The organism is Anaeromyxobacter terrae, from assembly GCF_022690685.1.
GTDB lineage: Bacteria > Myxococcota > Myxococcia > Myxococcales > Anaeromyxobacteraceae > Anaeromyxobacter > Anaeromyxobacter terrae.
In genome coordinates, this window is sequence record NZ_JALCYY010000027.1 from 1 (window position 1) to 56,862 (window position 56,862).

The 56,862-nt window shown below is 72.6% G+C and carries 48 protein-coding genes and 3 pseudogenes; 24 read left to right on the top strand and 27 right to left on the bottom strand.

From position 1 onward, the window contains the following. From MNY62_RS13400 to MNY62_RS13410, 3 genes and pseudogenes are all read left to right on the top strand, one after another. A pseudogene (locus MNY62_RS13400) lies at nt 1–746 on the top strand (serine/threonine-protein kinase); the annotation flags it as partial. Nucleotides 747–852: 106 nt separating this feature from the next. After that, nucleotides 853–2,433: a leucyl aminopeptidase gene (locus MNY62_RS13405; protein ID WP_242344681.1), complete on the top strand. Its 1,581-nt coding sequence runs from the start codon at nt 853–855 to the stop codon at nt 2,431–2,433. 79 nt (nt 2,434–2,512) lie between these two features. Further along, nucleotides 2,513–3,619, top strand: coding sequence for an arginase family protein (locus MNY62_RS13410; RefSeq protein WP_242344682.1), 1,107 nt, complete (start codon nt 2,513–2,515; stop codon nt 3,617–3,619). An 87-nt stretch (nt 3,620–3,706) separates the two neighbouring features. Here the strand turns inward: MNY62_RS13410 and MNY62_RS13415 are convergent, their stop codons facing one another. Beyond that, nucleotides 3,707–4,021 carry a hypothetical protein gene (locus MNY62_RS13415; RefSeq protein ID WP_242344683.1) on the bottom strand — a complete coding sequence of 105 codons (315 nt, stop codon included), beginning with the start codon at nt 4,019–4,021 and terminating at the stop codon, nt 3,707–3,709. Between the two features lie 187 nt (nt 4,022–4,208). Between MNY62_RS13415 and MNY62_RS13420 the strand changes: the two genes are divergently transcribed. Continuing rightward, complete coding sequence (locus MNY62_RS13420) at nt 4,209–5,252, top strand: pyridoxal phosphate-dependent aminotransferase (RefSeq protein ID WP_242344684.1); 1,044 nt, start codon at nt 4,209–4,211, stop codon at nt 5,250–5,252. 60 nt (nt 5,253–5,312) lie between these two features. Here the strand turns inward: MNY62_RS13420 and MNY62_RS13425 are convergent, their stop codons facing one another. The 3 genes from MNY62_RS13425 to miaE all read right to left on the bottom strand — a co-directional run bounded on the left by MNY62_RS13425 (nt 5,313) and on the right by miaE (nt 8,892). Beyond that, nucleotides 5,313–6,356: a zinc-dependent alcohol dehydrogenase family protein gene (locus MNY62_RS13425; protein WP_242344685.1), complete on the bottom strand. Its 1,044-nt coding sequence runs from the start codon at nt 6,354–6,356 to the stop codon at nt 5,313–5,315. 280 nt (nt 6,357–6,636) lie between these two features. Beyond that, nucleotides 6,637–7,971, bottom strand: coding sequence for a ferredoxin reductase family protein (locus MNY62_RS13430; protein ID WP_242344686.1), 1,335 nt, complete (start codon nt 7,969–7,971; stop codon nt 6,637–6,639). Nucleotides 7,972–8,325: 354 nt separating this feature from the next. Next, nucleotides 8,326–8,892, bottom strand: a complete 567-nt coding sequence (gene miaE, locus MNY62_RS13435) for a tRNA isopentenyl-2-thiomethyl-A-37 hydroxylase MiaE (RefSeq protein ID WP_242344687.1) — start codon at nt 8,890–8,892, stop codon at nt 8,326–8,328. Nucleotides 8,893–9,014: 122 nt separating this feature from the next. Between miaE and MNY62_RS13440 the strand changes: the two genes are divergently transcribed. Beyond that, on the top strand, nt 9,015–9,545 hold the full coding sequence (locus MNY62_RS13440; protein WP_242344688.1) for a hypothetical protein: 531 nt from the start codon (nt 9,015–9,017) through the stop codon (nt 9,543–9,545). A gap of 25 nt (nt 9,546–9,570) precedes the next feature. Here the strand turns inward: MNY62_RS13440 and gluQRS are convergent, their stop codons facing one another. Then, the gene (gluQRS, locus tag MNY62_RS13445) at nt 9,571–10,542 is read right to left on the bottom strand and encodes a tRNA glutamyl-Q(34) synthetase GluQRS (RefSeq protein ID WP_242344689.1); all 972 of its coding nucleotides are present in this window, start codon (nt 10,540–10,542) and stop codon (nt 9,571–9,573) included. 169 nt (nt 10,543–10,711) lie between these two features. Between gluQRS and MNY62_RS13450 the strand changes: the two are divergent. The 5 genes and pseudogenes from MNY62_RS13450 to tkt all read left to right on the top strand — a co-directional run. Then, a pseudogene (locus MNY62_RS13450) lies at nt 10,712–12,307 on the top strand (4-alpha-glucanotransferase); the annotation flags it as partial. Next, a complete protein-coding gene (locus MNY62_RS13455; protein ID WP_242344691.1) occupies nt 12,291–15,347 on the top strand; it encodes a malto-oligosyltrehalose synthase in 3,057 nt (1,018 codons plus the stop codon). The pseudogene MNY62_RS13450 and the gene MNY62_RS13455, both read left to right, overlap by 17 nt. A 3-nt stretch (nt 15,348–15,350) precedes the next feature. Next, nucleotides 15,351–15,572: pseudogene (locus tag MNY62_RS13460) on the top strand (histidine phosphatase family protein); the annotation flags it as partial. Between the two features lie 60 nt (nt 15,573–15,632). Beyond that, on the top strand, nt 15,633–15,797 hold the full coding sequence (locus tag MNY62_RS13465; protein WP_242344692.1) for a hypothetical protein: 165 nt from the start codon (nt 15,633–15,635) through the stop codon (nt 15,795–15,797). A 112-nt stretch (nt 15,798–15,909) separates the two neighbouring features. Then, on the top strand, nt 15,910–17,907 hold the full coding sequence (tkt, locus tag MNY62_RS13470) for a transketolase (protein WP_242344693.1): 1,998 nt from the start codon (nt 15,910–15,912) through the stop codon (nt 17,905–17,907). Nucleotides 17,908–18,068: 161 nt separating this feature from the next. Here the strand turns inward: tkt and MNY62_RS13475 are convergent, their stop codons facing one another. The 3 genes from MNY62_RS13475 to MNY62_RS13485 form a co-directional block, all read right to left on the bottom strand. Then, the gene (locus tag MNY62_RS13475; protein ID WP_242344694.1) at nt 18,069–18,410 is read right to left on the bottom strand and encodes a LuxR C-terminal-related transcriptional regulator; all 342 of its coding nucleotides are present in this window, start codon (nt 18,408–18,410) and stop codon (nt 18,069–18,071) included. A gap of 258 nt (nt 18,411–18,668) precedes the next feature. Next, nucleotides 18,669–20,039 carry a trypsin-like peptidase domain-containing protein gene (locus MNY62_RS13480; protein WP_242344695.1) on the bottom strand — a complete coding sequence of 457 codons (1,371 nt, stop codon included), beginning with the start codon at nt 20,037–20,039 and terminating at the stop codon, nt 18,669–18,671. Nucleotides 20,040–20,130: 91 nt separating this feature from the next. Then, a complete protein-coding gene (locus MNY62_RS13485) occupies nt 20,131–21,108 on the bottom strand; it encodes an ABC transporter substrate-binding protein (RefSeq protein WP_242344696.1) in 978 nt (325 codons plus the stop codon). Nucleotides 21,109–21,179: 71 nt separating this feature from the next. Between MNY62_RS13485 and MNY62_RS13490 the strand changes: the two genes are divergently transcribed. Further along, the gene (locus MNY62_RS13490; protein WP_242344697.1) at nt 21,180–22,886 is read left to right on the top strand and encodes an NAD+ synthase; all 1,707 of its coding nucleotides are present in this window, start codon (nt 21,180–21,182) and stop codon (nt 22,884–22,886) included. A 60-nt stretch (nt 22,887–22,946) separates the two neighbouring features. Here MNY62_RS13490 and MNY62_RS13495 read toward each other — a convergent pair whose 3' ends face one another. Together MNY62_RS13495 and MNY62_RS13500 are read right to left on the bottom strand one after the other, a co-directional pair. Beyond that, on the bottom strand, nt 22,947–23,624 hold the full coding sequence (locus MNY62_RS13495) for a hypothetical protein (protein WP_242344698.1): 678 nt from the start codon (nt 23,622–23,624) through the stop codon (nt 22,947–22,949). Next, a complete protein-coding gene (locus tag MNY62_RS13500; RefSeq protein ID WP_242344699.1) occupies nt 23,621–23,872 on the bottom strand; it encodes a hypothetical protein in 252 nt (83 codons plus the stop codon). The genes MNY62_RS13495 and MNY62_RS13500 overlap by 4 nt, the downstream gene beginning before the upstream one ends. 246 nt (nt 23,873–24,118) lie before the next feature. Here MNY62_RS13500 and MNY62_RS13505 point away from each other — a divergent pair, with 246 nt between their 5' ends. Both MNY62_RS13505 and MNY62_RS13510 read left to right on the top strand, forming a co-directional pair. Then, nucleotides 24,119–24,454, top strand: a complete 336-nt coding sequence (locus MNY62_RS13505; RefSeq protein WP_242344700.1) for a hypothetical protein — start codon at nt 24,119–24,121, stop codon at nt 24,452–24,454. A 152-nt stretch (nt 24,455–24,606) separates the two neighbouring features. Beyond that, nucleotides 24,607–25,044 (top strand): hypothetical protein, encoded by a 438-nt coding sequence (locus tag MNY62_RS13510; RefSeq protein ID WP_242344701.1) that lies wholly within the window; start codon nt 24,607–24,609, stop codon nt 25,042–25,044. Between the two features lie 40 nt (nt 25,045–25,084). Here the strand turns inward: MNY62_RS13510 and MNY62_RS13515 are convergent, their stop codons facing one another. From MNY62_RS13515 to MNY62_RS13545, 7 genes are all read right to left on the bottom strand, one after another. Then, the gene (locus MNY62_RS13515; protein WP_242344702.1) at nt 25,085–25,288 is read right to left on the bottom strand and encodes a hypothetical protein; all 204 of its coding nucleotides are present in this window, start codon (nt 25,286–25,288) and stop codon (nt 25,085–25,087) included. 2 nt (nt 25,289–25,290) lie between these two features. Further along, nucleotides 25,291–25,854, bottom strand: coding sequence for a ribosome recycling factor (gene frr / locus MNY62_RS13520; protein ID WP_242344703.1), 564 nt, complete (start codon nt 25,852–25,854; stop codon nt 25,291–25,293). 17 nt (nt 25,855–25,871) lie between these two features. Continuing rightward, on the bottom strand, nt 25,872–26,621 hold the full coding sequence (gene pyrH, locus MNY62_RS13525; protein WP_242344704.1) for a UMP kinase: 750 nt from the start codon (nt 26,619–26,621) through the stop codon (nt 25,872–25,874). 90 nt (nt 26,622–26,711) lie between these two features. Further along, complete coding sequence (locus tag MNY62_RS13530; RefSeq protein WP_279426567.1) at nt 26,712–28,334, bottom strand: CCA tRNA nucleotidyltransferase; 1,623 nt, start codon at nt 28,332–28,334, stop codon at nt 26,712–26,714. A gap of 116 nt (nt 28,335–28,450) precedes the next feature. After that, complete coding sequence (locus MNY62_RS13535) at nt 28,451–29,419, bottom strand: ribonuclease HII (protein WP_242344706.1); 969 nt, start codon at nt 29,417–29,419, stop codon at nt 28,451–28,453. A 100-nt stretch (nt 29,420–29,519) separates the two neighbouring features. Continuing rightward, a complete protein-coding gene (locus MNY62_RS13540) occupies nt 29,520–30,107 on the bottom strand; it encodes a hypothetical protein (RefSeq protein ID WP_242344707.1) in 588 nt (195 codons plus the stop codon). A gap of 196 nt (nt 30,108–30,303) precedes the next feature. After that, on the bottom strand, nt 30,304–30,903 hold the full coding sequence (locus MNY62_RS13545) for a hypothetical protein (protein ID WP_242344708.1): 600 nt from the start codon (nt 30,901–30,903) through the stop codon (nt 30,304–30,306). A gap of 1,199 nt (nt 30,904–32,102) precedes the next feature. Here MNY62_RS13545 and MNY62_RS13550 point away from each other — a divergent pair. Then, entirely contained in the window at nt 32,103–32,567 is a 465-nt protein-coding gene (locus MNY62_RS13550; protein ID WP_242344709.1) for a cupin domain-containing protein, read from the top strand. A 28-nt stretch (nt 32,568–32,595) separates the two neighbouring features. Here MNY62_RS13550 and MNY62_RS13555 read toward each other — a convergent pair whose 3' ends face one another. Together MNY62_RS13555 and MNY62_RS13560 are read right to left on the bottom strand one after the other, a co-directional pair. After that, a complete protein-coding gene (locus MNY62_RS13555; protein WP_242344710.1) occupies nt 32,596–33,027 on the bottom strand; it encodes a hypothetical protein in 432 nt (143 codons plus the stop codon). Nucleotides 33,028–33,278: 251 nt separating this feature from the next. Next, the gene (locus MNY62_RS13560; protein ID WP_242344711.1) at nt 33,279–34,163 is read right to left on the bottom strand and encodes a transposase; all 885 of its coding nucleotides are present in this window, start codon (nt 34,161–34,163) and stop codon (nt 33,279–33,281) included. Nucleotides 34,164–34,418: 255 nt separating this feature from the next. On the opposite strand from MNY62_RS13560, the gene bla reads away from it, so the two are divergent. After that, nucleotides 34,419–35,288: a subclass B3 metallo-beta-lactamase gene (bla, locus tag MNY62_RS13565; protein WP_242344712.1), complete on the top strand. Its 870-nt coding sequence runs from the start codon at nt 34,419–34,421 to the stop codon at nt 35,286–35,288. Nucleotides 35,289–35,484: 196 nt separating this feature from the next. Here bla and mutM read toward each other — a convergent pair whose 3' ends face one another. The 3 genes from mutM to bcp are packed head-to-tail and all read right to left on the bottom strand — an operon-like array spanning nt 35,485 to nt 38,160. Next, entirely contained in the window at nt 35,485–36,312 is an 828-nt protein-coding gene (mutM, locus tag MNY62_RS13570) for a bifunctional DNA-formamidopyrimidine glycosylase/DNA-(apurinic or apyrimidinic site) lyase (RefSeq protein WP_242344713.1), read from the bottom strand. A gap of 35 nt (nt 36,313–36,347) precedes the next feature. Next, nucleotides 36,348–37,661: an RsmB/NOP family class I SAM-dependent RNA methyltransferase gene (locus tag MNY62_RS13575; RefSeq protein ID WP_408629084.1), complete on the bottom strand. Its 1,314-nt coding sequence runs from the start codon at nt 37,659–37,661 to the stop codon at nt 36,348–36,350. A gap of 43 nt (nt 37,662–37,704) precedes the next feature. Beyond that, nucleotides 37,705–38,160 (bottom strand): thioredoxin-dependent thiol peroxidase, encoded by a 456-nt coding sequence (gene bcp / locus MNY62_RS13580; RefSeq protein WP_242344715.1) that lies wholly within the window; start codon nt 38,158–38,160, stop codon nt 37,705–37,707. A gap of 124 nt (nt 38,161–38,284) precedes the next feature. Here bcp and MNY62_RS13585 point away from each other — a divergent pair, with 124 nt between their 5' ends. The 3 genes from MNY62_RS13585 (at nt 38,285) to tsf (ending at nt 41,419) form a co-directional block, all read left to right on the top strand. Continuing rightward, nucleotides 38,285–39,298 carry a competence protein CoiA family protein gene (locus MNY62_RS13585; protein WP_242344716.1) on the top strand — a complete coding sequence of 338 codons (1,014 nt, stop codon included), beginning with the start codon at nt 38,285–38,287 and terminating at the stop codon, nt 39,296–39,298. 422 nt (nt 39,299–39,720) lie between these two features. Further along, a complete protein-coding gene (rpsB, locus tag MNY62_RS13590) occupies nt 39,721–40,674 on the top strand; it encodes a 30S ribosomal protein S2 (RefSeq protein ID WP_242344746.1) in 954 nt (317 codons plus the stop codon). 85 nt (nt 40,675–40,759) lie between these two features. Further along, nucleotides 40,760–41,419, top strand: a complete 660-nt coding sequence (tsf, locus tag MNY62_RS13595) for a translation elongation factor Ts (protein ID WP_242344717.1) — start codon at nt 40,760–40,762, stop codon at nt 41,417–41,419. Nucleotides 41,420–41,592: 173 nt separating this feature from the next. Here tsf and MNY62_RS13600 read toward each other — a convergent pair whose 3' ends face one another. Together MNY62_RS13600 and MNY62_RS13605 are read right to left on the bottom strand one after the other, a co-directional pair. Next, nucleotides 41,593–43,230: a CAP domain-containing protein gene (locus MNY62_RS13600; RefSeq protein ID WP_242344718.1), complete on the bottom strand. Its 1,638-nt coding sequence runs from the start codon at nt 43,228–43,230 to the stop codon at nt 41,593–41,595. 87 nt (nt 43,231–43,317) lie between these two features. Continuing rightward, nucleotides 43,318–46,440, bottom strand: coding sequence for a TonB-dependent receptor (locus MNY62_RS13605; RefSeq protein ID WP_242344719.1), 3,123 nt, complete (start codon nt 46,438–46,440; stop codon nt 43,318–43,320). A 389-nt stretch (nt 46,441–46,829) separates the two neighbouring features. Between MNY62_RS13605 and MNY62_RS13610 the strand changes: the two genes are divergently transcribed. Next, nucleotides 46,830–47,567, top strand: coding sequence for an energy transducer TonB (locus MNY62_RS13610; protein WP_242344720.1), 738 nt, complete (start codon nt 46,830–46,832; stop codon nt 47,565–47,567). A gap of 144 nt (nt 47,568–47,711) precedes the next feature. On the opposite strand, the gene MNY62_RS13615 is transcribed toward MNY62_RS13610, so the two are convergent. Together MNY62_RS13615 and MNY62_RS13620 are read right to left on the bottom strand one after the other, a co-directional pair. Continuing rightward, on the bottom strand, nt 47,712–48,548 hold the full coding sequence (locus tag MNY62_RS13615) for a hypothetical protein (protein WP_242344721.1): 837 nt from the start codon (nt 48,546–48,548) through the stop codon (nt 47,712–47,714). Between the two features lie 22 nt (nt 48,549–48,570). Then, a complete protein-coding gene (locus MNY62_RS13620; protein WP_242344722.1) occupies nt 48,571–51,894 on the bottom strand; it encodes a TonB-dependent receptor in 3,324 nt (1,107 codons plus the stop codon). A 487-nt stretch (nt 51,895–52,381) separates the two neighbouring features. Here MNY62_RS13620 and MNY62_RS13625 point away from each other — a divergent pair, with 487 nt between their 5' ends. The 4 genes from MNY62_RS13625 to MNY62_RS13640 all read left to right on the top strand — a co-directional run bounded on the left by MNY62_RS13625 (nt 52,382) and on the right by MNY62_RS13640 (nt 54,870). Then, the gene (locus tag MNY62_RS13625) at nt 52,382–53,125 is read left to right on the top strand and encodes an energy transducer TonB (RefSeq protein WP_242344723.1); all 744 of its coding nucleotides are present in this window, start codon (nt 52,382–52,384) and stop codon (nt 53,123–53,125) included. A gap of 69 nt (nt 53,126–53,194) precedes the next feature. Further along, nucleotides 53,195–53,953, top strand: coding sequence for a MotA/TolQ/ExbB proton channel family protein (locus MNY62_RS13630; RefSeq protein ID WP_242344724.1), 759 nt, complete (start codon nt 53,195–53,197; stop codon nt 53,951–53,953). Between the two features lie 42 nt (nt 53,954–53,995). Then, entirely contained in the window at nt 53,996–54,412 is a 417-nt protein-coding gene (locus MNY62_RS13635) for an ExbD/TolR family protein (RefSeq protein ID WP_242344725.1), read from the top strand. A gap of 2 nt (nt 54,413–54,414) precedes the next feature. Beyond that, nucleotides 54,415–54,870 carry an ExbD/TolR family protein gene (locus MNY62_RS13640; protein WP_242344726.1) on the top strand — a complete coding sequence of 152 codons (456 nt, stop codon included), beginning with the start codon at nt 54,415–54,417 and terminating at the stop codon, nt 54,868–54,870. 92 nt (nt 54,871–54,962) lie between these two features. Here MNY62_RS13640 and MNY62_RS13645 read toward each other — a convergent pair whose 3' ends face one another. Beyond that, nucleotides 54,963–55,898: an RluA family pseudouridine synthase gene (locus MNY62_RS13645; RefSeq protein ID WP_242344727.1), complete on the bottom strand. Its 936-nt coding sequence runs from the start codon at nt 55,896–55,898 to the stop codon at nt 54,963–54,965. A 217-nt stretch (nt 55,899–56,115) separates the two neighbouring features. On the opposite strand from MNY62_RS13645, the gene MNY62_RS13650 reads away from it, so the two are divergent. Next, nucleotides 56,116–56,709, top strand: a complete 594-nt coding sequence (locus tag MNY62_RS13650; RefSeq protein ID WP_242344728.1) for a fumarate hydratase C-terminal domain-containing protein — start codon at nt 56,116–56,118, stop codon at nt 56,707–56,709. The last annotated feature ends 153 nt before the right edge of the window (nt 56,710–56,862 follow it).

The following is a 56,862-nucleotide window of genomic DNA, read 5'->3' on the forward strand; positions in this document are numbered from 1 at the left end:
GGCGCGCCCGCGAAGGCGCGAGCTGGCTGCGCGCGCACCCGCCCGTGGCCGCCGGCCTCGCCCTCGTGGCCGTGGCCGCGGTGGTGGTCGCCCTCGTCGCGGGATCGAGCCGCGGAAGGACCGCCGCCGACGCGCGCGCGCTCCTCGCGGCGCAGAAGCCCGGCGCGGCGCTCTCGCTCGTCGATCGCGCGCTCTCCTCCCACCCGGAGGACGCCGAGCTCCTCCTGCTCCGCGCGCGGGCGCTGCACCGCCTCGGCGCCGCCGGCCCCGCGGTCACCGCCTTCGCCGCGGCGCGCGCCCAGGCGCCGCTCGACGACACCGCCCGGGCGAACCTCGTCGAGGCGCTCGCGGCGGAGCGATCCGTAGCGGACCGCGCGCACCGGCTGCTCCTCGACGAGGGCGCCGCGGCGGTGCCCGCCGTGCTCCACGGCGCGCGCGAGGGGGCGCCCTGGCAGCGGCTCCGGGCGCTCGAGCTCGCGCGCGATCTCGGGGTCGAGGAGCGGCTCGACAGGGCGGCGGCGTACGGCGCGCTCCGCGACGCGCCCGCCTGCGACGTCCGCCGCGCCGCCGCCGAGCGCCTGGGCGAGGTCGGCGATCCCGCCGCGCTCCCCGCGCTGCGCCGGGCCGCCGGCGCCCGGGCCGAGACGAAGGGGATCTTCGGCATCACGCGCCAGGTCCCGGCCTGCGGCGCGGCCGAGGCCGCGGCGGCCGCCCGGCGCGTCGAGGCGGCGTCCCGCCAGCCCTGAGTGCCGGCGGACGCCTGCGCCGCGCGCGCGGTCGTGCTAAACGACGCCGGCACTCTCTACGGCGCTCCCTCCGCCCCGGCGGGGCGCGGGCTCGCGAGGAGACCGGATGGCGCGGACGAAGGCGACGGCAGCGAAGGCGACGACGGCGGCGAAGCTCGCCGCGGTGAAGGCGACGGGCACCCCCGCGGCGGAGCTCGCGGCGGATGCGCTCGCGCTGCCGGTGTACGAGGAGGACGTGAAGGGCGGCCTGCGCGGGCACGTGAAGGCGCTCGACGCGAGGCTGGGCGGCGGCCTCGCGGCGGCCGCGAAGGCCGAGCGGTTCGAGGGGAAGCCCGGCCAGGAGCTGGCGCTCCCGACCCTGGGGCGCGCGCCCGCGGGCCGCGTCCTGCTCGTCGGCGTCGGACCGCGCGCGAAGGCGAGCGCCTTCGCCGCCGCGGGCTTCGAGCCGCTGCGCGTCGCGGCTGGCAGGGCCGGCCGCATCGCGGCCAAGGCCGGCGCGCGCTCCCTCGCGGTCGCGCTGCCCGAGGAGGGGATCGACGACGTCGCCGCCGCGGCGCGCGCGCTGGCGGAGGGCGCCCTCCTCGGAGGCTACGGGTTCCAGCGCTACAAGAGCGGGGATCCGAAGCGCACGCCGCTCGCCGAGCTCACGGTCGCGGTGCCGGCCGGCGCCGAGCGGCTCCCGGAGGTGAAGGCCGCGCTCGAGCTCGCGCGCGAGGTGGCCCTCGCGGTCGGCTGGGCGCGCGATCTCGTGAACCTCGGCCCGGCGGACTGCACGCCGACGCTCCTCGCCGAGCAGGCGGTGGCGCTCGCGCGCGAGGCGAAGCTCGCGACCGTGGTGCGCGGCCCGAGGGAGATCGCCGCGCTGAAGATGGGGATGTTCCTCGGCGTGACGCGCGGCTCGTCCGAGCCGCCGCGGCTCGTGACGGTGAGCTACGTCCCGAAGGGCCCGGCGGCGAAGAAGGCCCCGGTCGTGCTCGTCGGCAAGGCGATCACCTTCGACTCGGGCGGCCTGTCGCTCAAGCCCACCGAGAGCATGGTGACGATGAACACGGACATGGCGGGCTCGGCGGCCGTGCTCGGCGCGATGCGCGTCATCGCCCGCCTCGCCCCGCCGTTCCCGGTCCACGCGGTGCTGGGCGCCTGCGAGAACATGCCGGGCGGCAAGGCCTACAAGCCCTCCGACGTGCTCGTCTCGTACGCGGGCAAGAGCGTGGAGATCACCAACACCGACGCGGAGGGGCGGCTCGTCCTCGGCGACGTGATCGCCTGGGCGGCGGAGACGCTGAAGCCCGGGGCGATGATCGACGTCGCGACCCTCACCGGCGCCTGCATGGTCGCGCTCGGCCACACCACCGCCGGCCTGTTCGGCCCGGACGGCGCGACGGTGGACGGGGTGCTCGCCGCGGCGCGCGCGTCGGGCGAGGAGATCTGGCGGCTCCCCATGACGGAGTCGCTGAAGGAGCAGCTCGAGAGCGACCGCGCCGACATGAAGAACACCGGCGAGCGCTGGGGCGGCGCCATCAGCGCGGCGCACTTCCTCCACGCGTTCGCGAAGGACGTGCCCTGGGCGCACCTCGACATCGCCGGCCCGTCGCACGCGCCGAAGGAGCGCGGCTACGTCGCGAAGGGCGGCACCGGCTTCGCGGTCCGGACGCTCGTCGAGTTCGTGCGCGGCTTCCGCGGGTGAGCGCGGGGCGCCTCGCGCGTGGCCGCGTGGCCGCGCGAGGGGCGCTGCGGCGCTCCCGCCGCCGGGATAACCTTTCCCCGTGAACGCGACCGACGCGCTCGTCCGCATGCTCCGACCCGCCGGCGGCGGGGTCCACCTCGTCTCGACCGGCAAGGCCGAGCAGCTCGCGCTGCAGCGCCGCCTCTACGGCGCGGCGGACGAGGACGCCGTCCGGGCTCGCTGGCGCGAGGACCTCGCCCGCGCCGCGGGCGCGCGCGCGGTGCTCCTCGGGATCCCGTCCGACACCGGCGGCGGCGTGCAGCGCGGCGCGAACCTCGGGCCGGGCGCGATCCGCGCGCGCCTGCTGGAGGACGATCCGCGCTGGCCGGAGCGGGCCCGCGAGGCCGGGCTCGTCGATCTCGGCGACGTGTTCGTCGTCCCCCAGCTCCTCGAGGACGACATGCTCTCGGAGGCGCAGCGCGCCGCGAGCGCCCGCGCGCTCTACCCCGACCTCGACGAGGCGGAGCGCCGATCCTGGCCGGTGTCGCCCCTGTCGATCGCGGAGCGCGCCCTCACCCTCGTCCTCGCCGGGAACCCGCGCGCCAAGGTCTTCGCCCTCGGCGGCGATCACTCCGCCGCCTGGCCCGTGGTGAAGGCGCTCGCCGCGGCCCGCCCCGGCCTCGGCGTCGTCCAGATCGACGCGCACACCGACCTCCTCTCCGAGCGGCTCGGCGTCCGCTACTGCTTCGCGACCTGGTCGTTCCACGCGAACGAGCTCCTGGGCCGCGGCGGGCGGCTCGTCCAGGTCGGCACGCGCGCCTCCGGGCGCGACCGGGCGCACTGGGAGTCGACGCTCGGCGTCCGGCAGTTCTGGGCCGCCGAGGTGCGGCGCGATCCCGCCGCCGCGCTCGAGGCGATCGTCCGCCACGTGAGGGCGTCCGGCGTGAAGGAGGTCTACTTCTCGAACGACATCGACGGCACCGACGCGGCGTTCGCGGACGCGACGGGCACGCCCGAGCCGGACGGGCTCGCGCCGGACTTCGTGTCGGCCCTCGTCGCGCGGCTCGGCCGCGAGGTCGGGCTCGCGGGCGGTGACGTCATGGAGGTCGCCCCGCACGTCGCCCGCAGCGCGGGGGGCGGGCCGCGCACGGTCGCCCTCGCCGCGCGGTACCTGCGCGAGACGATCGACGCGACGCTCGCGCCTTAGCGGCGCCCCCAAAAGGAAAGCCCCGGATCCGTCGGATCCGGGGCCTCGGGTGTTCGGACGGGATCGAGCGGGTCGCTCGTCGAGCCGTTACGCCTTCGCCTTCTCGGCGGCCTTCTTGGGAGCGGCCGGCGTGAGCCCGATGATGGCGCCGATGGCCGCGCCCGCGGCCGCACCGGCCACGGCGAACAGCGAGCCGACGGCCGTGACGCCGAGGACCATGCCGAAGACGATGAGCGCCCGGGCGGCGAACGACGCGGTGACCGGCGTCCCGAAGATGCCCCCCGCGAGCATCACGCCCGCGTAGCCGCCGTAGAGGAGCGCGGGCAGGAGCGCGACCGCGAGGAAGAGTGCGAGACCGACGCCGGCGCCAACGAGAGCAGGAACCTTCGAGTTCTTCGTCATGACCGTTTCTCCTTTTCGTCCCGGGGCCGTCCGTCCGGCCACCCACTCTCGCCAATGTGCATCGGGTCTGCCACGCCGTTCGCGTCTCGTTCCGCGGGCTTCCGAGGGGCCGTGTCGGGATTCCCCGACGCGGCCGCCGGGCCGCCCGACAGCCGGAGCCATGCGGGTGCTGTGCTACCCTCACCCCGTGAACGCCTTCAAGCCGCACCTTGTCGCAGTCGCCGATTACCCGTACGCGAAGGTCGATGCGCGGGTGAAGCTCGACCAGAACGAGAGCCCGGAGGACTTCCCCCTGGAGCTCAAGGCCCGCGCCCTGGCGCGCCTCGAGGCGCTCTCCTGGAACCGCTACCCGGAGCTGCACGCCGAGGACGTTCGCACGGCGCTGGCGCGCCACGAGGGCTGGCCCGAGGAGGGGATCGTCCTCGCCCCCGGCTCGAACCTGCTCGTCCTGGCGCTCGCGCAGGGCGCGCGCTCGGTGCTCGATACCGCCCCGGCGTTCCCCTACTACAAGGGGGGCGCGACCGCGGCCGGCACGCCGTACCGCGCGGTCCCCCTCGGCGACGGCTTCGCGCTGCCCGTGGACGCGCTCCTCGCCGCGATGGAGGGGCCCCCGGGCGTCCTGTTCCTGCCGAACCCGCACGCGCCCACCGGACGGCTCTTCGAGACCGAGCAGGTGGAGCGGCTCGCGGCGCGGGCGCGCGAACGCGACTGGCTCCTCGTGGTCGACGAGGCCTACCACGCGTTCGCGGGCACCGACTCGCGCCCGCTCGCGCGCGCGAACCCGAACGTGGCGGTCCTGCGCACGTTCTCCAAGGCGTGGTGCCTCGGCGGCATCCGCGCCGGCTACCTGCTCGCGGCGCCGCGCGTCGCCTCCATCGTCCGCGCGCTCGTGCCGCCCTTCTGCATCCCCGCGCACACCGGCGCGATCCTGCTCACCGCGCTCGAGGCGCCGGGCGCGTTCGCGCCGATCCACGCGCGGATCCGCGCGGAGCGCGCGAGGCTCCTCGCCGGCCTCGCCGCGCACCCGAGCTGGAAGCCGTACCCGAGCGCCGCGAACTACCTGCTCGTGCGCACGCCGGACGCGAAGGCCGCGTTCGACGGGCTCGTCGCGAAGGGGATCCTGGTGCGGCGGCAGGACCACTACGCGGGGCTCGAGGGGTGCATCCGGATCTCGGTGGGGACGCCGGCGGAGAACGACGCGCTGCTCGCGGCGGCCGCGGCGATGAGGTGAGGTCGATCGCGGCGCGCGGACCGCCCCGCCGGCTCGCGGGGCGGGGCCGCGCCCGTTCCATCAGTCCGCGGACTTGATGATGACCTTCAGCGCCCTCTCCTTGGCGGCGTTGGCGAACGTCTCGTAGGCCTTCACGACGTCGTCCAGCATGAACTCGTGGGTGATGAGCTTGCGCGGGGCGAGCCGTCCCGCCACGACGTTCTTGAGGAGCATCGGGGTCGTGTTCGTGTCGACGAGGCCCGTCGTGATCGTGACGTTGCGGATCCAGAGCTTCTCGAGCTTCAGGGAGACGCTCTTGCCGTGCACGCCGACGTTCGCGACGTGCCCACCGGCCGCGACGATCTCCTGGCAGACGTCGAACGTCGCCGGGATGCCCACCGCCTCGATGGCGACGTCCACGCCCTTGCCGCCGGTGAGCGCCATGACCTTGTCGACCGCCTTCCCGTCGCCGCTGTTCACGGTGTGAGTCGCGCCGAGGCGCTCCGCGACCTCGAGGCGGTTGTCGTCGAGGTCCACCATGATGAGCTCGGCCGGCGAGTAGAACTGCGCGGTGAGGAGCGCGGCGAGCCCCACAGGACCGCCCCCGACGATGGCCACCGTGTCGCCCGGCTTCACCGCGCCGTTGCGGACGCCGACCTCGAAGCCGGTGGGGAGGATGTCGCTCAGCATGACGAGCGCGCCCTCGTCGACGCCGGGCGGCACCGCGTAGAGGCTCGTGTCCGCGTACGGGATGCGGACGTACTCGGCCTGCGTCCCATCGATGAGGTGGCCCAGGATCCAGCCCCCGTTCACGCAGTGCGAGTACATCCCCTTCTTGCACGCCTCGCACTTGCCGTCGGAGGTGATGCAGGAGATGAGGACCCGGTCGCCCTTCTTGAAGTTCGTGACGGCCGGGCCGGCCTCCTCGATGACGCCGACCCCCTCGTGTCCGAGGATCCGGCCGTCGGTGACCGCCGGGACGTCGCCCTTCAGGATGTGGAGGTCGGTGCCGCAGATCGTGGTCTTCACGACCTTCACGATCGCGTCGGTCGATTCCTTGATCGCCGGCTTCGGCTTCTCCTCCCACGCCTTCTTTCCGGGTCCGTGATAGACGAGCGCCTTCATCGGAACCTCCTCCGTTCGTGGAACGTCCTGGAGCGCGGCGCGAGCGAGCCGCGCCACCCGCAGCGTCGCCAAACCGCGGCTGGAATGGCAGGACCACGACGGATGCCCGCCGCTTTTCCTGGAGGACGGGGCGTCCCGCCGAGGAGGAGCGGCCGAGCCCGCGCACCGGGGCCGACGAGGCGGGCACCGAGCTCCGCCGGCGGTCCGGGCTCCGACGAGCCGCTCGTCGTGCCCGGCCTCGGGCCGCGCGAGGCGCGCGCTGCGGAGGCCGTCGCCTCCCTCACGCGAGATGGAACCGCTCCGCGTGCACGTCCCCGAGCGGCACGCCGAGCCGCGCGAGGGCGCGCTCGATCGCGTCCATCATCGGCGGCGGGCCGCACAGGAAGTAGCCCCGCCGTCCGTCCCGCGGCGCGTGGCGCGCGAGCAGCTCCTCCGTGACGTGGCCGGTCTCGCCCGTCCAGCCCGGCGGCGGCTTCTCGAGGACGTGGACCACCGTGAGCCGGAGGCGCCGCGCGAGCGCGGGCAGCTCGTCGCGGAACGGCGTGCGGTCCCACTCGCTCGTCGCGAAGACGAGGACGTGCGGGCGCGAGTCGCCCCGGTCCGCGAGCGTGCGGATCATGGAGAGGCAGGGCGCGATCCCGATCCCGCCGGCGATGAACACGTAGCCGTCGGCGTCCGGGAACGCGTCGACGCTCATCGTGCCGAACGGCCCGTCCACGTAGGCGCGGTCGCCCGGCTTCACCGTCGCGACGACCCGCCGGGTGAAGTCCCCGATCGCCTTCACCGCGAGCTCGACGCGCGGGGCGCGCTGCGCGCTGCCGGAGAAGGAGAACGGGTGCTCCGCCGCGGCGAAGGGCGAGCCGCCGAGCGTGAGCCAGACGAACTGGCCGGCGCGGAAGCGGAAGCCGTCGTGCCGGTGTGGATCGAGCACGATCGACACCGCGTCGCCGCGCTCCGGCCGGACCTCGCGCACCACGTAGGGCCGGCGGAGCAGGGCGAGCGGCTTCGCGAGCCGGACGCGCAGGAGCAGCGCCGCCCACCCGAGCGTCCAGGCGATCCAGAGCCAGCGCACGATGGGCGCGCCGAGGAGCCGCCGCGCCGCCACCGCGTGCCACAGCGCGAACAGCACCGCCGTCGCCGCGGCGAGGCCGTGCAGCCGGCGCCAGGCGTCGTAGGGGATCCGCAGCGCCCGCCGGGCGTAGGAGGTCACCGCCAGGATCGCGAGCGCGTAGAGGGACACGACCCCGGCGGCGACGGATCCCGGCGCGTCCCAGGGCACGAGGAAGCCCGCGATCGAGGCGGCGTCGGGCGCGAGCAGCACGATCGGGTGGAGGAGCGCGAAGGCGAGCGCCACCGCCGTCACGTACCGGTGGAACGCGTAGACGAGGTCCGTTCCGAACGGCGGCGCGAGCCACTCGAAGCGGGCAGTGAGCACGAACTGCATCGCCATCGTCGAGAGCGCGAGGAAGCCGAGCGCGGAGGCGAGCTCCTCCCGGAAGGACGCGGCGTTTCGGCTCGGGACCGCGGCGAGCCAGAGGAGCGGGTAGAGCGCGAGGAGGACGTAGAGCGCGAGCCAGAGGGCGGAGTGGGTCAGATCGCGCGAGCGGACCCTCACGGCGCGCCCCGCCCCGCCATCGCCCGCGCGAGCGCGAAGAGCACCGCGGCGGTCGCGAGGAGGATCCCCGCGCCGGCCGCGGCGATCATCGCGAGCCTCTGGCGCACGCCGCCGTTCTAAACGACCGAGCACGATTCCGAAACAGACACGAGCGAAGCGAGCCCGCCGGGGCGGCCCCCCGCGAGCGGCGGAGCCCCCCGCGGGGGCGCCCGGGGCCCCGCGCGCCGGGGGGGGCCCCCGACGAGCTCTGCTCGGCGGGGCGGGGGCGCAGCCCCCGTCAGAACATCGCACGTCCCTGGCGCTGCCCGCCCGGGGGAGCCCTGCCGTTCACGACCCGGGAGAGCCCCCCCCCTGTCAGTGAATCCGTGGCAGGAGCGGCAGGCGCGCGACGATCCGCGCCTCCTCCTCGGCGAGCTCGGCGAGGCGGGCCTCCACGTCGCCCGACCCGTGCCGCCGCGCGAGCTCGACGAAGAGCCGCTCGTGCCCCGCCTCGGACTGCGCGAGCCGGGCGTAGAGCTCCCGCAGCCGCGGCTCCTCGAGGGCGCCGGCGAGGAGCGCGAGCCGCTCGCAGCTCCGCGCCTCGATGAGGGCGGCCGCGAGGAGCCGGTCCAGGAGCCGCCCCGCGCCGCCGCGCACGCATCGCAGCAGCGCCTGCGCGTACGGATCGCCCGTGTCCGGCGGGAGCGCCACGCCGAGGCGGCCCATCTCCGCGAGCACGGCGAGGAAGTGCTGCAGCTCCTCCTGCGCGAGCCTCGCCACGGCGCGCACGAGGTCCGGGCGGTCGGGGTGCTCCGCGACGAGCTTCACCGCGCTCGCCGCCGCCTTCTTCTCGCAATGCGCGTGGTCGGCGAGGATGGCGGGGAGGTCGGCGCGCGCGAGGTCGAGCCAGCGGGGATCGGTGCGGGAGCGGAGGAGCGACACCCGCGGGATCTAGCGGGTGGGTCCCTCCCTCGCTCGCCCGCCCCCCCGAGCCGGGCTCGGACGGGGGTGCGCGCATGCGCACCTTCGAGACAGGGCTGGGGCTCGACCGGGAAGGGGAGCGCATGCGCGTTCGGACGGCGGTGGCGGTGGCGGTGCTCGCGGCGGCGGGGGTCGCGCGGGCGGGGGTGTCCCTGGGCGTCGAGGCGACGATCGGCGCGGAGAAGCTCGGCGTGCAGCGCGCGCCGCTCTCGAACGAGGCGCTCCTGCCCATGGGCCAGCTCGGCGGCACGGTGCTCCTGCGCCTCGGCACGCTCGCGGTGGGCGCCGCGGCCGGCGGCTACTTCCACCGCTCGCAGCTCGAGCGTTACGACGCGAGCGGCCTCGCCGGGCTCGCCTTCGACGTCCTCCCCATCCTGCGGATCGAGCTCCTCGGCGAGCTGGGCGCCGCGAACCTTCGCACGCGCGCGGATCTCGGCGCCGCCGTCGCGGGCGAGTGGTCGACGTTCTACGGCGCGCGCCCGGGCGTCTCGCTGAAGCTCCCGGTGTTCCCGCTGCGCGTCGGCGTGTGGGGGCTCGCGCGCTGGGGGCTGCCCGGCACGGACTCGCGCGAGCCGTCCCTCGGGATGCTGGGACGGGTGGGGATCGACTTCTGATCCGACTGGGCGCGCCGCCGGGGACTCAGCGCGCGAAGGTGACGAGCGCCTCGACCCGCGCCGCGCCGAGCGTCGCCGGCCGGCGCGGGATCTGCGCGAGGGCGAAGCCCGGGACGAGCTCCGCGGGACGACAGCGCGCGCCCGGCGGCGCGAGCCCGGACAGCTCGGCGAGGAGCCCCACCACCGCCTCTGGCGCCACGCCGCGCTCGCGCAGCTCGGCGAGCGAGATCGCGCCGTGCCGCTTCGCGAGCCGCTCGCCGTCCTCGCCGACGACGAGCGGGACGTGCGCGAACCGCGGCGCGGCGAGCCCGAGCGCGCGGTAGAGCTGGAGCTGGCGCGCGGTCGAGGAGAGGAGGTCGTCGCCGCGCACGACGTCCGTCACCTGCATCGCCGCGTCGTCCACGACGACCGCGAGCTGGTAGGCGGGGACGCCGTCCGCGCGCGCCACGACGAAGTCCCCGACCGAGCCCTCCACGTCGAAGGCCTGCGGGCCGTGCACGCCGTCCTCGAACGCGACGAGGCCCGGCTCGGCGCGGAACCGCCACGCCGGCGCGCGGGTGCGCGCGCGCAGGGCGCGCTCGGCGGCGGAGAGCGCGCGGCAGGTGCCGGGGTAGCGCGGGCCCTCGTCGGACGGACCGTGCGGCGCCTGCGCCGCGGCGGCGACCTCCGCGCGCGAGCAGAAGCACGGGTAGACGCGCTCCTCCGCACGGAGCCGCTCGAGCGCGGCGGCGTAGAGCGGGCGCCGCTCGGACTGCCGGTACGGGCCGGAGGGCCCGCCGACGTCCGGCCCCTCGTCCCAGTCGAGCCCGAGCCAGGCGAGCTCGGCGAGGATGCGCGCCTCCATGCCCGGGCGGACGCGCGGCACGTCCAGGTCCTCGACGCGCAGGGCGTAGCGGCCGCCGGGCGCCCGCGCGGCGAGCCAGGAGAGGAGCGCCGTGCGGGCGTTGCCGAGGTGGAGCGGACCTGAGGGGGACGGTGCGAAGCGGCCGCGGATCAAGGCGTGCCTTGGGTGGCCGCGCGCGCGGCCGGGATGCGGGGGGTCGGCCGCGCGCCGGTGGGCGTCTCACCCCGCTTTTCAGGTGCCGGATGGGCGCGCCTCCTGATAATCCCCTGCCCCCGATCGCCACAAGCGCAAACCTTTCGAGCGCGGCCGAAGGGCCCGCTCACGAGCCCGCTCCTCCATGCCCCGACAGGCCGGAATCCTCCTCCCGCTCTTCTCCATGCGCTCCGCCCGTGACTGGGGCGTCGGCGAGATCCCGGACCTCGTCCCGTTCGCCCGCTGGTGCGCCGGCGCGGGCTTCTCCATCGTCCAGGTGCTGCCGGTGAACGAGGCCTCGCGGGGGCAGAGCAGCCCCTACGGGGCGCTCAGCGCGTTCGCGATCGATCCCGTCTACCTCGCCCTCGGCGGCCTCGAGGACTTCGAGGCGGCGGGCGGCGAGGGCGCGCTCTCCGCCGAGGATCGCGAGCGGCTCGCGCGCCTCCGGGCGGCGCCGTCGGTTCGGTGGGACGAGGTCCGCGGGCTGAAGCGGCGCGCGCTCGAGCTCGCCTTCGCGCGCTTCGAGCGCGACGAGTGGTCCCGCGGCACGGCGCGCGCCCGGGCGCTCGAGGCGTTCCGGCGCGAGGAGGCCGCCTGGCTCGAGGACTACGCGCTGTTCGTCGCCATCCACGACGACGCGCTCGGCGGCCGCGCCTGGATGGAGTGGCCCGAGCCGCTGCGCGATCGCGCCCCGGAGGCGCTCGCCGACGCGCGCGCGCGCCTCTCCCGCAAGATCCTGTTCTACGCCTGGCTGCAGTGGCAGCTCGAGGAGCAGTGGCACGCCGCCCGGCACGCGGCGAATGGCGTCGGTGTCGACCTCGCGGGCGACCTGCCGTTCATGGTCGCGACCGACTCCGCCGACGTCTGGACGCGGCGCGGCGACTTCCGGCTCGACGCGCGCGTCGGAGTCCCGCCCGACGCCTTCAGCGCGACCGGGCAGGACTGGGGCCTGCCCGTCTACCGCTGGGACGTCATGGAGCGCGAGGGGTACCCCTGGCTCGTCGAGCGCGCGCGCCGCATGGCGGACCTGTACGGCCTCTACCGCGTCGATCATGTCGTCGGCCTCTACCGGACCTACTACTTCCCGAACGACGGCAGCGCGGCGGCGTTCATCCCCGAGGGCGAGGAGGCGCAGACCCGGAACGGCGAGCGCGTGCTCGGGGTCTTCTCCGCCGGCGCGCGCGTCATCGCGGAGGACCTCGGAACGGTCCCGGACTTCGTGCGCGCGTCGCTCCAGCGGATCGCCGTGCCGGGCTACCGGGTGCTTCGCTGGGAGCGGGAGTGGAACGCGCCCGGCCAGCCGTTCCGGGACCCGCGCGCGTGGCCGGCGCTCTCGGTCGCCACCACCGGCACCCACGACACCGACGCGCTCGCGGACTGGTGGGACGCCATGCCCGACGAGGAGCGCGCCGCCTTCCTCGCGCTCCCCGAGCTCGCCCCCCTGCGCGCGCGCGGCAAGGTCCCCTTCGACGACGGCGTGCGCGACGCGCTCCTCGCGCTCGTCTACGGCGCAGGCTCCGACCTCCTCCTCCTGCCCTTCCAGGACGCGTTCGGGCTGCGCGAGCGGGTGAACGTGCCGGGGACCGTGAACGACGGGAACTGGACGTACCGGATGCCGCGCGACCTCGGCGCGCTCGCGGCCGATCTCGCGGGGCGCGACCGGCTGCGCGCGCTCTCGGAACGGAGCGGGCGGATCGCGAGGGCCTCGGGTGGCGGACGCGACTGAGACGGCGACCGGGTCGGCGGAGGCGACCGCGCAGGCGGCGCTCGCGGAGGAGCTCATCCTCGCCCTCGGGCAGGAGCTCGCGCGCGGCGTGGGCGTGACCCGCCGTCCCGCCTCGACCTACCGCCTCCAGCTCCACGGCGACTTCGACTTCGAGGACGCTGCGCGCGTCGTCCCCTACCTCCACGCGCTCGGGGTCTCGGACCTCTACCTCTCGCCCATCCTCGAGGCCGCGCCGGGGTCGCGGCACGGCTACGACGTCGTGAACCACGGTCGGCTCAACCCGGAGCTGGGCGGCGAGGAGGGCTTCCTCCGGCTCGCGGCCGCGTGCGCCGAGCGCGGCATGGGGATCCTCGTCGACTTCGTCCCGAACCACATGGGGATCGGGGCGAGGAACCCGTGGTGGATGGACGTGCTCGAGAACGGGCCGTCGTCGGTCCACGCCCCCGCCTTCGACGTCGAGTGGCTCCCGCTCAAGGCCGAGCTCGGCCACAAGGTCCTCGTCCCGCTGCTCGGCGATCAGTTCGGCAAGGTGCTGGAGGCGGGCGAGCTCACGCTGGCGCGCGAGGGGGGCACGCTCGTGGTCCGTTACTGGGACCACGTCTTCCCGGTGGCGCCGCGCTCCGTGCCGCAGCTCCTCCGCCACCGCCTCGGCGAGCTCCGCGCAGAGCTCGGCGCCGGCGATGTCCACTACCAGGAGCTCGAGTCCATCTGCGTCTCGCTCGAGAAGCTGGCGCCGCGCACCGACACCTCGCCGCAGGCGGTGGCGGACCGCGCGCGCGAGAAGGAGGTCGCGAAGCGGCGGCTCGCGGCGCTCTGCGACGTGAGCCCGCGCGTGCGCGCGTTCGTCGACGAGAACATCCGCATCTTCAACGGCAAGAAGGGCGACCGGCGGAGCTTCGATCTGCTCGAGCGGCTCCTCGAGGGCCAGGCCTACCGGCTCGCCTTCTGGCGCGTCGCCGGCGAGGAGATCAACTACCGCCGCTTCTTCGACGTGAACGCCCTCGCGGCGATCCGCATGGAGGAGCCGCGCGTCTTCCAGGAGGCGCACCGGCTCGTGATGGGGCTCCTCCGCGACGGGCGCATCACGGGCCTCCGCATCGACCACCCCGACGGCCTCTACGCGCCGCCCGCCTACTTCCGCCGGCTCCAGGCGTCCTACCTCGTGGAGCGCGCCCGCGCGCTCGCCGCCCGGCGCGGCACGCCGCTCGACGCGGAGACCGAGGCGCTCGTGCTCGAGCGGCTCTTCGAGGCGCTCGAGTCGGGCCGGCTCCCCGCGAGGCCGCTCTACGTGGTGGTCGAGAAGATCCTCGTCGCCCCCGAGCGCATGCCGGACGGCTGGGACGTGGACGGCACCACCGGCTACGAGTTCCTCGCCGCCGTGAACGGGCTCTTCGTGGAGCCGGAGGCGGAGCGCGCGTTCGACGGGATGTGGACGCGGCTCTCGGGCCGCCGCGAGCAGTTCGCGGACGTCGTCGCGGACAAGAAGCGGCTCGTCATGTCCTCCTCGATGGCGGGCGAGGTGAACACGCTCGCGCACCGCCTGAACCGCATCAGCGAGATGAACCGGCGCACGCGTGACTTCACCCTGAACGAGCTCACCCGCGCGCTCGTGGAGTTCGTCGCGCTCTTCCCGGTCTACCGCACCTACGTGACCCGCCGCGGCGAGGTGGACGATCGCGACCGCGCGCTCGTCGAGCGCACCATCGCGCGCGCCCGGCGGCGGAGCCCGGTGGTGGATCCGTCCATCTACGACTTCCTCCGCGACGTCGTGCTGCAGCGCTATCCCGAGGGGCTCACGGAGGACGAGCGGCGCGAGTGGCTCGAGTTCACGCTCAAGCTGCAGCAGGTCACGGGCCCCGTGACGGCGAAGGCGGTCGAGGACACCGCCTTCTACAGCTACGTCCGGCTCGCGTCCCTGAACGAGGTCGGGGGCGAGCCGCGCCACTTCGGCTCGACGCCGGAGGAGGTCCACGCGCTCCTCTCCGAGCGGCAGGCGCGCTTCCCCGGCTCGCTCTCGGCCACCTCGACGCACGACACGAAGCGCAGCGAGGACGTGCGGACCCGGATCGACGCGCTCTCGGAGATCCCCGCCGACTTCCGGAGCGCGGTCCTGCGCTGGCACCGGATGAACCGGCCGCACGCGGGGGGCGAGAACGGCAGCGCCCCCGACCGCGCGGACGAGCTCCTCCTCTACCAGACGCTCGTCGGCGCGCTGCCGGACGGCGGCGTCGCGCCGGGCACCCGCGCGCACGCCGACCTCGTGGGGCGCATCCAGGGCTACATGGAGAAGGCGATCCGCGAGGCGAAGGTGCACACGAGCTGGACGAGCCCGAACGAGGACTACGAGTCCGGCGTCCGGACCTTCGTCGAGCGGAGCCTCGCCGCGCCCGCCTTCCTCGCCGACCTCGGCGCCTTCGCCGCGCGCACGGCGGCGGCGGGCCGGCTCTCCTCGCTCGCCCAGGTGGCGGTGAAGTGCGCCGCGCCGGGGGTGCCCGACGTGTACCAGGGCTGCGAGCTGTGGGACCTCTCGCTCGTCGACCCCGACAACCGCCGCCCGGTCGACTTCGGGCTGCGCGCGCGCACGCTCGAGGCGCTCTACGCGGAGGTCGCGCGCGGCCCCCACGCGCGGCGCGCGCTCGCGCGGCAGGTGTCCGCCCCGGAGGCGCTCACCGACGGCCGCGCGAAGCTCCTCCTCCTGCACGCCGCGCTGCACGCGCGCCGCGAGCACCGCGAGCTCTTCCTCGCCGGCGACTACCGCCCGGCGGTCGCCGCCGGCCCGCACGCCCGGAGCGTGTTCGCGTTCGCCCGCGCGCACGGCGGCAACGGCGGCCGCGCCGCGCTGTGCGTCGTGCCGCGCCTCGTCCTCGGGCTCCTCGAGGCGGACGGGGGGCGGATCCGCTGGGAGGGAGCGCTGCCCGTGCCGCACGGGCTGCCGCGCCGCTGGCGAGACGTCGTGACCGGCGCGGTGCGCGAGGGGGACGCGCTCCCGCTCGAGGAACTCTTCGCGGACTTCCCCGTCGCGCTGCTCGTCTCGGAGTGACCCCTGGCCGGCCGCGTCTACCTCGTCCGTCACGCGGACGCCGCCCCGCGGACGACCACGGACGAGGCCCGTCCCCTCACGCCCGCCGGCCGGTCACGCTTCGAGGGCCACGCGACCGCGCTCGCGCCGGCGCTCGCGCTCTCCGCGATCCGGACCTCGCCCCTCGAGCGCGCCCGCGAGACGGCCGCGCTGCTCGCCGCCGCGACCGGCGCGCCGGTCGACGAGGAGCCCGCGCTCGCGTGCGGCGGCACGAGCGGGGCGGGCCTCCTCGCCCTCGCCCGGCGCGTGCCCTCGGGCACGGCGCTCGTCGGCCACAACCCGGAGATCGCCGAGGCGGTCGCGCTCGCCGCCGGCCGCGGCCTGCCGGTCCCGCCGGGCACCGTGGCCGCGCTGGAGATCGCGCCCGACGGCCTGGTCGCGCTCGCCTGGATCCGGCCTCCGGGCTCCTGAGGGCGCTCTGCGCACCGCGCGCGATCGAGCGGCCAGCCGCCCGGCGGCGGTCCCCCTTGATCTCCCTCCCCCGCTGGGCGATGTTGCGCCCGCGAATTTACGGAGGAACCCCGTGCCGAGCGCGAGCAGAGATCTCGTCGAGAAGGCGGTCAACACGATCCGCATGCTGTCCGCGGACGCCGTGCAGCAGGCGAACAGCGGCCACCCCGGCATGCCCATGGGCGCCGCCGACATGGCCTTCGTCCTCTGGACGCGCCACCTGCGCTTCGATCCGAAGGAGCCGCGCTGGCTCGGCCGCGACCGGTTCGTGCTCTCCGCCGGCCACGGGTCGATGCTGCTCTACTCGCTCCTCCACCTCGCCGGCTTCGACTGCACCCTCGAGGATCTGAAGAAGTTCCGGCAGCTCCACTCGCGCACCCCCGGCCACCCCGAGTTCGGCTACCTGCCGGGCGTCGAGATCACGAGCGGCCCGCTCGGCCAGGGCTTCGCGAACGGCGTCGGCTTCGCGCTGGGTCAGGCGATGCTCTCGGCGAAGCTCGGCCCGGGGAACCCGCTCGAGGACCACTTCGTCTACGCGATCGTCTCCGACGGCGACCTCATGGAGGGCGTCGCCGCCGAGGCGGCGAGCTTCGCCGGCCACAACGCGCTCGGCCGGCTCGTCTACCTCTACGACGACAACGAGATCACCATCGACGGCCACACCTCGATCGCCTTCACCGGCGAGGACGTGACGAAGCGGTTCGAGGGCTATGGCTGGCACGTCCAGGAGGTCGATGGGCGCGATCACGACGCGATCGACCGCGCCATCCAGGCCGCCAAGGCGGAGAGCGGGAAGCCCTCGCTCATCCGCGTCCGCACGACCATCGGCTTCGGCTCGCCGGGCAAGGCGGGCAAGTCGTCGGCGCACGGCGCGCCCCTCGGCGAGGCGGAGCTCGCGGCCACGAAGAAGAACCTCGGCTGGCCGGAGGAGCCGCGCTTCCTCGTGCCGGACGACGTCCGTGCTTACTGGCGTGACGTGCAGGCGGAGAAGGCGCGCGAGGTCGAGGGCTGGCGCGCGAAGGAGCGCGCCTGGCGGCAGGCGAACGGGGAGAAGGCGGCGCTGCTCGACGTGCACGTCGAGCGCTGGGTGCCCGAGCGGATCCTCGAGCGCGTCCTCGACGGCGCCGCCGGCGCGGAGGCGACCCGCAAGCTCTCCGCCGCCACCATCCAGAAGATCTCGGCCCTCGTGCCGTGCCTCGTCGGCGGCTCCGCGGATCTCGCCGAGTCGAACCTCACCGACATCAAGGGCGGCGGCTCGTTCTCGCCCAGGAACCCGGCCGGCCGGAACGTGCACTACGGCATCCGCGAGCACGCCATGGGCGCCATCGCGAACGGGCTCGCCTACGACGGGCTCCACATCCCGTTCACCGGCACGTTCCTCCAGTTCGCCGACTACATGCGCCCGCCGGTGCGGCTCGCCGCGCTCTCCGGCCTCCAGAACATCTTCGTCTGGACGCACGACTCGATCTTCCTCGGCGAGGACGGCCCGACCCACCAGCCGATCGAGCACCTCACCGCGCTCCGCGCGATCCCGAACCTCCACGTCTGCCGGCCGTGCGACGGCGACGAGGTGGCGGTCGCGTGGGCGCACGCGCTCACGCGGCGGAACGGCCCGACCGCGCTCATCCTCTCGCGCCAGAAGATCGCGCCCGTGAAGCGCGACGGCGACTTCGACGCGGAGGCGGCGCTCCGCGGCGCCTACGTCGTCGCGGCCCCGCAGGGCGCGCGCTTCTCGATCGTCGCGACCGGCGCGGAGGTGCCGCTCGCGCAGGCCGCCCTCGAGCTCCTCGCGCAGAAGGGGCTCCACGGGCGGCTCGTCTCGGTGCCGTGCCTCGCGTGCTTCGAGGCGCAGCCGAAGACCTGGCAGGACGAGGTGCTCCCGCCGGCGTTGCCGGCCGTGGCGCTCGAGGCGGCGCGCGGCCTCGAGTGGTGGAAGCTCGTCAAGGACGGGCTCGTCATCGGGATCGACCGCTTCGGGTCGAGCGCCCCGGAGAAGGCCCTCGCCGAGGAGTACGGCTTCACGCCCGCGAAGGTCGCCGGGCGCATCGAGGCCTGGCTCTCCGCGCGGTAGCAGCCGTCAGCGCCGACCTCGCGGCGCTGCGCGGATGCGCGGCCCCAAACGGATCGCGCGCCCACCCCCGCACCCCCATTCCGGGGCGCGCGGGAAAGCGCGCGGCCACACTTCGATCGTGGATGAACGCGCCGCTCTTCGGGGCGGCGGTCGGCCTGCGGCTAGCGAGCGACGACGGCGGAAGAGGCCGCCGCGGCGGTCTGGGGCTGCGCAGGGACGATGGGGCGCGGCTCGATCCGCTCACCCTTCGCGAGCATCTTGAGCGACAGGGCGAGGAGGCTCGCGAGGAGCTCACCGGAGCCGGGGACGTCGAGCTTGCGGTAGATGCGCTTGCGGCGCGCGCGGATGGTCTCCGGCGAGACGCCCGCCGCAGCCGCGGAGTCCTTGCAGGCGAAGCCCTGGGCGATCCGGAGGACCTCGGCGCGCTCCGCAGGCGTGAGCGTCGTGCCCTCCATGAACTTGGCGGCGAACGGCGTGAGGATCTCGATATCGATCTGAGCCATCGTTTCTTCCCCGGAAGGGCCCTCAATGTAGGGCCGTTTCGCCGACCAAATCGAGACTCAGCCGAGCAACTGCTGCCCCACCGCACCCCTGCTCGGTCGCCCGTCGTCGGCGAAGGGACGATAATAACGCCCCACCCGGTTGCCACCCCCCGGGCACAACTATTTTATAACGCCCCGTTCTGACAGCTGAATTCGAGCTTGTAGTCCCAGCGGGGGTAGAGGTGGCAGCCTGATCGCCTCCCCAGCCGTATCCCCACTTCACGGGAGGGCAGGATGCTGCCGTTCTCCCGGGCTGGAACCTCCCCGCGCGTCGCGCACGGCGCCTCCGCTCGCGGGCTCCCGCCCCGGCGGCCCGATCACCGCGAGCCCGTCCGCGCCGGCCTGCGTCGCCGCGACGAGGTCCGCCTGCTCCTCCTCGCGACGGTGGATCCGCTCGGCCACCCGCGCGCGGACGAGCTCCGAGCGCGCGCCGTCGCCGCCCTCCTCCGCCCGGCGGTAGCGCACGACGAGCGCGAGCTGCTCCCAGAGGGCGTCGCGCAGCTCGCTGTCGCCGGAGCTCGGGCCCGCGTCGAGCACGGCGAGCTCGACGCGCGTCGAGAGCGGGTAGCTCGCGTCGAGCAGGGAGAACCGCACGACCCCGCCGGAGGCCTCGACCCGCACCGCGCGCCCTCCGAAGGGCATCACGATGGGCCCCCTCGCGAGCGCCGCGCGCGCGGCGGCCGGATCGGCGCCGGGTTCCCGCGCCGCGATCTCGCGCGGCGAAGGGCGCAGGTCCGCGAGGAGCCCGCGCAGCTGATCGATGCCGATGACGACGTTCAGCCCCTGCGCGCCGCGGTAGCCCGCATGGTAGATGCCGACGAGCTCGGGCTCGCCGGTGGAGCACGACACCGCGAGCACCGGGCTCCCCGAGCTGCCGAGGTTGAGGAGCGCGTCGACCGCGAAGTCCTCGTGGTCCCACCCGCGATCGAGGTCGCGCTGGCCGACCGCGATGACGCGCCCCGCGTTGGCGGCTGGAAACGCGCCGAGCGGGAAGCCGCGCACGAGGACGGCGTCTCCGACGCGGAGGTCCGCTGCGCTGCCGGTGTGGTACGGCAGCGTCCGGAGCTTCGCGGGGGCCGAGAGCACCGCCACGTCGAGCGCCGGGTCGGACACGACGGGGGTGAGCGCGAGCTGGGCGGGCGCGTCCGGCTCCGCCTCGTTCGCGACGATCCGGATCTCCTCGCGCACGCGCCGCGAGCCGGGCGGGACGCCCTCGAGCTCCACGCCCTCGCCGGTCACCTCGGGGAAGTCCACGACGTGGTGGTTCGTGGCGAGGAGCGACTCGTCCCCGCGGAGCCGGTACGCGAAGCCGGTGCCGTGGCGGACCTTCGTGTAGTACTGCCGGCGGAGCTTCCCCCCGCGCCCGTACGACAGCTGCTCGTACACGGCGGTCGCGCGCAGGCAGTACACGTAGTCCGCCGCCGGCCGGGCCTCGCGCTCGCGCGCGGCGGCCTTCATGGCCGAGAGGGTGTCCGCGTACCGCCCGGCGCACTCCACCCGCGGCGCGCCGCGATCGGCGGCCGGTGCGGGGGCCGCGGCGGCGACGCCGAGGGCCAGGGGCAGGAGCACGCGGGCGGCGCGGACGTGCATCGGGGTGAAGCTAGGTGCCCGCCGAGCGGGTGGCGCCTGCGTCGAAGGGTCCTCCCGAGCGGTGCCTCGCGAGAGAACCGGCAACTGGCCTTCACCTCACGCTCGGCGTCCCCTCCGTGAATCCCTCCGGCCAGCGCGCGAGCCGCTCCGCCTGCCGCGCGGTCTCGGCGGCGAGGGCGTCCCAGTCGAACGAGAGCGTCACGAGGTTCCCGGCCGGCTCGACCCCGACCGGGATCGGCACCTCGTGGCGCAGCGGCAGGAGCCCGGGGATCCTCGCGACGAGGATCCGCTCCGCGTCGGGGCCGGCGAGCCACGCCGCGAGCGAGCGCGCGGCATCGGACGCGCCGCCGAGGAGCGCGACGGCGGTGGGCAGCGCGACGGCACCGGCGCCGACCTGGTCCGGGTAGACGACGTCGAGCGGCGTCGCGCTCGCGGCGGCCGCCGCGCCCTCGAACGAGCCGGTGAGCCCGAACGCCGCCTCGCCCGAGGCGACGCGCGCGCGGACCTCTCCGTCCGAGCCGGCGAGCTGCGGCGCGTTGCGGGCGACGAGCGCGAGGAACCGGCCGGCGCTCTTCTCGCCGTACGCGAGGGTGAGCGCCGCGATCGTGACCGGGCCCGCGCCCTTTCCGAACGGGACGAGCGCGACCTTGCCGCGGGCGCGCCGGTCGGCGAGATCGCGCAGGTTCGAGGGCGCGAACGGGAGCCGGGCGCGGGGCGAAACGAGCAGCACGCGCGCGCGGGCGCCGAGCGGTGCGAAGCGGCGCTCCGCGTCGCGCCAGCGCGCCTGGACGTCCTCCGCCGCCGGAGCGCTGCCGGGGACGAGCCGCTCGCCGAGCGCGAGCGCCTGGGCGGGATCGCCGGCCCAGACGAGCTCCGCCTCGTCGGCCCGGGCGGTGCGGATCACCCGCGCGACGCCGAGGTGCGCCGCCACGTCGGCGAGCACGTCGGCGGGCAGCTCCGGCGCGACGAAGACCTTCACCTCGGGGAGCGTCCGCGCCGGGCGCGAGCAGGCGAGCGCGAGCGCGAGCGGGAGCACGGCGAGGACGCGGCGGCGCGCGATGGCGGTCATGGCGGCCTCGGCGGGCCGGCTCCTCGCGGAAGTGCGGGCGCGGCGCGCGGTGGGCAATGTAACATCCTCGCGTGGCCCCCCAAGGACGCATCGCCCTCGCGCAGGTGAACACCACGGTCGGGGACTTCGCCGGGAACGCCGCGAAGATCCGCGCCGTCACGGAGCGCGCGCGCGCCGACGGCGCGGCGCTCGTGATCTTCCCCGAGCTCGCCCTCTGCGGCTACCCGCCGCGCGACTTCCTCGACCTCCCCGAGTTCCTCGAGCGGGCCGCGCGCACGCTCGCCGAGCTCGCGGCGCCGGCCGAGTGGTCGCGCGGCATCGCGCTCGTCGTCGGGTTTCCGGAGGGCGTCGCCGGCGCGCCGCCCCCCGGCGTCTACAACTCGGCGGCGCTCATCTCGGATGGCCGCGTCGTCGCGGTGGGGCGCAAGTCGCTCCTGCCCACCTACGACGTGTTCGACGAGGCGCGCTACTTCCTCCCCTCCGACACGTCGACCACGGCCGAGGCGGGGGGCGTCGGCCTCCGCATCGGCCTGTCCGTGTGCGAGGACGTCTGGAACGACAAGCGCTTCTGGGTCCACCCGCGCTACGCGCGCGACCCCATCGCGGAGCTCGTGAAGGCGGGCGGCGCGGGGCTCGTCGTGAACATCTCCGCCTCGCCGTACGCCATGGGCAAGCCCGCCCTGCGCGAGCGGATGCTCGCGACGAGCGCGGCGGGCCACGGCGCGCCCATCGCCTACGTGAACCAGGTGGGAGGCAACGACGCGCTCGTCTTCGACGGCGGGTCGATGCTCGTCGGCAGGGACGGCGCGATCCTCGCCCGCGCCCCGCTCTTCGAGGAGGTGCTCCTCGTCGCCGACCTCGCCACCGGCGCGTCGGCGACGATCCGGCTCGACGGCGAGAAGGTCGCCATCGCAGCCGGCGCCGCCGATCCCGAGGCGGACGAGGTCCACTGCGCGCTCGTGCTCGGCGTCCGCGACTACGTCCGCAAGTGCGGCTTCAGGAGCGCGGTCGTCGGGCTCTCCGGCGGGATCGACTCCGCGCTCACCGCCTGCCTCGCCGCCGACGCGCTCGGGCCGGAGAACGTCCTCGGCGTGGCCATGCCCTCCCGCTACAGCTCGGCCCACTCGCGCGAGGACGCCGCCGCGCTCGCGGAGAACCTGGGGCTCCCGTTCAAGGAGATCCCCATCGAGCCGATGCACGCGGCGTTCATGGCGCAGCTCGAGCGCGCCGAGGGGAAGCCGCTCGGCGATCTGGCCGAGCAGAACGTGCAGGCCCGCATCCGCGGCCAGATCCTGATGGCGATCTCGAACGACACGGGCGGGCTCGTGCTCTCGACCGGCAACAAGAGCGAGCTCGCGGTCGGCTACTGCACGCTCTACGGCGACATGGCGGGCGGCCTCGCCGTCATCGGCGACGTGCCGAAGACCCTCGTGTACCGCGTCTCGCGCGCCGCGAACGCGCGGGCCGGCCGCACGCTCATCCCCGAGCGCACCTTCACGAAGCCGCCCTCCGCGGAGCTGAAGCCCGGCCAGGTGGACCAGGACTCGCTGCCGCCCTACGAGATCCTCGACGACATCCTCGAGGCCTACGTCGAGGAGCGGCTCCCGCTCGACGCCATCGTCGCGCGCGGCCACCCGGAGCCGACCGTCCGGCGCGTGCTCCGCATGGTCGTCGCGAGCGAGTACAAGCGCCGCCAGGCGGCGCCGGTGCTGAAGGTGAGCGAGAAGGCGTTCGGGGAGGGGCGGCGGTTCCCGATCGCGCATGGGTACCGGTACTGACGCTAGCGCCGTCCGCGTCGGACGCGGCACGGCGCGCGCGTGCGTCGCGAGGCGATCCGTCTAGCGAGGTAGGTCGGGGGCCGGGTCCAGCGGGACGACGACGGCTTCTGCCGGCTTCTGCAGGCTCGAGAAGTTCCACTGCACGTGGAACGGCTCGCCGGGCCGCGTCCAGTCCTCGTATCCGGCACTCCCCTCGCCACGGATGCTGATGAGGAGCGCGCCGCGATGGCTCGGCGCGGGGTTGCGATAGGCCTCGGCGCGCTTGCTGTCCAGCACCAGAGACCACGCGAGGTAGGCGTCATCCGGAGCCTCGCCGTACAGGGGCGACGCTCGACGGCGGCCAGAGTCTCGCGTCTCCAGCACGACGCTGGCGGCAGGGTGGTCGAGGTCCACGCCGAGATTCACGAACGCGAGCTCCTCGTCGAGCTCCTCGTTGCCGGGCAGGAGCACCTGACGCACGTCGAACGTCACCTCGCCGCGCCCGTCGGTCTCACCGCGCCTGGCGAAGGCGAGCTTTCGCCCGATGTCCGGCTCGAGCGCGGGGACGACTCCGAGGAACCGGTCGCGCCGGACGATGGTCTGGAGGGAGTACGTCACGGGCACGTTCGCGAGAGGCTCGCCCGTGCGCGAATCCACCACGCGGATACGGATCGGCCGAACGTCCACCACGCGCTCGGGGGGCGACCAGCACCCGAGGGCGACGACCAGGGCGAGCACCCAGAGCGGCGGCCACCTCATCGACGGAGCTCCCGCGCCAGGCCGACGAGCGCAGCCACCAGGACGACGGCACCGCCGACGAGGAGCGACACGTTCTCGATCCAGTCCCGTCGTGTCGCGAGCCCGGGGTGGCTCATCGTGAGGAGCACGACCTGGAATCCCACCCACGTCGCGGCGCCCGCGGGCAAGAGGACCGTCAGCCAGGCGCAGAGCGCCCACCACCGGATGCCGTTCTCCACCATCCGTCCCCCAGGGGTCGTTCGCGCCACCGGCCGAGACTGCCAGCAAAATACGCAATTGTCACCCTTCGTACGTGTCGCACTCGGAGCGCAGGCGCCGTCCGCGGGAGGTCCTCACGATGCGGGTGCGACGCCGACGCACCCGCGCACGGGTCACGAGGCGCGGCCGCGTACGCACCGGTCGGACCATCGACTCCGCCACCTCCACCGGCAGCCGCGGTCGCGCCTCGCCGGGAACGCGCTGCGCCGGTGCGATGGGCCCGTTAAGCCCCCGCCATGATCGTCGTCGCCGTCCGGGACCTGCTCTTCCGCTCCAAGATCTCCGCCGCCGCCGAGCGGCTCGCGGTGCCCATCGTGCTCGCGCCGCGCGACCGGCCGCTCGCGGACGTCGTCCGCGAGGCCCCGGGGGCGAGCGTGCTCGCGGATCTCAACCAGCCGGGCATGGTCGGGGAGCTCGCCGCGCTGAAGCGCGACACCGGCGCGCGGGTCCTCGGCTTCCTCGGCCACCTGCAGGCGGACCTCATCGAGGCGGCGGAGGCGGCCGGGGTGGACGAGGTGATGACGCGCGGCCAGCTCACCGGCCGGCTCGACGAGGTGCTGCGGCGCGGGTGACGCCGTCCAGCTCCCCGCGAGGCCGCCCTGCACCCGCGGCGAACGCCGTGCGACATCGACGCGCAGCACCTCTGCGTGACGAGCCGCACAGCGAGCCACCGTTAAGCTCCGCCGGGGCGCCGCCGCGCCCGACTCCTCGGAGGGAACACACCTTGAACGACCTGCTCCGGTTCCTCCACATCCTCTCCGCCTCTGCCTGGCTCGGCGCGACGCTCTGGGTCGCTGGGGACGTGCGCCGCACGCTCGCGCTCGGGCGGCCCTACCCGGCGGGCCTCGCGGCGCGCGTCGCTCCCGCGATCACGCTCGACGTCGTGATGGGCGTCGCGACCGTGCTCACCGGGCTCCTCGTGCTCGCCTTCCAGGGCGTCCACCCGCGCACCGGGATCATGATCGGCTTCACGCTCACCCTGATCCGGATCGTCGTGGTGCTCGCCGGGCTCCGGCCGGCGTGGCGCGCGATCGCGACCCGGCTCGCCGGCGGCCAGGACGTCCCGCCCGCGGACCCGGCCGTGAAGCGGATGGCGATGTGGTCCGGGATGGCCCACACGCTCTGGCTCGTCGCGCTCGCGACGATGGTGTTCCCGGTGTGAGCGCGCTCCCTTCGACGGGCTGAAGGGCGCGACCTCCCGCTCAGAACACCCCGAGCGCGGCCGCGAGGAACAGCCACAGCGGCGCGCCGACGAGGAGGAGCAGGACCCACGCGGCCTGGAGCGCGCGGCGCCTGCGGTCGGAGATGGCGGGGCGGGAGGCGAGCGCGCGCAGCGCGCCCGCGCCGAAGCCGAGCAGGAAGAGGGGACCGAAGAGGACGAGGAGCGACGGCAGGGAGCGGGACACGCTCACACCTGCATCACTTCCTTCTCCTTCGCGGCGGTGATCTCGTCGACCTTCTTCACGCCCTCGTCCGTCTCCTTCTGCATCTTCTCGAGGGCCTTCTTGGCGTCGTCGGCCGAGATGTCGCCGTCCTTCTCCGCGACCTCGATGAGCTCCTTCGCGTCGCGGCGCTGGTTGCGGATGGCGACCTTGTGGTCCTCGCCCTTGTGCTTCACCTGCTTCACGATCTCCCTGCGGCGCTCCTCGGTGAGCGGCGGGATCGGGACGCGGACGAGGTCCTTGTCGGACTGGGGGTTCACCCCGAGGTTGGCGTCCCGGATCGCCTTCTCGATCGGCGGGATCATGTTCTTCTCCCACGGCTTCACCATGATGAGCCGCGCCTCGGGGACCGAGAGCGTGGCCACCTGGTTGAGCGGCGTGGGGGTGCCGTAGTAGTCGACCTTGACGCCGTCGAGGAGGTGCAGGCTCGCGCGGCCGGTGCGCACCGCGGACAGCTCCCGCCGGAGATCGTCCAGCGTCTTCGCGATGCCGCCGTGCAGGTCGTTCAGGATGTCGTCCGCGACGCTCATGGCCCTCTCCTCGCGTCCTACTTCTCGTCGAACCGCCCGACGGTGGTCCCGATCGTCTCGCCGAGCACGACGCGGCGGACGTTCCCGCGCAGCGTCGAGTCGAACACGATGATCGGCAGGTCGTTGTCCATGCAGAGGCTGATCGCCGTCGAGTCCATCACCTTCAGGTTCTTCTTCAGGACGTCGATGTAGCTGAGCTGCTTGAACTTGGTCGCCGTCGGGTTCTTCTTCGGGTCGTCGGTGTAGACGCCGTCGACCTTGGTCGCCTTGAGCAGCACGTCCGCGTGGATCTCCATGGCGCGGAGCGAGGCGGCGGTGTCGGTCGTGAAGTAGGGGTTGCCGGTGCCCGCCGCGAAGATGACCACGCGGCCCTTCTCGAGGTGACGGATCGCGCGGCGGCGGATGTAGGGCTCGGCGACCTGGTGCATCTCGATGGCCGACTGCACCCGCGTGTTCACGCCGATCTTCTCGAGCGCGTCCTGCAGGGCCATCGCGTTGATGACCGTCGCGAGCATGCCCATGTAGTCGGCGGAGGAGCGGTCCATGCCCTCAGTCGCGCCGGACACGCCGCGGAAGATGTTGCCGCCGCCGATGGTGAGCGCGACCTCGACGCCGAGCTCGACGCAGTCCTTCACGTCCTGTGCGATGGCGGAGAGGGTCTTCGGCGAGATGCCGTACTTGCCATCGCCCATGAGCGCCTCGCCCGAAAGCTTGAGGAGGATGCGCTTGTAGCTGGGCTTAAGCGTTGCGGCTCGGTCGCTCGGCATGGTCGGCGCGTTCTACAGAAGGCCGCTGGGTCGGTCAAGGCGGCGCGGTTCGTGCGGAATTCTACCCGACGCGCGGGCGGCGCGCCGGGATCATGATCCGGCCGGAGCCGGAGCCCCGGCGCCGCGACGGCGACGGCGCTTTCCGCCGCGGCGGCGACGGCGTCGGCGCGAGGCCTCCGCTGCCTCGGGCGCGCCCTCCGCGCCCGTACGGGGGCCCTCGCCTCCGGCCGCGACCTCGACGGACGGGGTCTCCTCCGCGCCACCCGGTCCGGCCTCGGCGACCACCTCCCGCGCGCTCCCCTCGACGGGAGCGGGGGCGGCCGCAGGGGCCCCAGGACCGCGGCGCCGCTCCGGCCCGCGCTCCGGCCTCGGGCGGCGCTCCTCGTGCTGCTCGCGGGGCGGCGGGCCGCCAGCGGAGGCGCGCCAGCGCTCGAGCACGTCCTGCCCCTCGCCGGTCGCGGACACCGAGATCTCGAGGAGCTGCAGCGCGTCCTGGAAGTAGGTCTGCCCGGCGAGCCCGCGGCCGCGCCGCCGCCGCTTCTTGGCCGGCTCGCGGAACGTGCGCATCGCGTGCAGCGCGAGGCGGGTGCGCTCCGCGATCTTCCGCGGGAGGCGCGCGGTCTGGACGAGCGAGGCGAGCAGCGCGTCCGCCGTGTCGTGGCCGCGCTCCGGGCCGGCGTGGTCGCCCGTCTCGTCCGAGTCGGGGGCCGCGATCGCGGGACCGCCGAGGTGCATCACGATCGCGCCGAGCAGCACCGCGTCGGAGACGTCGTCGCCCCCGCGGACGAGCCGGTCGAGCGCGGAGAGGTGCGCGAAGAAGGCGCGCCGTCCCCGCTCCTCCCAGCCCTCGAGCGCGGACGCGAGCGCCGGCAGGATGACCGGCAGGGCGCCGCTCGCGCGGAGCAGCTCGAACGCGCGTGCCGAGCCACCGCAGCGCAGGATCTTGAAGATCTCCTCGAGCACGCGGGCTGGCGCGCAGCGCGCGAGCTCACCGGCGTGGCGGCGCATCGCCTCGAACGTGTCGGGCGAGATGGTGAAGCCGAGCCGCGCCGCGAAGCGGACGGCGCGCAGCAGCCGCACCGGATCCTCGCGCATGCGGATCTCGGGGTCGCCGATGGTCGCGATCCGGTGCGCCTCGAGGTCCTCGCGCCCGCCGACGTAGTCGATCACCTCGCCGGTCGAGACGTCGTAGAAGAGGCCGTTCACCGTGAAGTCGCGGCGGACCGAGTCCTCCTCGGCGGTGCCGAAGACGTTGTCGCGGGTGATGAGCAGGTCACTGTCGTCGGGGACGTCCTCGCCGACGTCCACCGGGTTCTTCCGGAACGTCGCGACCTCGATCACCTTCCCGCCGCGGAAGTAGACGTGCGCGAGCCGGAAGCGGCGCCCGATGAGGCGGCAGTTGCGGAAGATGGCGCGGACCTCGCCCGGGTGGGCGTCGGTCGCGACGTCGAAGTCCTTGGGCTTGGCACCGAGGAGCAGATCCCGCACGCAGCCGCCGACGAAGTACGCGCGGTGATGCATGTGCCGCAGCCGCGCGATGACCTTCACCGCGTCAGCGTCGAGCCGATCTATCGGGATCTCGGGCGGATGTTCCGGCGGCGGCTCCTCCGGAGGATCGAGCGCGAGGCCGGGCGGGGGTCGGTGGGGGCGGCTCTCTTCGAGGTCTTCTTCGGGGAACGCCGGGGAAAGGTCGGTCGGAGATCGCTCGTGCATGCAGTCGCCGGATCGGGGGGCGTCCCGCGCCGAGGTGAACTCCCCGGCTCGCGGGAACGCGCCTGCACCGTCGGGCTCGTCCTTGGGAGGCGTTGTAGCGAGCGGCGAGGCTCAGGTCAAACCCGTCGTGCCACGGCCGGGGCGCGCGGCTCCCCTGCCTCCAGCGCGCCGACCGCGTCCGGGGCCTCGCCGCGCGGGCCCGGATCGCCGTCCCCGCACTGCCCCGCCTCGCCAGGCGGCAGGTCCTCGTCGAGCTCGGGCGGCGGGGCGAACAGCTCGCCCTGCAGCGGCTCGAGGCCGAGCGCCTCGCGCACGGGCTGGAAGGAGCGCCGGTGGATCGGGCAGGCGCCGAGCCGCCTGAGCGCCTCGAAGTGCTCGGCGGTCGGGTAGCCCTTGTGGCGGCAGAACCCGTAGCCCGGGTAGGCCGCGTCGAGCTCGGTCATGAGCGCGTCGCGCGTGGTCTTGGCGAGGATGCTCGCCGCGGCGATGGTGAGCGACAGCGCGTCGCCGTGGATGATGGGCGTCTGCGGGAGCGCGAGCTCGGGGAGCTTGCGGGCGTCGACGAGCACGTGCCCGGGCGCGGGCGTGAGCGCCTGCACGGCGCGCGTGAGCGCGAGCAGGCCGGCCCGGTAGATGTTGAGGCGGTCGATCTCCTCGACCTCCGCGCGCGCCACGGCCCAGCAGATCGCGTTCGCGCGGATGTCCTCCGCGAGCCGCTCGCGCTCCCTGCGATCGAGCTGCTTCGAGTCGTCGATCCCGCGCGGCCGGTAGTCGCGCGGGAGGATGCACGCGCCCGCCACCACCGGCCCCGCGAGCGGCGCCATGCCGGCCTCGTCCACCCCCGCGACGAGCGTGACGCCCCTGTCCCAGAGTTCCCCCTCGAAGCGGAGCAGGTGCCGAAGGCGCTGTCCTTCCGCGCGGTTGGCGTGCCGGCGCTTCAGGAGGAGCCGGAGCACCTCCCGCGCGCCCGCCCGCGGGTCCACCGTGAGGGCCGCCTCGCACTCGGGCGACAGCGCGCAGGTCCGGTCGAGGAACCGCTCGCGCAGCTCGGCCACGGACATCCGGGCGAGGTCTTCGGGGCGCATGCGGGGCGAAGTCTACGCCAGAGCCGCGCGAGGCGGGAATGAGGTCGCTCCCGGCGAACCGGATCGGCGCCGCCCGCGCGCTTCGGGCTGCACCTCGGACTCAGTCCCCAACTCGCTCGGCTCGATTCCTCTCCTCCTGGTCCTTCTCGATCGCCATCAACGCAGCCGCGGCCTCCGTCTTCCCAAGCCGCACGAGCTTTTCCGAGGCTCGCTCGACGGCAGCGGACCCCCCAGCGTTGCGAAGCTGGGCATGCAGCACTCGCCTGAGCGTGTCGTCTCCGCGGATGGACAGCGTCGCGATGGCAGCGATCGCCGCATCGGGATCGAGTCGCATCGCCAGGAATGATTCCGAGACCACCACGTTGATATCCGACTCATCCGAGAACGCCTGGATGATTCCTTCTGCATTCTTCCGCACGGCATCCTCAGGCGCGCTCCTGAGCGCGTCGACCGCCAATCCACGCATGACCGGGTCCCGCTCGTGCCTCATCATGTGGATCAAGCGAGGGACCAGATCGCCGCTCGTGGATTTGGCGATGGACAGAACCGCCAATGCGGCGGCTCGATACACGGGATCGGACTGCGAGAGCGCTTCGCGAACGATGCGCTCGGGGGGAACGCGACGCGCGAGTCGTTCGCCAGCAGACGTGAGAGCGGTCAGATCACCGATCGAGCGCCGCCCCGTCACGAAGTACGCTCTATGGAGCTCTACGTATTCACCCGCCACCCGCACCCACTCGCTGCCGGAATCACCGGGTTGGGCCGCAAGAGCACACGCAAACGCAAGCGAAGCCAACATTAGCCCTCCCGTTCCGCGCAGCTTCTGCTGGATTCCAATGGATTCCGACGACGGAGGATTCCCACGGACCAGGCATCGAACCCGACTAATACGTCTCCAGCCGTGTCACGGAGATATCGTCCGCGCGCGCATCAAACCCGAACACGACCGCGATGGACGCCACCCCTGACAGGTTGGGGAACGCTCGCAAAGCCTCCTCCCCTTCGATGGCCAGAATCCTTTCCCGCATTTGCGGTGGAAGCGGAACCTCGTAGTTGCGGCTCCATTTGAGGGCCCGGCCGCTCGAGGAGTCGGGCGGCCCAAGGAGACGGCGCACTTCGGCCCGAGTCAGCCCAAGACGAAGCCCGTTCGAGAACGCGATGGCCGCGGTGATGCCCTTGATTGCTTTACAGGTCGCAGTCGGCGGCGGCGCTGCGACCAGCCGGATCGACGTGACCCCGAGCTCCACGTAGTCCGCGACGGACTGGAAGACGACAGCGGCTCCATCGCCCCTCCGCTCCGCGGCGTAGCACAGCTGGGGTTCGCCTTCGCGACTTCGAGACACCGGAACATCGCCGAGGTGCGTCCGAATATCCGCGAAAGTGCACTTTTGAGGAGAACAATCCAGAAGCGACGGCACCCACCCCGCCGGTGGCTTGCTATTGCCGGACCCAGCCAGCAGCGCGATGGCCAAGAGAACCATCATGGAGTCACCTCGAGAGTGCCGCCGCCCATTCGAACCAGCGTAGTCCTATGGAAAGGGGCTCGACCCGGAGCGTTGGCATCGTTATCGCCTGCCTCGGCGCCGACCTCGCGGTCGACCATCGTCCACGACGAGACCTCACGGCACACCCGTTACCGGAACATGTTTCACGTCCGCGCCGCGGGCCTTCGCGTCGTCCCCCAACCGACGCCGCAAAAAAGGCGAATCGCAAGCGATCACTTTCCGCGAACAGAAATACGGCCATGCCCGCAGCCAAAAGGATACCGACTGCACCAGCCATCCTGACCCTTCACAGCTGGTGAGTCGCACGAAGCCACAGCGCGTCATTCAATTCATCCTCCTCACGGGGAGCGTCCTCCGGCGACCGCCCGACCGCCACCGACCGCCAGACCCCCGACCGCCAGATGTTGCGCCCGCCTCGAACATCTGCCGCGCTCATGGAAGGGAAGTTTGTCACCTATCGTGAATATGCGTCACCCGGCCTCCCCGTGGACGCCCTGTCCCAGAGTCCCCCTCGTAGCGGAGCAGGTGCCGAAGGCGCTGTCCTTCCGCTCGGTTGGCGTGCCGGCGCTTCAGGACGAGCGCGCGCGCCCGACCGCGGCTCCACCGTGAGGGCCGCCTCGCACCCGGGCGTAAGGGGGCGCGGTTCCGGTCGGGGAACCACTCGTGCAGCTCGGCCACTTACATGAGGTATTTGGGGCGCACGCGCGGCGAGTCTAGCGCCACGTCGGCGCGGCGCGAAGGACGACCAGGACCCACTCCGCAGTGCGTGCGAAGTCTCGCGGAGCGCCGGCGACGCGGCCGAGTGGCCAGCCGAGCAGAGAGTTCAGCTCGTAATTGACGCTCATGACCCTGGGAGAGGCGGCGTCATCACCTCTCTTGTGCCCCGACGAACTGCCCTCGCGAGCCAAGCGCCCTAGGTGGCGCTCGCGTCGCGAGGCGGAGGATTCGGGTCGAGGTCCCGGCACGGCTGGAGCGCCTGACAGAAGCGCAATCGGAGATGACGAAGGCTCCCGCCTCATTGGACGGAATCGCGACTTCAATTGGGACCTTCGTACAGATCTTCTCCCACATCGCGCTAGACCTTATGTCGTATCCGCACGCGTAAGCATCCTCGCGCGCTGCCGATCGCTTACGCGGCCGACATGCCGACGAAATGATCCCACGGACGGGAATGCGCCATGAGCCAGACGGACATCGTCGAGAGCAGCCCCGCCGTGCACCTTGGTCAGGACGACGGGGAGTCCTTCCGCCTGGGACCGCTCGAGATCATCGTCAAGGAGAACGGCTCCGGCACGCGCATGAACCTAGCTGTGGCCGAGTTCCGCGGAAACGCCTTCCGCATCCCGCCCCACATTCATACCGAGCACGACGAGATGATCTATGTCCTCGAAGGACGGATGGGGGTGAAGCTCGGCGAGCGGACCCTCACCGCCACCGCGGGCAGTTCCTTCACCATCCCGGTCAACATACCGCACGCGATCTGGAACGAGAGCGGTGCGCGGGTTCGGTTCCTCAACATCATCGTGGCCGCACGCTTCCTCGACTACTTCCGCGAGATGGCCGCCGCAGCGGGCACCGGCCTGCCGCCGGCCGAGGTGATCGCGAAGGTCATGGGGCACTACGGGCTCAAGCCGGTGGCGTAGCAGCCCGCGGCCCCAGCCCCAGGGCTCGTCACGGAGCGCCCTCGTCCTGCACGTATCTCACCTGGACGCGCCCAACCCGCGCCTCGTTCGTGAACACACGCAGGCGGGGGTCGTACCTCACGGTCACCGCCTCGTCCGTGTCCCAGCGGACGTCGAGCTTCAAAGGGACATCGGTGTGACCGGCGTCCGCGGAGAATGCGTTTCCGGCCCGGTTCGGCAGCCCCGCCTCTGCTCTCAGGATCGACAGCTCCACGCCGTACGCGGTCGTCGCTCCGCAGTCTCGCAGGAACACGACGGCACGAAGTCGTCCCGACGGCGACAATGCCTCCGAGACCAGCTCATTTCCGCACGGGTCGAGCCGGCCACAGACCGGCGACAAGAAGAGCGCGGCCAACGCGACCAGCGCCAGGAGGAGCGCGACCAGCAGGTCGATCACGCCGATGGGCCGCCTCGTGGTCATGTCGCCGACCCATGTGTGCTAGCCGCGTGTGCCAGACCGCGTGCGTGTGCCCGTGCGTGTGCCAGACCGAGAGTTGCGCCTGCCTCGAACACCCGCCGCGCTCATGGAATTTAACTCTATCACCTGTCGTGAATATGCGTCACCCGCCCCGCGGCGGAGTGCGCACGTCTCCCTAGCGCTCCCTCGGAGCTGCCCGGTATCAGCGGCGGTGTTCGAAGGACAGAGGGCTCGAATTCGCTGCCGGTTGCCGTCTATCCGAAGCCGGCGCATCGGACGTCGTGAGCCACGCGCATGAGGTAGGTGCCGGGCGGGAATATCGCCTCCGCGTTCCCCGCGCGTCTCGATGCCCAGGCTGACCGGTACGCCCGCAGGAACTCCACGAGCCGACCGAGCGTCTCGATACGCTTCCACTTGTCGCGGGACGCGACCCGCGGATTGAGGCTGCGCCGCGGTTCGCCCGACGCGGGGCGCCCCGTGGCCTTCTGCGCGAGTACGCGAGCCACGCCCAGGAACCCGCGCCCTCCACGCGCGGCCTGCTCCTCTCGCTCGGCAAGCGCGACCTCGAGCTTGGCGCGAAATTCGTCGGCCGAGGCGAAGCCAGGAGGCGCGGTGAGCTGGAGCATCGCCTTATCGGGGAGAGCGCCCTTGGGATCGAAGAAGTGCTTCGGCCGCTTCACCTCGATCGCATCCCCGCCGATCTGCTCTGGAGCCGACCAGAGGCCGGGCCAGAGCCTGGCGGTGCGGACCAGCCGTGCCGCGACCGGGTTGGCGAGAACGTAGGCGGCCTTCTCGATGACGTCGGTCGGAGAGGCGAGCGCCACGGCGCTGTAGCTGTTGGGCGCCCAGAACGCTTCCCACCGGCCCAACGACGCGTTGATTGCGCGCGCCACCAGCGCATCCAGGAACTGGTGAAATGCCGGGAGGCGCGCGTCGGGATCCGTCACGATGAGGTGGACGTGGTTCGACAGGACACAGAACGCGTGAATCTCGACGCCGTAGCGGCGCGCAGCGACGGCGAGGAGAAACAGAAACACGTTATTCGTTGTTTTGGACGGCTTGAGCAGGAACTGCCGGTGCGCGCAGCGCCGAGTTACGAGATAGGTGGTTCCTCTGAGAATTTGTCGCGGTGCGGTCATGCCGCGCGTTCAGGCAGGGACCGTGCCGAGCCCGATCGCCGATTCGACTGAGGTTCGAAGTCGGGTCAGTCCGCGGTTCGTCCCTGCGGGATGAAGCGTGGAACTCTCGGTCTGGCCGCGCGCGCGAGCCGCGCGGCGAGCCCAGCCCGGTCTGGCCGCGCCCTCGGTCTGGCCGCGCGCGCGAGCCGCGCGGGCCGCGAACCCTCCGGCCGCGGACGAATGGTCGCCGCGCCACGTTCTGTACAATGCGCCCGCATGCACCTCCTTGCGATCCTGCTCGCCGCCACCGCGGTGTCCGACACGACCCCGATCCGTTGCGCGGACTGCGACGCGTGGAATGCGCCCCAGGAGCCGTTCCGCATCTACGGGGACACGTACTACGTGGGTCCGAGGGGGCTCTCCTCGGTGCTCATCGACAGTGGCAAGGGGCTCATCCTGATCGACGGCGGACTGCCGCAGTCGGCGAAGCTCGTCGCCGCCAGCGTTCGCAAGCTCGGGTTCGAGCTGCGCGACGTGCGCTGGATCCTCAACTCACATGCGCACTTCGATCACGCGGGGGGGATGGCGGCGCTGCAGCGCATGACGGGCGCGAAGGTGGGCGCGAGCCCCGCCGGCACGCGCGCGCTGAAGACTGGGAATGCCGCGCCCGACGATCCCCAGGCCGGGTTCGGCGAGGCCATGCGCTACCCGCCCGTGCGCAACGTGGAACCCATCGCCGACGGCGCGACCGTGACGGTCGGCGGCGTCACGGTCACGGCGCACCACACGCCAGGCCACACCCCGGGGGGCACCACGTGGACGTGGCGCAGCTGCGAAGGCGACCGCTGCGCCGACGTCGTGTTCGCCGAGAGCCTGACCGCGATCGCTGCGCCGGGGTTTCGCTACGCCGCCGACACGGCTCGCGTTGCGCAGTTCCGGCGGAGCATCGCCACCATACGCGCCCTGCCCTGCGACGTGCTCATCCTCACCCATCCGAGCGGACGCTTCTTCGAGCAACTCGAGGCGAGCGCGCGCGAGGGCAGGACCGCGTTCCTCGACTCGAGCGCCTGCCGCGCCTATGCCGACCGCGGCGACGCGTCGCTCTCGCAGCGACTGAGGGACGAGGCCGCCGGCAAGACGCCGTAAGGTCCGCGGAACTGTCTGGCATCAGCGGCGATGTTCGACTCGCGGTCTCGCTCGCGCGCGCGAGCCGCGAGCGGAGCGAGCGACGGACCCGTCGGATCCGCGGACCGAGGGGATGAAGCGCGGAACTCTGGGTCTGGCCGAGGTCCGAGGTCAGGCCGGGTCTGGCCGAGGCTTCGGCCGAGCGCCTCCGAGCGCTTCACCGCTGGCAGCGCGGGCAGTAGTACGTCGACCGCTGCGCCTGCACGATCCGGACGATCTCCGCCCGCCGGCAGCGCGGGCACCTCTCACCCTCGCGCGCGTAGACGAGGAACGGGTTCTCCGCCCCCTCCTCGACGTAGGCGATCTCGGGCCCCTCCTCCCGCGCGATCGTCTCCTTCACCGTCGCGAGGATCCCGTCGGCGAGCCTGCGGACCTCGGCCCGCGTGAGCGAGCGCGCCTGCCGGCGCGGATCGATCTTCGCGTGGAAGAGCGACTCGCTCGCGAGGATGTTACCGACCCCGGGGAGGAGCGCCTGGTCCAGGATGCGGACCTTCACCGGGAGCCTCGATCGGCCGAGCGCGTGCGCGAGCCGCTCGAGGTCGATGCCCCGCTCGAGCGGATCGGGCCCGAGCTCGGCGATCTCGGGCACCTTCTCGAAGCGCGCGCCCGGCACGACCCGAAGCCGGCCGAACAGCCGCATGTCGTCGAAGTGCAGCACGGCGCCGTCGTCGAGGTGGAAACGCGCGCGGGAGAAGCGCGTGGCCGTCCCGTCGCCGTCGCGGCGGAGCCACTTGCCCGTCATGCCGAGGTGGGCGAGGAGGCCGACCGGCGCGCCGTCCTTCTCGAGCGTGACGAGGAGCTGCTTGCCGATGCGCCGGATGTCGCCGAAGCGCGCGCCCTCGAGGCCGCGCGCGAACGAGGCGGGGGTCGCGGGGCGGAAGACGTAGCGCGCCTTGGGCTCGGGCTCGATCCGCTCGATGCGCCGGCCGTGAGTCCAGCGGCGCAGGTTGCGGGCCGCGATCTCGACCTCGGGGAGCTCAGGCACGCGCGACCTCGATCTCGACCCCGACCGCCCGGCGCCTACTTCCGCTTCTCGAACGCCGCCACGAAGAAGCCGTCCGTCCCGTGCCGGTGCGGGAAGAGCTCGAGCCGCGCGCCGTCCACGCCGAGCGCCTTCGCCCGCTCCTCGCCGAGCAGCGGCGCGAGCGGCACCGGCACGAGCCCGACCTCGCGCTCGGCGAAGTCCGCCACCTCGCCGTTCTCGGTCCGGCCGATCGAGCAGGTCGCGTACACGAGCCGCCCACCCGGCTTGAGCAGCGCCGCGAAGCGCCGGACGAGCGTGCGCTGGATCCCGGCGAAGCGGGCCGGGTCCTCGGGCGTGAGCCGCCAGCGCGCGTCGGGCTTGCGGCGCAGCGTGCCGAGCCCGCTGCACGGCGCGTCCACGAGTACGAGGTCGGCCTGCCCGGCGAGGTCCTGGAGCTGCCCCTCGGCCTCGGGCCCGGCGGCGATGACGCGCGCGCGGAGGTTGTGCACGCCGGCGCGGCGGGCGCGCTTCTTCGCGTCCTCGAGCCGGTCCGCGTCCGTGTCGAGCGCGTGGAGCGATCCCTTGTTCCGCATCTCCATGGCGAGCGCGAGCGACTTGCCGCCCGCGCCCGCGCAGGCGTCCACCACGATCTTGCCCGGGCGCGCGCCGCAGGCGAGCGCGATGAGCTGGCTGCCCTCGTCCTGGATCTCGAAGCGCCCCTCGCGGAACGAGCCGAGCGCGAACGCGTTCTGGTGGCCGTCGAGGACGAGCCCCCACGGCGAGTGGGGGGTCGGCTCGGCGCCGACGCCCTCCGAGCCGAGCCTGCCGCGCAGCTCCTCGCGGTCGCCCTTGAGCAGGTTCGTGCGGACCGTGAGCGGCGCCCGCGCGTTCATCGCGGCCGCGAGCGTGCGCGCCTCGCCCTCCCCGAGCTCGCGCACGAAGCGCTCGGCGATCCAGCGCGGCAGGGACGCCTCGAGCGCGAGCCGCTCGATCGGGTCCGCGATCGCGGCGAGCCGCGCCTCGGCGCCCTCGAGCCGGGCGAGCGCCGCCGGGGAGACGGCGAACCGCCGCGCCGCGTCCGCCGGGGCGAGGTGCTCGAAGCGGACGAGCCAGGCGGCGTAGCGCGTCGCGAGGTCCGGCGCGCCGCCGAGCAGGAAGTCGAGCTGCCCCTGCCACCGGATGAGCCCGTAGACCGACTCGGCGACCGCTCGCCGCTCGGAGGCCCAGAGCTTCGGCTCGCGCCGGAGCGCGCGCTCGAGGGCGCGATCCGCGAGCCAGGCCTGGTCGCGCACGAGACCGTGGACCTCCAGGACGAGCGGGTCCACGAGGTCGTTGCGGTTCGGGCGGGGTCGGAGCGGTTTGCGCGGCATGGCAGTCAAGGCCCGCCGGCGCGGGGCCGGCGGGCGCGCGACCTTACAGGCTCTCGAGCACCTCCGCCACGTGCCCCTCCACCTTCACCTTCGGGAAGACGTGCTCGACCTTGCCGTCGGGGCCGACGAGGACGGTCGTCCGCTCGGTCCCCATCGTCTTCTTCCCGTACATGTTCTTCTCCTTCCAGACGCCCCAGGCCTGCATCACCTCGGCGTCGGGATCGGAGAGGAGCGGGAACGGCAGGTCGTACTTCTCCTTGAACTTCTTCTGCGCGGCGGGCGTGTCCTTCGAGATCCCCACGACGGCCACCTTCTTCTTCTCGAACGCGTCGACTTCGTCACGGAAGTCGCAGGCCTCCCGCGTTCAACCGGGGGTGTCGGCCTTCGGGTAGAAGAACACGACGACGCGCTTCCCGGCGAAGTCGGAGAGCTTCACCTGGTTCCCCTCCTCGTCGGGCAGCGCGAACTGCGGGGCCTTCTTGCCCACCTCGAGCGCCATGGATCCTCCTCTGGCTCCGCCGGCGCGGGATCGAGGCCGGCCGGTCGGAGCGACCGCGTAGGCGTACCCGGGCCGGGGCGCGGGCGCAGGATCCCGGGCGGGGACGGCGCTACACTCCGCCCCGATGCGCCGCCGCTCGAAGCCCAGGCACGGCCCCGCCCCCGCGCCGCCCGGAGCCGCGCCCGCGCCCCCCCGCGCCCGCCCGGCCGCGCCGGGGACCGCGGACGACGTGCTCCTCGCCTGGGCGCGCGACCGGGACGGCAAGAAGGTCCACGCGCTCCGGCTCGACCCCGCCGACCGCCGCCGTCGCGCCCCCTTCACGTGCCTCGGCTGCGGCGACGAGCTCGTCCCGCACCTCGGCAAGGTCCGCCGGCCCCACTTCGCCCACCGGGCCGGCTCGGCCTGCCCGCTCACCGCGCCCGAGACCGCTCTCCACCTCGACGCCAAGGAGCGGCTCCTGGCGCTCTGCGAGGACGCGTTCGCCGGCCGCCGCCGCGTGACGCTCCTCGCGCGCTGCCCTTCCTGCCGGCGCGCCGCGCCGCGCGACCTCGCGCGCGAGGGCGATCGCGCCCTGACCGAGGGCGCCGTGGGCGCGCTCCGCGCGGACGTGCTCGTGCTCGCCGGGGAGCGCCCCGCGCTCGCCCTCGAGGTGGTGGTGACGCACGCGGTGGACGCGGAGAAGGAGGCGGCGCTCGCGGTCGCGGCCGTCCCGGCGGTCGAGATCGACGCCCGGGCAGAGTGGGAAGGAGAGGACGCGGAGGGGGTCGCCGTCGCCTGCCTCCGGAGCCTGGGGTTCCCGCCGTGCCCCGCCTGCGCGGCGGAGGCGCGGGCGGACGCGGATCGGGCGCTCGGCGGCGAGCGGGCCGAGATCGCCGAGCTCGAGGCGTACCGGGCGCGCGGCTTCTTCGGCGCCCGGCCGGCGCTGCCTTCCGTCACCCCGTCGGCGGCGGACGCACCGCTCTCCAGCGCTGATCGCGCGGCGCTCTCGGAGCGCTTCCGCTGCCCGGCGTGCGGGAGCGGCGAGCTCCGCTTCGGCGAGCGGATCGCGCGGCACCTCTGCCCCGATCGGACCGACCGGCCGGTCGCCTGGCGGGGCTACGACGGCACGGTCGTGGCGCTGTCCTGGTGGAGGCGCTGAGCTCCTTCACCCACGGACGCAAGGGGGTCGCGCCAAGCAGCCGAATCCGCAGGTGTTTTCGCCTCCGGTGCCCCCTCGTTTCCCGCGCCCGCTCGCCTTGCGACGGGGAGTCCGTTGTGTTAGAGGACGGTCCCCCGTGCGCCCTCGTGGCACGCGGTGGCGCGTCCTGCAGCGAAGGACGCGTGGCGCAGCAAATTCACACACCTCCCGCATCGGCGCGCTCCGGTGCTCCCGGCGACGGCGGTTTCTCGCCCGTCCCGTGGGTCAAAAGGCGCGTCTTCGTCCCGGCGAGGTGGCGGACACAAACCGGAGATCACATGGAAAACCAGCAGCAGCCGCAGCAGCAGGACCCGATCGCTCCCCCCACGCCGGCGCCCGAGGCGCCGGAGGCGGCCGCCGCCGCCCAGGCCGCGGAGCCCACGATGGCGAGCGCCCTCACGACGACGGGCACCGCCATCACGATGAAGCAGCTCCTCGAGGCGGGCGTCCACTTCGGCCACCAGACGAAGCGCTGGAACCCGAAGATGAAGCCGTACATCTTCGGCGCCCGCAACGGCATCTACATCATCGACCTCCAGAAGACCGTCGGCCTCGCCCGCGGCGCGCTCCGCTTCGTCTCGGACGCCACCGCGAAGGGCGGCATGGTCCTCTTCGTCGGCACGAAGAAGCAGGCGCAGGACGCCATCCGCGAGGAGGCCTCCCGCTCCGGCCAGTACCACGTCACGAACCGCTGGCTCGGCGGCACGCTCACGAACTTCAAGACCGTGAAGCAGGGCATCGACCGGCTGAAGACCATCGAGAAGATGGCGGCGGACGGCACCTACGAGCGGCTTCCCAAGAAGGAGGTCGCCCAGCTCGAGCGCGAGCGCGAGAAGCTCGAGAAGAACCTCGGCGGCATCAAGGAGATGAGCCGCCTGCCCGCCGCGATCTTCGTGATCGACACGAAGAAGGAGCACATCGCGGTGCACGAGGCGAACCGGCTCGGCATCCCGGTCGTCGCGGTCGTCGACACGAACTGCGACCCCGAGGGCATCGAGTACGTCATCCCGGGCAACGACGACGCCATCCGCTCGATCCGCCTCTTCACCGGCAAGGTCGCCGAGGCCTGCATCGAGGGCCGCGCCCGCTACTCCACCTGGGCCGCGCAGCACGGCGAGGAGCGGCGCCCGGGCGAGGAGGATCGCGACGCGTCGAGCGAGCGCGGGCAGAAGGATCGCCGCGACCGGCGCGACCGCCGGGGCGGTGGCCGTGATCGCGAGCGCCGCGAGCCGCGCGAGGACCGCGCCGCCGCGAGCGCGAACGTCGAGGTCGTCCGCAAGGGCGACGTGACGGCGCCGCCGGCGCAGCCCGCGCCGGGCGGCGACCAGAACCGGTAGCCCACGCCGATCCCGGAGCTTTCCGGGGGCGGGCCCGGCGGGTCCGCCCCCGATCCATTTTCAACGCACTCAAGGAGAACAACCCGTGGCCGAAGTGAACGCGAACATGGTGAAGGAGCTCCGGGAGAAGACCGGGGCCGGCATGATGGACTGCAAGAAGGCGCTCTCCGAGGCCGGCGGCGACTTCGCGAAGGCGGAGGAGGTTCTCCGCAAGAAGGGCCTCGCCGCCGCGGCCAAGAAGTCCTCCCGCGCCGCCACCGAGGGCCAGGTCGCGAGCTACATCCACATGGGCGGCAAGATCGGCGTCCTCGTGGAGGTGAACTGCGAGACCGACTTCGTCGCCCGCACCGATGGCTTCCAGTCGCTCGTTAAGGACATCGCGATGCAGATCGCCGCCGCGTCGCCGACCTGGGTCCGCCGCGAGGAGGTCCCCGCCGAGATCGTCGCGAAGGAGCTCGAGATCGCGAAGGCGCAGATGCGCGATCAGAAGAAGCCCGAGGCGATCCTCGAGAAGATCGCCCAGGGCAAGCTCGAGAAGTTCTACGAGCAGTTCTGCCTCCTCGATCAGCCGTTCGTGAAGGAGGACAAGAAGAAGATGTCCGAGGTCCTCACGGACGCGGTCGCGAAGATCGGCGAGAACATCCAGGTCCGCCGGTTCGCCCGCTTCGTGCTCGGCGAGGGGCTCGAGAAGAAGCAGGAGAACCTGGCCGAAGAGGTCGCCAAGGCGGCCGGGCTCCAGAAGTAGCGGCGTTCCACAATCCGGAGCACCGAGGCCCCAGTCCGCGCGAGCGGGCTGGGGTTTTCGCCTCCTCGGGGTCCGTCGCAAGGCCGCTGCGGCCGAAGCGCGGAACTCTCGGTCGGGCTCGGGCGGGCGGGCTCGGGCGGGCGCCGCGGGCGTCGGGCGCGCGTCCGGCGGCGCTACCGGCGGGTACCGACCATCACGACGACATAGGCGGCGTTGCGCCCCAGGACCGGGTGCATGCCCTGCGCGACGCCGACGCCCAGGAGCTGCCCCTGCGCGACGACGTTCGGGTCCTGGGCGAGCTCGAGCGGCTCCGCCTTGGCGCCCGTCAGCAGGTTCACGCGCCGGAACCGCTTGTTGAGCGCGGCGGTGATCTCTGCGGCGCGCTTCGGGGGGGCTCCTCCGGCCTCGGCGAGCCCAGTGGCGTAGTCCTGCGCGAGCCGCTCGAGCGCGGGGTCGCTCGAAAGCGGCGCCGCGCGCGCCTCGACGCGCTTCTTCGCGATGGCGGCGCGGAGCTCCGCCCGCAGCGCCTGCGGGTCCACGGGGGGCAGCTCCTTGATGAAGAGCTCGTTGACGACCACCACGGGGCGCCCGTCCGGCTCGGTCGCGCGGGCGAGGCCCACGGCCCCGGTCGTAAGCTCGGGGTTCATGTAGTTCGCGCGGTGCTCGGGGCTCTCCAGGAATCGCTCGTGGGCCTGTTCCGCGGAGGAGGCGAGCCCCGGATTCAGGAGCACGAGCGGCGAGGCGACCCCGAGCTGGCGCAGGCGCTCGGCGATGTCCACGGGCCTGGAGTCCGCGCCGATCCGCTGATCGCGCAGGCTCTCCGAGTACTCCCGTGCCACCTTGGCGATGCCGTCGTCCCAGCGCAGCGCCGAGAGCCCGGCCGTGGTCCGCTCCGCGTTGATGATGTCGAAGAGCTTTCGCTCCTGCGCCGCGACCTCGGCGGGCCAGCCCGGCGTCGGACCGACGGCGACGGCGGTAGGGAGCTCCGTGTTGCACGCGATCGGGATGGTCGCGACGGTCCGCTCGCCGCCCGCCCGCGGGTCCTGGGCGCGGATCTCGACCTGGACGCGACCGGGGTGCTCGCCGCAGCGGACGTCGGCCCGAAACTGCTTTCCGCGCGCCTGCTCCGGTCTCGAGACCTGACCGCGAACGTCGCTCGAGACGACCTTCGGATCCTGGAGCTCGCCGAGGAGACGGCCCGTGAGCGCCGCCTGCTCGCCCGGCCCGAGGCGCCGGGGCAAGGGATCGAGCTCGATGGCCACGTCCTGGAGGAGCAGCACGACGCGGGTCGAGTTCTTCTTCAGCCGGGTGGTGGCGACGCCGAAGCGCGTCTGCCTGGCGTTCGCAGCGAAGCTGGCCGCGGTCTCGTACATCCGCTGCGCGAGCACCTTCGTGTCCTCGCTCTCGATCGTGGCGATGTTGACCTGCTGTATGGGCGACGCCAGGCCGAAGTAGGACGACACGAACGTCACGACGCTCTCCGGCGGAGACTCGTCCTCGCCCCACCCCAGGAACGTGTCGGCGGCGGCGCACAGGCGGCCGTCTTCCCCGGGGGGTGGACGACCGCCGCGCCTGGCCGCGTCGCCGAGCTGGTCGGCGAGCAGCTTGATCGCCCCGCCGGCGGGGCACGACCGGCTCGGGTCGGGCCCGTAGTGCGTCGCGGCGTCGCGCGCCGGCCTGAACGTCCCGTCGCTGATGACGCCCGGTCGATGCCTGCTGGACTCGATGGCGGCGCAGGCGCTCGCGAGGAGAAGAGCACCCGCAGCCGTCGCGGCCACGATGCTGCGGCCGCTGAGGACGGTGCTGGCCATGCGCGCCTCCCTCGTTCTCGTCGCGGCGCGCCGCTGCGGAGACGGACGAGCGCCGGCGTTCCGGCGCCCGCCCGCCCCGCGGGCGCGCTAGATCCGGTGGCCGAGCCTCACGTAGAAGAAGCGGCCCATGAAGTCGTAGGTGCGCGGATCCGAGGGGAACGTCTCGATGTCGTAGGCGGTCGGCGGCTTCGTGTCGAAGACGTTCTGCACGCCGAACGCGAGGCTCGTCCTCCCGGCAGTGCTCGGCAGCACGTAGCTCACGAACGCGTCCCACGAGTTCCAGGCGGAGACCCTGCGGGAGTAGGTCGAGTCGAGGTAGCAGAGGCCGTCGTTGCCCGACGCACCCTCGGACGTCCCGCACTCCTTGACGGAGCTGACCCACCGCGTGCTGACGCCGGCGCCGAAGTTCTTCCGACCCCAGGCCACCCCCGCGTTGAGCTTGAACTCCGGCAGATATCCGACGGTGAAGTAGAGATCCGACGTCCCCTTCGCCTTGATCACCGTCCCGTCGGCGAGCGTCTTGTTGTGCTTCTGCAGCCAGCTGCCGTCCACGAGGAAGTTGAAGCGGCCGTACGTCGCCGTGGGGACGTCGTACCGGACCGCGGCGTCGATCCCGGCGGCGCTCTCACCGCCGATGTTCACCGCGAGGTCGTCGATGAAGTCGATCAGGCCGCCCGGCGTGCGGTGCACGAACTCGCAGAACTTCTGGGTCGGCTGGGAGTAGCAGCTCCGGATGATGACGTCGGCGCCGATGGTGCTGATCGAGTTGTCGATCTTGATGTTGAAGTAGTCCAGGGTCAGCGAGAGGTTCGGGACGTAGCGAGGCTGGAAGACCAGGCCGGCGGTGTAGATGTCGGCCGTCTCGGGCTTGAGGTTGGGATTGCCGCCGTTGCGGCTCTTCTGCTGCGTGCGGTCGTCCCCGTTGTTCGCGGCGTTGCCGCAGCGCGCGAGGAGCACCGGATCCGTGATCGGCGCGGGGTTGCCCGCGGGATCGAGCCCGTTGCAGGGGTCGGAGATCGTCGGGAAGTTGTCGGCGACGCCCTGGAAAAGCTCCAGGATGGAAGGCGCGCGGAAGCCCTGCGAGTAGGTCCCGCGGACGGTGATGTCCGAGAACGGGCTGTACCGGAGCCCGACCTTGTAGGTGTTGTCCGTCCCGAAGGTGCTGTAGTGGAAGACCCGCGTCGCCGCCGTCGCCTCGAGGTTCTCCGCGAACGGCAGGTTGCCGAGGAGCGGGGCCGAGAGCTCGACGTAGCCCTCGTTGACGGTGAAGCCGCCCTTCGTGAGCGCGAAGTTGTTGCCGCTGTTCTCGAATGCCCCGCTGATGGGGTTCGGCTCCGACGCGCCGAACTCCCGGCGGCCCTCGTAGCCGAGGGCGAGCGCGACGGGACGGTCCTCCACGATCCTGAAGATCTCTCCCGTCAGGGTGGCCTGGACGTCGAGGATCTGCCAGCGCGTCCGATCCGTGCCCAGGAAGCCCAGGCCCGCGACCTGATCCGGCGTGATCGAGCCGGCACCACCCAGCAGGTTGAGCGGCGTGCAGCCGGTGATCACGGTCTTGACGTCGCCGGGGGTGGTGACGCAGATCGGCTTGCCCGTCGCGGGATCGATCATGCTCGGCCCGATCGCGGCCGCGATCTTGGGCACCCGCAGGGTCCCATCCGTGGTGGAGATGCCGGCCGCGCGGCTGAAGTTGAGGTTCACGTCCCACGACCAGCCCTTCACCGGCCCGCCGAGGTCGGGCAGGGTCCCCTCGAGACCGCCGATCAGCTGCATCGTGTCGATGTCCTGGCGGAAGGAGCGGGGGCCGAACTCGACGAGGCGGCGGCGGACGTCACTGAGATCCACGCCGTACGGGTTGTAGAGGCTGTCCTTCGAGACGGACACGCCGTTGTTGACGGTGAAGAGCGGCTCGGGGGCGAGCTGCTGCCGGGACTGGCGGTTCACGTAGGACGCCTGGTAGTACGCGCGCGCAAAGTCGGCGAGCTTCCTGAAGCCGGTCGAGTAGAGCGAGATGCGCTCCTGCGGCGTGTAGAGGTAGTTGGCGGGGTTGAAGTTGTAGGGGTCCTTCTCCGCGTCGTACGGGCGGGCACCGCCGGGCATGCTCGGATCGACGAAGAGGTTCGTAGGTCCCGTGATCCCCTGGTTCTTGAGATCGCGGCAGGCCGCGGTGTTGCAGGTCGTCGGATCGAGCCTGAAGCGACCTGCCGGAATGGCGGAGCTGCCGCTGAACGTCTTCTCGCCGGTCTTGAAGTCGAGCGAGTAGATCTTGGTGCTGAACGTGCGATCGCCCGCGAACACCGGGCCCTGGTAGAAGTAGCCAGCGGCGAACAGGAGGCTGCCGCTGTCGCTGGTGGTCCCCGCCGTGGCGTTGATGTCGTAGGCCCTGCCGTCGCCGCGCGAGGAGGTGCCGCCGTAGGTGTTCGCCTCGATCCCGCTGAAGTCCTTGCGGGTGATGACGTTCACGACGCCCGCGATGGCGTCGGAGCCGTAGATCGCCGACGCCCCGTCCTTCAGCACCTCGATCCGCTCGATCGCGGCGATGGGGATGGCGTTCAGGTCGGTCGCCACGACCACGTCTCCGACGCCACCGCCGTTGAACAGGCCGGTGAACCTGTGCCCGTTCACGAGCACCAGCGTCCGGTTGCTGCCGAGGGTGCGGAGGCTGATCTGCGTCGAGCCGTCGCCGCCGTTGTTCACCTGGGCGTTGATCGCGCCGCCCTGCTCCGGGAGGCTCTGCAGGTATTCGCCGACCGACAGCTTCCCGCTCGCCTGCACCTGCTCGCGGCTGATCACCGTGACCGGCGCCGGCGTCGTGAGGTCCTTGCGACGAATGCGCGTCCCCGTGACGACGACCTCCTCCAGCTTCACGGCCGCGGGGACCACGGCGAGGGTCGCGCGGATGGTCGTGTCCGCGCGCACCGCGATGTCGGCGCGCTCGGCGGGCCTGTAGCCCTCGAGCTGCACCGCGAGGCGGTACTGGCCCGGCGGCAGCCCCTCGATGCGGAAGTTGCCACCACCGTCGGTGACGCCGGTCTTCTCCCCGGCCAACGCCGGGCTCGTCGCGACCACGAGGGCGCCGGCGACCGGCTTGCCTGTTGCACCGTCCGTGACGACTCCGATGATGACGCCGGTTTCTTGGGCGGACGCGACCCCCGCGAGCAACAGCGCGAGCGGCGCGATCCGCGAGAGGCGCAGGAACTTCGTCCTCATGGCTTCCTCCGGGAAGAGGCACGCAGCCACAGCCAGCCGGGCGATCGGTCGGCTGGAAATCTTCACGGTCGACCGGCCAGTCAGCGAGACCCGTCTTGACGCTGGGTGCGCAACGTGTCAAGCCACGGCGCGTCTAAGCGCCTATCGGATGCGCGGGTAACGGCATATTCAGGCGGGAGCCGCGCTTTCCGAAAACATTCGTCACCGCGGCCGGTTAGCTTCGTGGTTTGCGACCATTTGCAGCCCGGAGCGGCAAGCGTTTGAGTGCTCGCCTTTCCCCCCAACAAACCGGCTCACAATCGCGATGGGCGGGTCTCACGGCCGGCGCGCGTTGAAAGCTCGGAGCATGAGGTTAGACACTCTCGTCGTCACAACGAGGCAGGCCGGACGTGTTCGAGGAGATCACCAGGACGGAGCGCGGCAAGAACGCCGCTCGCCGTGCGAGCTACGTCCTCGGGTCGACGCTCTTCCAGTTCCTCGTCGTGGTCGCGGTCGTGGCCGCGTCGGCTGCCTTCAGAGCGGCGGTCGTCAGGGAACCCGTCGTCGAGGTGAAGTTCGTGCGCACGGCCCCTCCGCCTCCGCCCGCGCCCCCTGCCCCGCCCCCCGCCGCGCGCAGGCGCCCGCCGCAGCAGAAGCCGAGGACCGATCTCCCGAAGCCGCCGCCGCCGCAGGCCCTGATCCAGCCGAAGGAGGTCCAGCCGGAGATGAAGCCGCCCGATCCGAACGAGCCTCCCGAGCCGGAGTACGACTCCGACGACAGGGGGGAGGGCGTCGTCGGCGGCGTCGTCGGCGCACCACCCCCACAGCCGCCGCAGGTCCAGGACGCGCCGGCGTACGCCACGACGGGCTATCGCAGGCCGCAGACGAGCGTTCCCGGCTGCGTGCAGCGCACCCTGCACCTGCCCCCTGAGCTCCTCGACTCCATCGAGGGCGCCATCACGGTGAAGTTCGCCGTCGGAAAGGACGGCGTCCCGAGCCGGTTCGAGGTCGTGACGGGGGTGCACGACCAGCGCATCGTGAACGCGGTCTGGGGTGCCGTGCAATCCTGCAAGTGGATCCCCGGCGCGGACGCGCAAGGCAGGCCCGTGTCGATCTGGGTCGTGATGCCGGTCCGGTTCGCCTTCTAGACCGCCGGGCGCACCCGAGCCCGGTCCGCGCATGCGGGCCGGGGCTCTCTCGTGCGCGGGCTCGGCTCCGGCGGCGAACCTCGACGCAAAGAAAAGGGAGCCGGCGCGGTGGCCGGCTCCCCTCGAGGAACTGCGAACGGATTGCTACGGCGCCGTGAACGGCCCCTGCAGCTTGGTCTCCACCGTCCCGACGAGCGGGGCGACGAAGTACTCGCGGCCCGCGGCCGGGCTCGCATCCGTGTACGTCGTCGCCGTGATCGGCGTCGCCGTGAGGAGGACCGGCTTGGCGTCGGTCGAGTCCTTCTTGTACACGTTGTACGCGGTGGCGGTGCCGCAGCCCGCGGCCGCCCAGGTGAGCACGCCCGAGGCGACCGTCACGTCGACAGGACCGGCGTCCGGGTTCACGGTGAAGTTGATCTTCACCGGGACCGAGTTGCCCTGCTTGTCCTTGACGTTGCCCGTCAGCACGTACGTGGCCGCAGCGCTGCTGCTGGCGGTCAGGCCGCCCGTCGTGACCCAGCCCTCGCCCTCGACGCCCGTCGAGACGTCAGCTCCCGGGTAGATGACGACCGAGGAGCCCTCCGTCGCCGTCGGCGACGAGGGGTTGTAGCAGCTGAACCACGCCGCCGAGGCGTCGCCGCCGGTGCCCGGCGCGACGGAGAGCCAGCTGTTCGCCGGCACGCAGCTCGCCGGCGTCGACTGGATCGACGCGCCGTCGAGCAGCTTGTTGAACTTCACGTAGATCGCCACGGCATCGGCGACCGTCTCCTCCGCAGTCGTCCCAGCCGCGGGCGTGCAGGTCGACGGTGCGCTGACCGTGAACCCGGTCGTCGCGTCACCGGTCGCCTCGAAGGCCTCGCTGGCGTTCGTGACGAACACCGAGAGGATCTGCGGCTGCCCCTTGTTCTCGGCTGTGTACGGGTCGCACGCCGCGATCGCGGCGAGGGCGCCCAGCAAGCACAGGTTCCTGATGCTCTTCATGGTCGTGGTCTCCTGGCGCGGCCTAGAACGAGAGCGCGACGCCGAAGCGCAGCGAGAGCGGCGCCTGGAACGAGTTGACGCCCGGGGCGGCCTTGCCCCAGTTCGGGTTCACGTTGACCGGGCGGCCGTCGACCGTCTTGAGGTACTTGACGTCCGAGCAGTCGCTCTGGAGCTTCGCCACCGGGTTGCCGGCGCTGGCCGCGCTGGTGTCGCAGTTGATGCCGACGATCGGCTGGACGGCGTCGAACGTGTAGTTCTCGTCCGTCGCGCGGACCTCCTCGGTGTTGAAGACGTTGAAGACGTCCACCGAGAACTGGAGGGCGTACGGCGGCGTGATGACGTAGCTGAGCGAGCCCTTCAGGTCGACGTTGTGGAGGAACGGCGAGCGCCCCGCCATGCCGCGCGGGAGGATGAACGCCTGGCCATCGCCGTAGTCGCCGGCGCCGCCGTCGGCGCCGAGGGCGTTGACGGGGTTGCCCGACATGCCGGTGTACGCGGCACCCGCGGAGAGGTTGAAGCGCGGGCCGAAGTTGAACGTGTAGGAGCCGAACAGCTTCACCTGGTGCGGACGATCGCCGGGGAGGCGGCCGACCTTGTTGGCCATGAGGGAGGCGAGGTCGTACTCGGAGGTGATGCCCGGGTCGATCTGGCCGTCCTCCTCGCGGTACGGGCCGGCGAGGTTGCCGCGCAGGTACGAGTAGGTGTAGCTCGCGCTGCCCTGCCAGTTCTGGGAGAAGTTCTTCCGCACGAACACGGTCATCGCGTCGTACGAGCGCTCCGGCTTCGGGAACTTCACCTGGACCTCGCGGCCGGTCATGACGTCGAACGTCGTCACGTTGACCGGATCGTAGGTCGTCCCGTTGATGGTGAACGGCTTACCGGTGCCCGGGTTGCCGATGTAGTAGTTGACGCCGTCGTCCGAGGACATGTCCTCGATCGTGTCGCCCTGCCGGCGGCCCTGGTACTCGAGGCCGAGCGAGAGGTCGGAGAGGACCTCGTACTCGAGCTGCCCGCCGAACTGATCGACGTAGGTGGCGTTGAGGTTCGGGTCCACCGGCGTGAAGCCACCGGACTGGAACGCGTCCATCGGGGTGCCGTCCGCGGAGGCGCGCGTCTGGATGGCGCACTTGCCCAGGCCGACCGACGTCGCGTCGAACGCGCCGTAGTTACCGACCCCGGCCGTCGTCGCGTAGTTGCCGCAGGTGTTGGCCTGCAGGCGGTAGCGGAGGTTGTCCTCGAGGCCGAAGGCGCGGTCGCCCATGTCGAGCGGCATCATGTAGTAGAAGCGGCCCCAGCTACCGGCCACCTTGCCGCGGCCGTTCCCGGTGAAGTCCCAGATGGCCTGGACGCGGGGCGCCCAGTTGTTGCTGATCGTGAACCCGTTGTCCTGCGGGTTGTCCCGGTTGGACATGTTCTGCATCTCCCAGCGCAGACCGTAGTTCACGGTCAGGTTCGCGACCGGGAGCTGCCAGGAGTCCTGCAGGTACGCCGCGGTGGACGTCGTCTGCGAGTTCGTGTCGATGCTGTTGAACTGATCGATCCCGCTCGGGCCGATCGGGAGGGTGCCGGCCGGCGCGATCGTGCCGAAGACCGGGTCGGGCGTGCCGCCGTTCACGACGCCGTAGCCGCGGAACACCGAGAAGCGGTTCGACGACGGGCTCGCCCGGAAGTAGGCGCCGCCGCCGTAGCGCTTCGTGATGCCGTAGGTGGACCGCTCGACGTCGAGGCCGCCCTTCGTGGCGTGCGAGCCGAAGACGTCGAACAGGTAGGTCGCGTTGACGCGGCCGGCGAAGCGGTTCGCCGACGAGTCGTTGAGGAACCCGTTGCCGCCCGTGATGTAGCCGAACGCCGTGCACTGCGCGCGGGCGGCGGTGCCCGTGCCGCAGGCCGCGAGCGTGTCACCGGGCTGCTCGAAGCCGCTGACCCCGAGGTTCGTGTACCACTCGACGGCCGACGTGGACGCCTGGTAGCCGGTCGGATCGTCGACCGAGGTCGACCCGTGCCAGCCGCCGACCACCTCCATGATGAGGCGCTTGTCGAGGAACTTGCCGCCGTAACGGCCGATCACGTCGAAGATGTTGTCGGTGCTCTCCGTCGTGCGGCGGCTGTCGGCGCCGTTCATCGAGTAGCGCTTCTCGTGGGACGGCAGGCCGAAGGCGGAGAGCGTGAAGTTGTTGTTCTCGTCGAGCAGGTAGGTGAGCTTGCCGGTGAGCTGGTAGGTCGTCCGGCCCGTGTCGATGATCTTGCTCGTGCCGGCGATCGCGTTCTGCTCGTAGTTGCCCGCCGCGTCGATGCAGCGGCCGTAGCCCAGCGGGTCGGCGCCGGCGACGCAGCCCGAGGCGCCGGGGTCCGTCTCGAGCACGTTCGAGCGGAGGAAGCGCTCCGTCGTGCGCTTCGTCACGACCGGCGCGAAGCCCGCGTAGAACCAGAGCTTGTCCTTCTGGATGGGGCCGCCGAGCTCGAAGCCGAGGTCGAGGTCGTACGCGCCCTCGTCCGGCTTGAACCGCCACGCGACCGCCTCACCCGCGGCGCCCGCGGTGCGGCCCGTTGGCTGGAACATGAAGCGCGGGGTGAGGTTGCCGAACGCCGAGCCGTGGAACTCGTTCGAGCCGGACTTGGTCACCATGTTGAGCACGCCGCCCGTGGCGCGGCCGTACTCGGGCATGAAGCCGCCCGTCTTGACGTCGACTTCCTGGATGAAGTTCGTGATGAGCGTCGTCTGCGGGTTCTGCGCCGTCGGGTTGCCGCCGAACGTGCCGTAGACCGGGTCGGTCACGTTCATGCCGTCGAGGATGTAGGCATTCTCGGGCGACTGCGAGCCGGCGAAGCCGACGCCGTACAGGTCGCTCGAGGCCGTCGGCACCGTGGCCGAGACCGCCTCGACCGTGCGGCCGACGGGGATGCTCGCCACGAACTCGCGCGAGATGACCGCGCCGCTCTCCGCCGCGCCGATGTTCACGACCGGAGCGGCGCCCGTACGGACGACCTGCTCCTCCATCTGGACGGCCTCGGGGACCACCGCGAGATTTGCGCGGATCGTCTTGTCGAGGCGGACGGTGATGTCGGCGCGCTCGGCCGGCTTGTACCCGTCGAGCTGGACGGCGAGCTTGTAGTCGCCAGGGGGGAGCAGCGGGAGTCGGAACGAACCGTTGTTGTCGGTGACCGCCGTCTGCTCGCCCTGCAGCGCGGGGCTCGTGGCGATGATCACCGCACCCGCGACCGGCTTGCCGGTCGAGGCATCGGTGACGACGCCGAGGACGGTGCCTGTGGTCTGCGCGGATGCGATGCTCGCGAACAGCAGCGCGAGCGGCGCGATGCGCAGGAGGCGCAGCAACTTCTTCCTCATGACTTCCTCCAGGGAGAGAGCACTCAGCCGCAGCCAGGCGGGCAAACGCTCGTGTAGGCACAGCACGGGACACGGGCGATCGACCGACGGGTCAATGAACAGCCGTTCTAGACAGCCGCTGTGAGGAATGTCAAGACGCCACCGGCTGTTAGGAGTCGTTGTCGTTTACGCCCCGCCCGGGACGCAACACTCGGAGTTCACGCCGGTTTTTCGAAAGCGTCACAATGTCGCGGCCTTGACGCTTAGGCCTAGGAAGGCAGCACAGGAGAGACGCAGCGCGTCGTGGCGATCGCGTCCGATCGCGACCTCGGGGAAGGCTGCGTGTGGGCGGAATCCTGCGCTCGAGCGGTTCGCCAATGGTTGCGCGGCATGCGCACTATTTTCGCGAGCCGGTATTGACAAGCGGCAGGCGCGGAGTTTAGGAAGCGTCTTCATTTTTCCGGCTGATTCTGCCGTCAACCGCAGTCAGCAACGAGGCCGCCGGCGCGTGTTCGACGAAGTCACCAAGAAAGAAGGCGGTAAGGCTGCCGCGCGTCGCGCGGGCTACGTCTTCGGTTCCACGCTTTTCCAGGGCATTCTCATCGCGGCGATCATCACCGCCTCCGCAGCCATCAAGGCGAAGGTGATCGACGATCCGGTGGTCGACGTGAAGTTCGTCAAGACCGCCGCTCCCCCGCCGCCCCCTCCCCCACCGCCCGCGCCGCCCGCCGCCCGAAAGCGGCCGCCCGACGCGAAGCCGCGGACGGATCTGCCGAAGCCGCCGCCGCCCCAGGCGCTGATCCAGCCTCAGGAGATCCAGCCCGAGATGAAGGCGCCGGATCCCAACGAGGCGCCCGAGCCGGAGTACGACTACGGCGACGCGGGCCAGGGTGAGGGCGTGGTCGGCGGTGTCGTGGGCGCCCGGCCCGGGAACGAGGTCGAGGACGCGCCGGCGTTCGCCACGGCGGGCTACCGCAAGCCGCAGATGGCCGAGCCGGGCTGCGTCCAGCGCTCCGTCCGCATCCCGCCGCAGCTCGCCGGCTACATCTCCGGTCCGATCACCGTGAAGTTCGCGATCCGGCCGGACGGCTCGCCGTCGCGCTTCGAGGTGATGACCACCATCCCCGATCAGCGCATCTCGACCGCGATCTGGCAGGCGGTCCAGGGGTGTCGCTGGGTGCCGGGTGCCGATGCCCAGGGCCGCCCCGTGTCGATCTGGGTGATCCTCCCCATCCGCTTCACCGCAGGCTAGGCGCTCGTCACAGCGCGTCGCCCTCGTCCGTCTCGAAGAAGAAGTAGTTTCAGCCCACAGGAGATGTCGATGTTCCAGCCGCTCGCTTCCTTGAACAACCTCGTCCTGGCCCAGGCCGCCGGCGCCGCCCCGGGCACCTTCGATCTCGTCAACATGGTGAAGTCGATCGAGGGCTTCGGCATCGTCGTCGCCGCGATCCTCGGCATCATGAGCATCTATTCGCTCGGCGTGATGGCCGAGCGGCTCGTGACCTACTCCCGCGCCAACAAGGCGTCGCGCCAGTACGCCGCGAGCCTGCGCGACCTCCTGCCCGGCGGGAAGTTCGGCGACGCGGTGGAGCTCTCGAAGAAGCTGAAGCGCGGCCACCTGCCCAAGGTGCTCGGCCTCGCGATCGAGGAGTACAGCCGCGGCGTCGACGCGGTCCGCACCAAGGGTCCGCGCGACGTCGGCGACTTCGACGTGATCGCTGCCGTGAACCGCGCGGTCGAGCGCAGCTCGCTCCGCACCGTGAACGACCTCCGCCGCGGCCTCGGCTCGCTCGCCACGATCGGCTCGACGGCCCCCTTCGTCGGCCTCCTCGGCACGGTGTGGGGCATCATCAAGGCCTTCCAGAACATGGCGGCCACCGGCTCCGGCGGTCTCGGAACGGTGTCCGGCGCGATCGCCGAGGCGCTCATCAACACCGCCTTCGGCCTCCTCGTCGCGATCCCCGCCGTCATGATGTTCAACTACCTCACGAACCGCGTCGAGGACATGCAGGTCGACATCACCGACTCCGCCACGGAGCTCGTCGACTTCTTCATGAAGGAAGGCCGCGAGGCGAAGTAGCCCTCGCGCCCACCTTCGGGACGCCCTCAGGAGCCGAACGCGATGTCGATGGATGTCGGCAGCAAGTCGGTGAAGAGCGACATCAACGTGACGCCGCTCGTCGACGTCGTGCTGGTGCTCCTCATCATCTTCATGGTCATCACTCCGATGCTGCAGCGCGGGAAGCCGGTTCAGCTCCCCGACGCCAAGCACGTCTCCGCCCTGAAGGGCGGCGGCGACCCGGTCCTCCTCTCCATCACCGCCGATGGGAAGGCCTGGATCGACAAGGCGGAGGTCCCGCTCGATCAGATCTCCACCGAGCTCAACGTGGCGATGCAGATGGCGCCCGGCTCTCCCGTGATGATCAAGGGAGACAAGAGCGTCGACTACAAGCGCGTCCGCGAGATCATCCTCGAGGTCTCGAAGACGCACCTGCTCGGCGTGAGCCTCGCCGCGAGCGAGATCAAGGAGAAGAAATAGCCATGGGGATGGCGCTCGGGACGAAGAAGCCCGCCTCGGACATCAACGTCACGCCGCTCATCGACGTGGTGCTGGTGCTGCTCATCATCTTCATGGTGCTGACGCCGCTCGCCGAGAAGCAGAAGTTCATCCGCGTCCCGGACTACCAGCCGGAGATGCAGCCGGTCCCGCCGGACTCGGTGCCGCCCGACCAGACGATCCTCACCGCGCTGCAGAACGGGAACGTGCTCCTCAACAAGCAGGAGATGAGCGTCGCCGACGCGATGCAGCGGCTCCACGTGGCGTACGACGGGCGGCCCTCGAAGGTGCTGTTCTTCAACGCCGAGGACACGGTGAAGTACGACCAGGTGGTGTACGTGCTCGACCAGGCGCACGGCTCCGGCGTGAACACGATCGGGATGATGACCGACCCGCCGATCACCGCCCAGGCCGCCCCAGCCGAGGCGGCACCGCAGTAGACGGCGATCCAGGCGAGGATGCTCCGAAGGGCCGGCTCGCGCCGGCCCTTCTCTTTTGCGCGGGGCCCGGCCTCGCGCGGAGCGCGTGCGTCCTACTGCGCGGCGGCGAGCCGCTCGAGCACCGCCTCGAGCTCCGGCGGGAGCGGGCTCATCGCCTCGACGCGCGCGCCGTCGGGTCCCTCGACGGCGAGCCGCGAGGCGTGCAGGAATTGCCGGCGGAGGCCCGGCAGCTCGGCGGCCGCGCCGCCGTAGAGCGTGTCGCCCGCGACCGGATGACCGAGGTGCGCGAGGTGCGCGCGGATCTGGTGCATGACGCCGGTGACGATGCGGACGCGCAGCAGGGTGTGCGACTCGTAGCGGCGCGCGACCTCCCAGTGCGTCTCCGCCGGCCGCGGGCGGAGCCCCTTCGCGAGGACGCGCTCCTCCGTCTCCGGGTCCGGGACCGGCACCGCCCGGCCGCCACGCTGCGCGAGCGGCACGGACGAGACGCCGCCCGAGGCGACCCGTCCCACGACGAGCGCCAGGTACACCTTCTCCACCTCGCGCGCCGAGAAGCGCGCGTGCAGCGCCTCCCACGCCTCGGCGTCGCGCGCGAACAGCACGCACCCGCTCGTCTCGATGTCGAGCCGCTGGACCGCCCCGCCCTCCCGCGGCTCCGGCGAGGCGTCGGCGCACTCCGGGTAGCGCGCGACCAATGCGTTCGCGAGCGTCCCGCCCTCGCCCGGCGCGAGCGGGTGGACCGCGACGCCGGCCGGCTTGTCGACGATGACGAGGCGCGGCGTCTCGACCAGCACGGCGAGCGGGGCGTCCGGCTCCGGCTCGGGCGGACCGGCCGGCGCCTCCACGTCGAGCTCCACGAGGGCGCCCGGCTCGACCGCGTCGCTCGCGCGCGCGCGGCGGCCCCGCACCCGCACCTCGCCGAGCTGGAAGGCGCGCTTCACCGTGGCCCGCCCGAGCCCGAGCGCGTCCGCGAGCGCCCGATCGAGCCGCCCGGAGGCGGTCAGCGGCAGCCGAATCTCCCGTCGCATGCGTTCCGTTCCCCGCGCCCTGGCGCGGCCTCGCGCGGAGGTGAGTCCAGCGCGTCCATCCCGGCGCCGGGTCACGTCGCCAGGTTCCGGCGAGCTCCGCCCCGGAGGGAGATAGAGCCTCTCCGCCCGCCAAGGCAACCGCCTTTCGCCTGCGGCGCCCCGGACGAGCGGCGTCGCGCGGCGGCGCGGCGCCCGGCCGCCGGATAGGACCCCATCGATGCCGACCTCGCTCACCCTGCCGCTCGACGACGAGACCGTCCGCTCGCTCCACGTCGGCGACGAGGTGCTCTTCAGCGGCCGGATGATCACGGCTCGCGAGGCCGCCCACCGCGTCCTCCTGCGCGAGCTCGACCCGACCGTGAAGCGGCTCGTCGAGGGGCGCTTCATCTATCACTGCGGGCCGGTGGTCGCGGAGGACCCCGCCACCCACGCCTGGCGCTTCGCCGCCGCCGGCCCTTCCAGCTCCCTGCGGGAGGAGCCGTATCAGGCCGAGGTCATCGCGCGCTACGGGGTGCGCGGCGTCGTCGGGAAGGGCGGGATGGGGCCGGCGACGCTCGCCGCGCTCGCAGCGCACGGCGCGGTCTACCTGCACGCGGTCGGCGCGCTCGCCGTCGGGCTCGCCCGCCGCGTCGTGCGCGTGCACGGCGTCCACAAGCTCGACGAGCTCGGGGTGCGCGAGGCGATCTGGGACATCGAGGTCAAGGACTTCCCCGCGATCGTCACCATGGACGCGCACGGCGAGAGCCTGCACGCGAGGCTCGAGCGTGAGGCCGAGGCCGCGCGCGCGCTCCTCGAGCGGACGAGCCTGTGATGGCGTCACCCGCCCGCATGGAGCCTGCTGCGGCGCACGCTGCCTGCCTGCGCCAGGCGGCCTCGTCGTTGCGCTCCTCGACGTGCCTTACAGGCACGCCTGCGGTGCTCACTCCTCGGAGCGCCCGGCTCGGCGACGGGATCGCGCGCCTCG

Bases quoted from the DNA above. Each gene is read 5' to 3' on its own strand.
- MNY62_RS13405 (WP_242344681.1), top strand. From the start codon at position 853: ATGGCGCGGACGAAGGCGACGGCAGCGAAGGCGACGACGGCGGCGAAG.
- MNY62_RS13415 (WP_242344683.1), bottom strand. From the start codon at position 4,021: ATGACGAAGAACTCGAAGGTTCCTGCTCTCGTTGGCGCCGGCGTCGGT.
- MNY62_RS13425 (WP_242344685.1), bottom strand. From the start codon at position 6,356: ATGAAGGCGCTCGTCTATCACGGACCCGGAAAGAAGGCGTGGGAGGAG.
- MNY62_RS13440 (WP_242344688.1), top strand. From the start codon at position 9,015: ATGCGCGTTCGGACGGCGGTGGCGGTGGCGGTGCTCGCGGCGGCGGGG.
- MNY62_RS13475 (WP_242344694.1), bottom strand. From the start codon at position 18,410: ATGGCTCAGATCGATATCGAGATCCTCACGCCGTTCGCCGCCAAGTTC.
- MNY62_RS13480 (WP_242344695.1), bottom strand. From the start codon at position 20,039: ATGCACGTCCGCGCCGCCCGCGTGCTCCTGCCCCTGGCCCTCGGCGTC.
- MNY62_RS13485 (WP_242344696.1), bottom strand. From the start codon at position 21,108: ATGACCGCCATCGCGCGCCGCCGCGTCCTCGCCGTGCTCCCGCTCGCG.
- MNY62_RS13495 (WP_242344698.1), bottom strand. From the start codon at position 23,624: ATGAGGTGGCCGCCGCTCTGGGTGCTCGCCCTGGTCGTCGCCCTCGGG.
- MNY62_RS13505 (WP_242344700.1), top strand. From the start codon at position 24,119: ATGATCGTCGTCGCCGTCCGGGACCTGCTCTTCCGCTCCAAGATCTCC.
- frr (WP_242344703.1), bottom strand. From the start codon at position 25,854: ATGAGCGTCGCGGACGACATCCTGAACGACCTGCACGGCGGCATCGCG.
- pyrH (WP_242344704.1), bottom strand. From the start codon at position 26,621: ATGCCGAGCGACCGAGCCGCAACGCTTAAGCCCAGCTACAAGCGCATC.
- MNY62_RS13530 (WP_279426567.1), bottom strand. From the start codon at position 28,334: ATGCACGAGCGATCTCCGACCGACCTTTCCCCGGCGTTCCCCGAAGAA.
- MNY62_RS13535 (WP_242344706.1), bottom strand. From the start codon at position 29,419: ATGCGCCCCGAAGACCTCGCCCGGATGTCCGTGGCCGAGCTGCGCGAG.
- MNY62_RS13545 (WP_242344708.1), bottom strand. From the start codon at position 30,903: ATGATGGTTCTCTTGGCCATCGCGCTGCTGGCTGGGTCCGGCAATAGC.
- MNY62_RS13550 (WP_242344709.1), top strand. From the start codon at position 32,103: ATGAGCCAGACGGACATCGTCGAGAGCAGCCCCGCCGTGCACCTTGGT.
- MNY62_RS13555 (WP_242344710.1), bottom strand. From the start codon at position 33,027: ATGACCACGAGGCGGCCCATCGGCGTGATCGACCTGCTGGTCGCGCTC.
- MNY62_RS13560 (WP_242344711.1), bottom strand. From the start codon at position 34,163: ATGACCGCACCGCGACAAATTCTCAGAGGAACCACCTATCTCGTAACT.
- bla (WP_242344712.1), top strand. From the start codon at position 34,419: ATGCACCTCCTTGCGATCCTGCTCGCCGCCACCGCGGTGTCCGACACG.
- MNY62_RS13575 (WP_408629084.1), bottom strand. From the start codon at position 37,661: ATGCCGCGCAAACCGCTCCGACCCCGCCCGAACCGCAACGACCTCGTG.
- MNY62_RS13585 (WP_242344716.1), top strand. From the start codon at position 38,285: ATGCGCCGCCGCTCGAAGCCCAGGCACGGCCCCGCCCCCGCGCCGCCC.
- rpsB (WP_242344746.1), top strand. From the start codon at position 39,721: ATGGCGAGCGCCCTCACGACGACGGGCACCGCCATCACGATGAAGCAG.
- MNY62_RS13600 (WP_242344718.1), bottom strand. From the start codon at position 43,230: ATGGCCAGCACCGTCCTCAGCGGCCGCAGCATCGTGGCCGCGACGGCT.
- MNY62_RS13605 (WP_242344719.1), bottom strand. From the start codon at position 46,440: ATGAGGACGAAGTTCCTGCGCCTCTCGCGGATCGCGCCGCTCGCGCTG.
- MNY62_RS13615 (WP_242344721.1), bottom strand. From the start codon at position 48,548: ATGAAGAGCATCAGGAACCTGTGCTTGCTGGGCGCCCTCGCCGCGATC.
- MNY62_RS13620 (WP_242344722.1), bottom strand. From the start codon at position 51,894: ATGAGGAAGAAGTTGCTGCGCCTCCTGCGCATCGCGCCGCTCGCGCTG.
- MNY62_RS13630 (WP_242344724.1), top strand. From the start codon at position 53,195: ATGTTCCAGCCGCTCGCTTCCTTGAACAACCTCGTCCTGGCCCAGGCC.
- MNY62_RS13635 (WP_242344725.1), top strand. From the start codon at position 53,996: ATGTCGATGGATGTCGGCAGCAAGTCGGTGAAGAGCGACATCAACGTG.
- MNY62_RS13640 (WP_242344726.1), top strand. From the start codon at position 54,415: ATGGGGATGGCGCTCGGGACGAAGAAGCCCGCCTCGGACATCAACGTC.
- MNY62_RS13645 (WP_242344727.1), bottom strand. From the start codon at position 55,898: ATGCGACGGGAGATTCGGCTGCCGCTGACCGCCTCCGGGCGGCTCGAT.
- MNY62_RS13650 (WP_242344728.1), top strand. From the start codon at position 56,116: ATGCCGACCTCGCTCACCCTGCCGCTCGACGACGAGACCGTCCGCTCG.